Raw genomic sequence first — 57,671 nt, 5'->3', positions numbered from 1 at the left:
CGCGGCGGAACGCATAACAGCCCGACAAGGATTCATGTGAAGCCAACGCATATGATCGGCGGGTATGCGCAGCTGAGCTACGGATTCAACTACTACGGACCAACTGGGAATCAGCGAGACCTGTACGTCGTGATCCGCAAACTTGAGGAGGTGAATTGGCTTGAAGATTAAAGCGCAAATCGGGATGGTCATGAACTTGGATAAATGCATTGGATGCCATACTTGCTCTGTTACATGTAAGAACACATGGACGAACCGTAAAGGCGCGGAATATATGTGGTTCAATAATGTCGAGACCAAGCCAGGCATCGGGTATCCCAAGCAGTGGGAGGATCAAGACAAATATAAAGGCGGTTGGGTGCTCAAGAACGGCAAGCTGGAGCTTCGCTCCGGCAGCCGTGTCAACCGATTGAAGAATATATTTCATAATCCTGATCAACCAACGATCGATGATTACTACGAGCCGTGGGATTATGATTACGAGAAGCTTCAACAAAGTCCGGAGCGCAAGCATCAGCCTGTGGCTCGTCCGAAATCCCAGATTACAGGCAAGTATATGAATTTGGAGTGGGGACCGAACTGGGAAGACGATCTTGCGGGTGTACATAAATCCGGTTATCGCGATCCGAATATGGCGGGTATCGAAGAAGCGGTTCGGATGGAATTCGAGCAAGTGTTCATGATGTATTTGCCACGAATATGTGAGCATTGCATCAATCCGTCCTGTGTATCCAGCTGTCCATCAGGCGCGATGTATAAGCGTGAAGAGGACGGGATTGTGCTCGTCGATCAGAACGCATGCCGATCCTGGCGGTTCTGCGTATCGAGCTGTCCGTACAAGAAAGTCTACTTCAACTGGCAGACGAACAAAGCGGAGAAATGTACTCTATGTTTCCCGAGAATCGAGCAAGGATTGCCAACGATTTGTTCGGAAACATGCGTAGGTCGAATCCGATACCTTGGCGTTATGTTCTATGATGCAGATCGTGTGGAAGCAGCGGCTTCCGTCACAGACGAGCAAAAGCTCTACGAGTCGCAACTAGACATTTTCCTCGATCCGAATGATCCCGAAGTGATTGCCGCAGCACGTGCAGCGAATATTCCTGAAGATTGGATCGAGCATGCACAGCGTTCGCCGATCTATAAAATGGCGGTCGATTGGAAAATCGCGCTCCCTCTTCATCCGGAGTATCGGACATTGCCTATGGTCTGGTATGTTCCGCCGCTGAGCCCGATCACGAACATGGTAGAAGGCAAAGGGGCGACTGCGTCACCAGATGATATTTTCCCAGCGATTGACGATATGCGAATTCCCGTACAATACCTCGCGAATCTACTCTCAGCTGGAGATACCGAAGTCATCACCCATGTGCTGAAGAAGATGGCTGTCATGCGTTCGCATATGCGTTCGCTTAACCTGAAGAAGGCACCTGACCTTGCTATGCTGGAACAGTTCGGGATGACGGCCAAAGACACGGAAGAAATGTACCGCCTATTGGCCATAGCGAAGTATGAAGACCGCTTTGTCATCCCGGCAGCGCATCGCGAGGAATTCGCGGATCTCTATTCGGAGCAAGGCGCTTGCGGATTTACGAATATGATGGGTGGCCCAGGACCCTGCGGCGGTTAAGCCTGCTATTCATCACATAAGGAGGGATTGGACTTGAAAGAGTTAACGCGACGTTCTAGTTGGATGCTCTTCTCACAGCTATTACAATATCCGGATACAGCGTGGCACGACACCGCGGACGAGATGTACGTGAATTGGTGCCATTTGATTCAAGACGAAGAAGCTGAGTCAGCAAAGTCGCTGCAAGAGCTTGCGGGTCAATGTCTTGCTGAATTTGCGGGGATGGATGCGGAAGCAATTACAGCGGCTTATGTGAAGACCTTTGATTTTAGCAAAAAAGCAAATTTGTATTTGACTTACGGACAGCTCGGGGATGATCGTGAACGCGGTCCGGCATTATTGAAGTTAAAACAAGTGTATGAGGAAGAAGAGATCGTCCTCGATACGGATGAATTACCGGATTATTTGCCGCTGGTATTGGAATATGTCGCGGTAGCGAGCGAGGATCGCGGGATTGGCTTGCTGGTCTCGTTCCGGAAAGCGTTAGAGAGTATCCGAGATGCGCTCCACCATATGCGTAGTCCCTATCGACATGTGCTCGATGCAATGCTATTCCTCATGGATCAATCGGACATGACAGAAGGATCCTTTGATATGACAGCATTTGTCGGATGCGGAAGCACTTCACCTTCACTTGGATGCGGACCAATGTGGGCGACTGCAGGGTACGGTGACGTAGGGAGGAATGCGTAATGTCGTGGGGAAGTCAGTTTCTCTGGGTGATCTATCCCTATATCATTCTCATCATCTTTCTGGTTGGACTCTATTATCGATACCATACGGATCAGTTCGGTTGGACGGCGAAATCGAGCGAAATGCTCGAGAAGAAGAAGCTTCGATGGGGAAGCAATCTATTTCATATCGGGATCATGCTCGTCTTCTTCGGTCATGTCGGCGGGATTCTGATTCCGAAGACGTGGCTTGAAGCGCTCGGTGTCTCGGATCATCTGTATCATACGTTGGCACTCTGGATCGGATCTGCAGCGGGACTGATGACACTCATCGGTTGTATCATTCTCGTGATTCGCCGATTCTCGGATGCTCGAATTCGTAGAACGAGCAGCTTCGGCGATATGCTGTCGATTATTTTGCTCACGTTGATCGTGGTGGTAGGCATGGCAGCGACACTGTTCAATATGACAGGAAGCTCTGAATTCGATTATCGGGAGACGATTGGACCGTGGATGCGCGGTGTGCTGCTATTTATGCCAGATTATACGTTAATGAATACCGTGCCTATCATCTTCAAAGTTCATATTATTCTGGGTCTAGCGCTATTTGCTGTATTTCCTTTTACAAGACTCGTACACATGCTAAGCTTGCCGATCAAATACCTATCACGCAGTTATGTGGTGTATCGTAAACGTAGATAATCATTCAGAGAGGGCGGTGCTCGGATGTTAACAGGTATTATACTGGCTGGAGGCCGCAATTCTCGGATGAATGGTCGGAATAAAGCGTTCTTGAACTACGAAGGAGAGCGTTTTATTGAACGGCAAATCAAGGTGATGCGTTCGATCTGTACTAGATTGATCATCGTAACGAACGATGTTTCATCTTATTCAAAATGGGTAACGAACGATATTATTTTTATTCCGGATGTTTATGCAGGGCATGGTCCACTTAGCGGGTTTCATGCCGGTTTTTTACACGTCGAGTCGGAATTTGCTTGGGTCGTTGGGTGTGATTATCCGAAACTATCTGCTTCGGCTGCCTTGTGGATGTTATCTCGGCTAAGGGCAAGCGATTATGACGCGGTTCTCCCCGTTGTCGATGGCAAGCATCAAATGCTGCATGGGGTGTATCGACCTCATCGGATGCTGCCATCTATCATTCAGAGACTCGAATCACACCAGTACCGGTTATCCGGATTACTGGATTCGATGCATTGGCTCGGTCTAGGGGAGAGCGATTGGACAGAAGCGGGAATTGACTATCATTTTACAGCAGATGTAGATACACCAGAGCAATATGCGGCATTACTGCAAGAGCGGAAAGGAGATAGCGACTCTCATGTCTCATGATCGGTATAGCAGACAACAGAAATTCGGTCCAATCGGCACTGCAGGTCAACAAGCATTAATGGCTAAGCATGTTCTGATCGTTGGAGCGGGTGCGCTGGGCTCCGGGAATGCGGAACTATTGGCACGATCAGGCGTCGGAACGATCACGATCATCGACCGTGATTACGTGGAATGGAGTAATCTCCAGCGGCAGTCGCTCTACTGCGAGCAGGATGCGATCGATCAATTGCCCAAAGCTGTAGCGGCGGCGAATCGGTTAAGGCAGATCAATTCCGATATCACCGTACATGCGCATGTTATCGATTGTACAGCCTCTGATCTTATCGCGCTGCTAGATCATTCGAAGGTAGACTTGATGCTCGATGCAACAGACAATTTTTTCATTCGATATATCCTGAATGATGTCGCCTATCGATACCAAATCCCGTGGATCTACGGTGCTTGCTCTAGCAGTTATGGTGCGGTGTGCAGCTTCATTCCGGGGCAGTCGCCATGTCTGCACTGCGTGTTGGAACGGATGCCGATCGGCTCTGCGTCATGTGAACGAGAGGGGATTATTGCTCCGGCGGTGCAGATGGTCGTGGCCATGCAATCGGCTGAAGCGCTCAAATGGCTGTCTGGGAATCGAGCGCAGATGTCGGAACGATTTACTGTCTTTGATCTTTGGTCGAACATGCACCAATCCATTCAAATGAATATGGCGGGGAAGCGTGCGTCTTGCCCGACATGCGGGGCACAACCAAGCTATCCTTATCTGAAGTCGGAGTCGGCGATGAGAACAGAGGTGTTATGCGGTCGTTCTTCGGTCTGGATACGTTATCCGCGACAAGAGCCGCTAGATTTGAATCTGGCAGCTTCACATGCCGTGCAGTTGCAGGCCGAAGTGAAGTCGAATTTGTATCTCCTTCAAATTCAAGAGGGCGAATATCGCATGGTTATTTTCCAAGATGGTAGAGCACTGATACATGGCACCTCCGATCCGCTCGAAGCCAAGAAGCTGTATCATCGATACTTAACCTAGCAAATTATTTTGTAGTAGAAAAGTCAGGAAGGTGAGCTTATGAAAATATTATGTTTTGCCCATTTGAGTGATCAGTTAGGCGCATCCAGCATGGAGGTAGAACTTGGTCCGATCTCGGTAGCAGATTTCATTGATGAGCTAAAGAACCGCTATCCGGCTCTGCTGCTCGATCATGTCATGATTGCAGTCAATGAACAGTTTGTTGATTCGTTCTATGTCATAGCGCCGAATGATACGGTGGCATTGCTGCCTCCAGTCAGTGGGGGTTAAGAAAGGGGTCATACAGTTGATTGGGGAAGAATTAACGCATTTCAATGACCAAGGCCGAGCTCATATGGTCGACGTAACGGACAAAGCCGAGACGAAGCGTCTCGCGATCGTAAAGAGTCAGATTCACATGCGTAAAGAGACGTTACGACGCATTCAAGAAGGGTCAATCGGCAAAGGGGATGTGCTGGCAGTAGCGCAAGTGGCGGGCATTATGGCAGCGAAGAAGACTGCAGATCTTATTCCCATGTGCCATCCGCTTCCGCTCACAGGCATTGATATTACGTTCGAGGTTGAGAATGAGCAGACGTTATCTATTCGAGTACAGGTGAAGACGACGGGGGTTACGGGGGTCGAAATGGAAGCCTTAACGGCAGCCCAAGTCGTAAGTCTCACCATCTATGATATGTGCAAAGCGATTGATAAGGACATGGTGCTAGGCACGACCTATGTGGAACAAAAACAAGGCGGTAAAAGCGGCGATTATGTGCGTGAGAACAAGTAAGCGCGTTGAGTTAGGAGTGAACGAATGAATAGATCGATGTTTGTGATAACGGATCAACCGATCGTTCCGGAAGAAGTCTCAAATAAAGTGAAACGCAGGGAAGCCGGAGCAATTTCGTTATTTCTAGGCACAGTGCGTGAATTGACCTATGGCAAACGGACCTTATATCTCGAATATGAAGCCTATCCGACCATGGCGGTCGCGCAATTGGAGCGGATTGGGCAAGAGGTACGTGAATGCTGGGCAGATACCGTTGTTGCGGTGACACATCGCGTAGGCCGGTTAGAGATATCGGATATCGCTGTCGTGATCGCCGTATCCTCACCGCATCGTAAAGCGGCTTATGAAGCGAATGAATACGTCATTGAACGGATCAAACAGATTGTGCCCATTTGGAAAAAAGAACATGGTGAAGACGGCTCTGAGTGGATTGGTGATCAATTGAATCAACAGGTCTACCAAAACGGACGCCCATTGTTATCAGATATACCGAAGGAAGATCAGAAGTAACTTCGGAAAGGAGTGCAGAAGGATGAACATTCCCCGTTTAATCGATAAATATGGTCGAGAGCATCATTATTTGCGGATATCGGTGACCGATCGTTGCAATCTGCGCTGCATCTACTGTATGCCTGAAGAAGGGATGGAATTCGAGCCATCGGAGAAGATCCTGACGTTCGAAGAAATTGCCGAAGTCGTGCGTGTCGTTGCGGACATGGGGATTCATAAAATCCGGTTAACGGGCGGTGAACCGTTAGTGCGGAAGAACCTGGAACAGCTCGTGGCGATGATTGCGAGCATCCCCGGGATTGAAGATATCGCACTGACGACGAATGGAATGTTCCTTGCGCCAAAGGCGAAAGCGTTGAAGGATGCCGGGCTTACGCGCGTCAATATTAGCTTGGATTCCCTTCAGCCAGACCGGTTCAAGATGATTACGCGCGGCGGAGATGTTAGAAAGGTGTTTAATAGCATAGATGCTTGCGTGAAGGCGGGCTTAAGTCCAATCAAATTAAACGTGGTGCTCATGAGAGGGTTGAACGATGATGAGATCGCAGATTTTATCCGTTTAACATTGGATCGTGAAATTCATGTCCGATTCATTGAATACATGCCGATTGGACATAGCGATGCGACGTGGAAAAATTTGTACTTGCCGCTCTCGAGGGTGATGGAAGTCTGTGCAGAGCAGCAATGGGATTATGGTCCGGTAGCGACGATTCAAGGAAATGGCCCTTCGGAGAATTACCGCCTGGACGGAGCACCTGGAAGTTTTGGATTGATTCACCCGGTTAGCGAGCACTTCTGTCAGACTTGTAATCGACTGAGGCTAACTGCTGACGGCTATATCAAGCCATGCTTAGCTTGGACAGAGCAATTCCATGTTCGGCGTGCATTCGGGGATGATGAGGCGATGCGTCAGATGTTCTTGGATGCTATCGGTACGAAGCCTGAGAATCATGAAATGTCCCATTTTCTGAACGATGATGTAACGATTTCACACACGCCTACTGCGCGCAGAATGTCGCAAATTGGTGGATAGGAGAGAACGTATGAGACATTTATTAGCTAAAAGAAGATTGATCCTCGCTATGTTATTGATCTCGGTTCTTGCTATTTCGGCATGCGGCAACCAACAAGCTAGCAAGGAAACAGGCTCTAAAGAAGATGCTGTTGAGCTAACAGTCTCCGCGGCAGCCAGCCTAACGGATGCCTTGCAAGAGATTCAGAAGAATTATGAATCGAAGACGAACGGCGTGAAGCTTCATTTCAACTTCGGGGCATCCGGCGCCTTGCAGCAGCAGATTGAGCAAGGGGCACCCTTGGATCTCTTCCTCTCAGCCGCTTCGAAGAATATGAAAGCACTCGTCGACAAGCAACTGGTCGCGCCGGATCAACAGATGGACTTGCTAGCGAACGAGCTAACTGTCATTACGGCGGCTGAATCGTCTATTTCCGTACAAGAAGCGAAAGACCTGCTGAAAGCGGATATCCAGCAGATCGCGATCGGCATTCCCGAGACGGTCCCTGCTGGCAAATACGCTCAGGAAGCACTGATGAAAACTGGAGTATGGGATGATGTACAGCCCAAATTGGTCCAAGCGAAAGATGTGCGCCAAGTACTACAATATGTTCAGACTGGAAATGCAGATGCTGGATTCGTATACAAAACGGATGCGTTATCAACGGATCAAGTGAAGATTGTGTATACCGTAGATCCTGCATGGTATACACCGATTACTTATCCAATCGGTATCGTCCAAGGGACAACCCATTTCGAAGAAACTGAAAAATTCTACGTCTATCTTCAGTCGAAGGAAGCCATGGACGTCTTCCTGAAATACGGATTCTCCGTCCCGAAATCGAAATGAGTATGATGCAGATCGATTGGGCTCAGCTATGGACCCCAGTTCGATTATCTCTTCAGGTTGCACTGATCTCTAGTATCCTCAGCACGCTGTTTGGTGTTGCCATAGCGTGGCTGATGTCGAGAAGCTCTTTGAGGGGGAAGATGCTGCTTGAGACCATGTTCATGCTGCCTCTCGTCCTGCCGCCGACGGTTGTTGGGTTCCTGCTCCTCGTCGCGTTAGGACGGCGAAGCTGGGTCGGCCAGTTGGCAGAATGGCTATTCTCCGCGCCTATCATCTTCTCGTGGGGAGCTGCCGTCATTGCATCCGTCGTCGTATCATTTCCGCTAGTCTATCAGACGATGAAGACAGGCTTTCGTGCCATTGATCATCAACTCTTCGATGTCGCACGCTCGATCGGCGCGAGTGAATGGCAGGTATTTCGCTATATTACGCTGCCGCTTGCTTTTCCATCGATCATCACCGCCTATATCCTGAGCTTCGCTCGTAGTTTAGGAGAATTCGGGGCAACGCTGATGATCGCGGGCAATATTCCAGGGAAGACGCAGACCGTTCCTACGGCAATATTCGTTGCGGTCGATTCAGGGAATATGACTATGGCATGGTTGTGGACGATTTCTATGGTGGTTATTTCATTTCTATTGCTGCTCCTAACCGGACGGCAGCGAACATCATCATGAGGAAGTAGGTGAAGCAATTGAAGTCTACAAATAAGGGGATCGTAATTCCCCATGAACATGGTGGATGGGCGATGATCATCATCCCGTTCTTATTCGGAATGATGGCAGGGACTCCTCTGTGGAGTCATTTGTTATTGTTTATGGCTTGGTTGTTCTTATATTTGGCATCGTATCCCTTCCTACAATCCCTGAAGCGGCGAAAACAGCGTGATCATCTGCTGAAGTGGTCAGTTATCTATGGGATCATCGCACTGGCATCGCTCGCGTATCCGCTCTTCCTGAAGCCGGCGTTATGTTATTTTGGCATCCCATTCGTGCTGCTGTTGAGCGTGAACATCTGGCATGTGAAGCGTAAATCGGAGCGAGCTATCGTGAACGATCTATGTGCGATCCTAATCTTTTCTTTGGGAGGAGCTGCTGCTTATTTGTACGGCGGTGGCAATTGGAATACGACGATGCTGGCTGTTACGTTGTTTAACTTTTTGTATTTTATTGGGACGGCTTTCTTCGTGAAGACAATATTCCGCGAGCGTGGAAATAAAAAATGGGAAGCTACGGCTCGCATCTACCATGTACTGATTCTATTCGTGCCATGGTCATGCGGATATCCTTGGATGACACTTCCGTTCGTTGTCCCACTCATTCGCACGTTTCTCTTGGCAGGGAAGCAAGTGCGTCCGATGAAGGCAGGAATTATTGAGATTATTGGTGCCGTGCAGTTTATCATCATATCATGGATTATGTATTAATGAAGCCTACAGCTTCGGCTAACGCTTTATCCGACAGCTTGGAGAAACAGAGTGTCTTGATCTTTCTTAACGTTTGCCCTATTCAGTAAGGTAGTAGCGCTGGTTCGCTGAACTAACGAACAGGATAATTCTATTATAATTGTTTTCACCATCCAGTTTATCAGTATAGGCTGTTAAACTGATTATTGAAGTATCTAGTTTTGACTTCCATTGGGAAGGTTGGTTAATTTGATTGAACTTCGAGAAGATGAATTTCGCAACATTTTAGGTATTTTAGGACAACCGGAAGGCATCCATAATGTGTTCGTCTATTCTGTCATTGATCGAAAGCAACAGGGGAAGGTGTTTGTAAATAATAGGAATTACCCAACAGCAGGTTTAGTTATCAACAAGGGTGGTTGTTATTACGTTTTCGGCAATGTTTCTGACAATGCCTTTAATAACGACTTAATTGCATATTTGAGCAATCCATCAAACCACGCGAATTTCTTCGACTTGTATTTGTCATCGGATGAATGGTTAACCATTCTCAAGCGCGCGCTAAAGGGAAACGTTGTCCAGCTAAAAAGAAACCATTATATGCTAGAGGAGATTTCCTTAAAAGTTCGAGATATTCAGATCCCTAAGGAATTTCAGCTTAAGTCAGTAGATGAAAATCTGTTTAATAAGTATCGCGATCAAATAGATAAATCGTATTCGCACTTGTGGGGTTCATCGGATAGCTACCTGAATCATGCTTTTGGTTATTGCCTTCTTAAGAATGATGACTTTGTGAGTGTGTGCAACACGTTTTATATTGGTGGCAACTTCATCGCTCCAGATATCCTTACAATGAGTGAATTCCGAAATAGGGGACTAGCCACTGTAGTATGTTCGTATTTTCTATCACGGAGTGTCGAATTAGGATTAACACCATATTGGGATTGTGACGCTGGAAATGACGCATCAAATCGACTAGCACAAGCATTAGGTTTTCGACATGTAGGCAATGTTCCGATTTTATGGTGGCATGAAAATAAACAAGTTATCGAGAATTATCTCAAGAAGTATCACTACGTGTAGATGCGCTGCAAAGATACCTATATCGTTGCAATAGGGGATATATAATAAAAGGAGAGATGCTATGACTTATAACGAGGTTGTTAAAATCGGTGATGCATATTTACTGCCGTTAGTATCAGAGTTGTATGGATTAGAAGGCCATGCAATTCAGCAAATTCCGCCACATGAAGGAGGACGGAATGTCGTCTATACCTGTGAGAAAGAAGGTGCGGGCGCAAAAATACTTCGAATTGCGTTCTTGCCTGACAGGAGTCGTGAAGATTTTCTTGGTGAAACGGAATATGTCAGGTATCTATTTGAGCACGGTGGCAGCGTCTCAAATGTCATAAGCTCCCGGAAGGGGAATCTGCTGGAAGAGATAACTCATCAGAATCACACCTTTTATGTCTGTCTGTTTGAAAAGGCCAAGGGAAAAATGCTAGTAGAAAATAATTATCGGTACCGGGAAGGAGCTCCGATTACCGAATATTACTATAACTGCGGTAAAGTCCTGGGAAAATTGCACCAAATATCGAAAGAATATAATCCTGTTCATCGTCGGTATAGTTTTTTTGATAAATACAATGCCGAATATATCGATAAGCTGATACCCGACTCCTTATCTCTGCTTAAAGAGAAGCTGGTAGATCTGCTAAAAACCTTAAAAGGATTAGACAGGAACCAAGAGTCTTTCGGCATGATCCATTTTGATTATAACGATGGGAATTATTCGATAGATTTTGATACCGGACAAATCACCGTCTATGATTTCGACAATTCATGTTACTGTTGGTATATGTTTGACCTGGCAGGTCTCTGGATAAGCGGAGTGGGCTGGATACAATTCGAACCAGACGTCAGTAAGCGTAAAAAGTTTATGGATGATTATTTTGAAATCGTCCTCGCGGGATACAGTTCCGAGACCAAGATCGAAGATTCGATGTTGGATAAGTTGCCCTTATTTATTCAGGTAAGCATCATGGAAAATATAGTTGATTCATTCGAGGTGATGCGGAACAATGGTGAAGAGCCAGAGTGTGACGAGGAACTGTCGTATCTTATAAAATGCATGGAAGACGATATCCCGTATAAGGGATTCTTCCATGAAATTTACTCGTGTGAAGAACCCTTTGAGTATGAGGAACGAGATATTTAGTCTATATGTAGCAGCCGTTGATAATTTGATAAGAGATCTTATAAATGTAAAATACACCCTTAACATACACAAGGCTGCCGGTGCAACAATCAATCGGCAGCCTTGAGCCAATTACCATACCTTTTTCCATAGTTCACGGTAGCAGATGGTTTCAAAGCCGATAGCGGTATAAAATTCAGGAACACCTCCGAAGCAATAGGTTGCACCTAACGCTTTTGATTTTTTCATTCCTTCTGTAAGTGCAATAGTGGCAAGTCCCATCTTGCGATATTTAGGAACGGTGGCTAAAGGTTCAAGATATGCATACTTATTTTCCTCATCGAGCCACATTCCTGCAAAGCAGGCATAATCGCCATTTGGAGCCTTTATTACGGTTGTAAGGTCTTTTCTGAAATTCGGACCGCTTTGCATCAGCATTCGGCAGTCAATATCGTTATCAGGAATACCTCCATGGTCAAAGCCTTTCCAGAGACAATCATGAATTTTCTTATAGTCGTTTTCATCCTCTAAGGAAATTATAGAAAAACCTTCTGGTAACTTGACGTTTAGGAACGAATTGTTATTGGAAAATATCCGTACTGGTTCGGTATGTACCTTCGTATAACCGTTCCTTGACAATAGTTCAATTTTCTCTGTTTCCTTATTAGTCACCCAAACAGAAAGGGTGTGCTTGTCGTTATCAACAACAGACAACTCCTTTTCTGCATATGCAAGCATTTCAGACAAAAGAAATGTATACTCACGGTCAGTTACCAGAAAGCATTCACCGATATTCATTTCAAAGCAAGCAATACCGACAAGTGTACTGCCATTTTCCCAAAGTCCGAAACGGTGTGTTAACTGGTGATGAAAGCAGGGATGCGTATGTGCGTATTCAAAAAACTGTGGCAAAAGGTAACTGTTCAATGTATCAAATGAATAATTATCCGTAAGAAAACGGTGAACTGAAGAGAAATCCTTAAGAAGTTTATATCTTCTACTATAGATACATTGTTCCATAATAAATATCTCCTTTTTCAATAACTATCCCTATTAAGTATTGTTCTTGCTTAAAACTATAACAAGAGAAATGTTTATTATAGTTGTTCTTTATTTAGCGATATCGGTAACAGTTTGCTATGATCAGGTGAGTGTCTCTATAAAATCTGCAATCGATCGTGCAATGAAAAGCGAGGAACGAAACCCTATGTCCCAGGAAGAAGTGCTAAAAGGCGGAAATGTAAATCATATCGTCCGTATAGGAAACACTGTTCGCCGCCCAACGGGGGATTGGAGTCCAAGTGTTCATGAACTGCTCAAACATTTAGAAAAACAAGGCTTTGAAGGAGCGCCAAGATTTCTCGGAATCGATGATTCTGGCCGTGAAATATTGACATTTATTACTGGAGATGTTGCTCAACCAGAACTTGAACCGTACATCTGGTCGGACGATACGCTTGCGGGTTTGGCGCGCCTTTTGCGTCAGTTCCATGATGCGACTCAATCGTTTACTTTCAATAGCGAGGACAAATGGCAGCTTAAATACGCGAATGAAGCCGAGTACGAAGTAATCTGTCATAATGACGCAGCGTTTTACAATCTTGTCAATCGAAATGGAGAGCCAGCGGCGCTGATTGATTTTGACATGGCAGGTCCAGGTCCGCGTCTGTGGGACATTGCGTATACTCTATACACATCGGTTCCGCTTGGCGGTTTCACACCTGACCGTTCTTCTGGAACAGTGAATGTAGTAGCATACCAACGTGATAAACATGCTGCAGAGCGCCATCGGCGAATTCATTTGTTTTTTGAATCTTATGGAATTCCCGTCCCCAATAATTTGCAAGAGTGGATTATTCAACGGTTGATTGTACTGTGTGATACGTTGAAAAATTTTGCCGCTAACGGAAACCAAGCCTTTCAAAAAATGATTGATGAGGGTCACTTGGATCACTATGAGAATGAAGTTCGTTTTTTAAAAGATCATTTCAATGATTGGAAATAGAAATCGAATATACGGAGTACAAAACCTTCTATTGGGAGCAAACGAGAATTAGTTGCTCTACTAGGAGGTTTTTTGATTTTTAACTTATATTTGTTTATCCAGTCTTTTCTCAACTAACGGGCAGCATTCCTATATCTATAAAAAATTCGAACGTGGCTTTAAAAGGTATTATCTGAATATATGCTGAATACAGTTTTATGAACTACAGCCTAACCTAAAACCAATAGGAGAGAGTATGCCGACACCCATGTGTACTTCGCCACGCAGAGGACAATGATTAGAATTTGCAAAGGGAGTGATGAATTTATGGGAAAGCGTCTAATGCTAGTTGTCTTGATGACCTGCGTTGCACTAACGGTGATTTCGCCTGCCATGGCACAGACAAGAGCTTCCGGCGAGACATTGTTGAAGGGTGATCTGAACAAACAAGTCGGACAACTGAATATGGACATAGATACGATTGATTCATTGAAGATGAAACAATATCTTGTAAGTGTGCGTGATCAAGCTAATGAATTATTGTCTTCTACTACTACCCAAGAAGATAGCTCTAATACCCGGAAGAAGCTGAATTATGCGTTGAAGTTAGCAAACGATTTCAAAACGGTTGGCAGCAAGCTTTGGACGAATTCTCCCTTTGTTGTCTATAATGTTCCGGCGGTAAGCCCGGTCAAACGACTTCCGGACCTGCTTCCTGAAGACGGGAAAATCAGCGACCAACTTTCCATCATTTCGGCGCAAGGCGAATTTGAAGCGGCTTCTTTTGTGCTTGCCCCGCTGGGCGATGTGAATGCAGTTACCTTTACTGTGAGCGATCTGACGGGCGAGAAAAGTACGATTCCGGCAAATGCGGTAGATCTGCATGTTGTAAAAACCTGGTACCAAGGCGGGACGGCATGGCAAAGCTATTTTGCCGACTCTGCTAAAAGTGTGCTGGTGCCTGAACTGTTGCTGCACGACGAAAATTTGATCAAAGTCGATCATGCCCGATTGGGAAATTCGTTGCGTATCGATTATCCTGATGGGGCGAAATACGTGGACATTTCTAATATTCCGGCAACCAAGTTTAACACATATAACGAGCCGGTTGCAGACAGCCCTACGCTTCTTCCGATCGCGCTTAGGCAAGGAGAGTCCAAACAGATGTGGTTGACCTCACATGTCCCCAGTGAAACACCGGCGGGTACATATACTGGCACGATCGATATTTTTGCAGACGGAATTTCTACCGGACAAATTTCGTTGAGGATTCGCGTGCTGCCGTTCGAGCTTCCCCAACCAAAGACGTATTATGATTTGAACAAAGACTTTTACGTCATGCTCTACCATGGAAGCCGAGTCAAAGAAAATTTGAAAGCGGCGAATGGGAATATGAAACTTGTAGAATCCAAGCTGCTGAACGATTACCGCAACTTGGCTGACCATAACGTGCTCAACATTCCGGGCCCGTTATATTCAATCGAGGACAAAGCTGCCTTCACAAAGCAGATCGATCTGATGCAGCAAGCCGGACTCAGCCTGAATCCGCTCTTTGGCGTCAGGCAGACATTTGCTCCTTATGAGATTTTCACAAAATATAACGGTTATCTATCGGCTAAAGCCGCTTATGAAGCGAACCCGACCGAAGAGAATAAGCTTAAGATGGATAAACTTTACACCGAATGGCGCAAAGGGATTGATACCCATAAAGCGTCGTTGGATGATGCGATTAATTTTGTTTCCAATTATGTCGGCCATACCAATCTCTATTTCGACGGATGGGATGAGCCGGGCTGGTCGATGCTTCAGTACGAGCAGGAGCTGTGGCAATATATACAGGATAAAGGGTTCAAAGTATTTTCTACAGGCAATGAGAGCCACTACCGGCTAGATGTAAAAGAGAATTTCTTGAATATAGTTGGCGAACCGACGCGCGAGAAAGCGGAGACCTGGCATAGTTTCGGCGACGACAAGATCATTACTAACTATGCTTACCCGCACACAGGTCCCGAGAACCCTGACTTGATGCGCCAACGTCATGGAATGTGGGTATACAAAGCGAATTATGATGCTACTTACAATTATATTTTTTATGAGGGACCTCCGAACATCTGGAACGACAACTCCATTCAGGATGAATTCCGCAACTTCAATCTGGTTTATCCGACCCAGACGGATTTGATCGACACCATCGCCTGGGAAGGCTATCGCGAAGGCATTGACGACATTCGCTATGCGACGAAGCTCAAGCAGCTTGCTGCGGATGCCATTGCCTCGGGTCAGCAGGAACGGGCAAACGCCGCAAACAACGCCTTAACCTGGTTGGAGGAAGTCGATGAGCGTTCGACGAATCAAGATTTGCTGCGGTTAGAGATGATCCGTCATATTTTGCATATGATTGACTTGGAAAAGAAAGCGCAATAGGCAGAGGCATAGCGCTATTATTGTCCTGTTCACCAGCCGGGCGCAGCCTTCTTAAGAACATTGGAAACGACGTTCAAATATAAGCTGATACTGGATTCCGCCGAGAAGCAGCTCAAGGAACTCGGCATCATAAACTAGGAAGGACGGGCAACGGGGAGTGAATTTACTTTCCGTTGCCTGCTCCATGTCAGGAGTATGAATCCGATGGAGAATATTCGAATTACCGACAACTACGCAGGAGGAAATATTCGCGTTATTGCGCAAGAAGGCGATCTGGTGAAGTTAGAGCAGGACATCCGGGATACGTCAGGCTGGTGGTTTTATTGGAATTTCTGCGCGGAAGCGGATCAGGCGCAGACAGTCGTATTTGATTTTCTCAACGGTGAAGTCATAGGTCCATGGGGTCCTGCTTTCAGCACGGACGGCATTATTTGGCAATGGCTTGGTACCGATTCGCTAATTTCCCGGCAATCGTTCCGATACTCGTTCACAGAGGGGGAGCGCGCCTACTTCAGCTTCTCGTTACCTTATCAAATGCATCATTTTGAACGATTCTATTCCCGCATCTCCGATAATCCGGCTGTCCGGCGGCAAGTTCTTGTGCTTTCGGAACAATTGCGGCCCGTTCCGCTGCTTGTCATCGGCAATGCTGCCGCCCGCAAACATATTATGTTCACTTGCAGACATCACGCATGTGAGTCTCCGCCCTCTTATATGCTGGAAGGGCTGTTGTACTATTATTTGTCGCAAGCTGAATCGCCGGTATTGCAGCAATTTGCCATCCATTGTGTCCCATTCGTTGATCTGGATGGCGTAGAGAACGGCGACCAGGGCAAAGCGCGCCAGCCTCACGACCATAATCGGGATTACGTCGCTGCCGCTCGCTATGAAGCAACTGCAGCCATTGCCGAATACGCGAAATCGCTTGAGCTAGTGGCAGGGATTGATTTGCATAGCCCATACAAATGGGGAGAACGAAACGATTTCCCTTTTATCGTTAAAAGGGGATCGCCCGTGAAAGGTGAAATTGAACGGTTCAACGCATGTCTTGCTGCCGAAACTCGCAGTCGCGCTGCATCTGGGCAGATTTCTTATAGTTCCATACATGATATCGAGATGGGCGAAGATTGGAATCAGCCGAATGAAGCGACTTGCAGCGCATTTTTTGAAAGAACGGGTGCGCAGCTCGCCTTCTCATTCGAGTTTCCCTATTTCGGTAGTCACAATATGGTAATCACTCAGGACAATTGCCGCCAATTCGGTGCCGATTTTGCGCGGGCGCTGGAAGCGTATTTGCTGCATATTTGATGAATATGGGAGTGACCTGGAATGAAGTTTGAAATAGTACAAACCGATATTACCGTAGTTGGCGGCGGTTTGGCGGGTGTAAGCGCAGCCGTGGCAGCGGCCAGGCTCGGCCGCTCGGTGGCGCTTGTGCAGAACCGTCCCGTGCTTGGCGGCAACTCAAGCAGCGAGGTGCGGGTTTGGGTTAGCGGTGCGACATCGACAGGTACGCATCGATACGCCCGGGAAACGGGGATTATCGGCGAAATGCTCGTTGAGAACCAGTACCGCAATCCGGATGGCAACCCTTACTATTGGGATCTCGTCGTCCTTGAGACCGTACTTGCCGAGACGAACATCCGCTTGTTTCTTAATACCGATGTGCACGAAGTGGAAGCGGAAGGTACAGAAGCGTCCAGGACAATCCGCTCGGTAACCGGATGGATGATGGGAGCGGAACGGAAAATTCGTTTTGAAAGCAGCATGTACCTGGACTGTACAGGGGACGGACTGGTCGGTTTCCTGGCCGGTGCACAGTACCGTCTGGGCCGGGAAGCAAGAAGCGAATTCGGCGAACCATGGGCGCCGGAGTCGGCCGACGATATTACGCTCGGCAGCACATTGCTGTTCTATACGAAGGATGTTGGCCACCCGGTCAAATATGTACCGCCTGCGTTCGCCAAAGATATTGCCAAAACGTCGATTCCGATGCGGCGAGTTATCCAGAGCGGCGACTCCGGCTGTTTCTATTGGTGGATTGAGTGGGGAGGCGAATTGGACACCGTTCATGAAAATGAGCGAATTCGCGACGAATTGTGGTCGGTCATTTACGGCATATGGGATTATATTAAAAACTCGGGCAACTATGATGCGGAGCAGCTGACGTTGGAATGGGTCGGGGCTATCCCGGGCAAGCGCGAATACCGCCGGTTTGTCGGCGATTATATTCTCCAGCAGCACGATATTATCAAGCAGACCCGATTTTTCGACAGGGTTGCGTTCGGAGGTTGGTCGATCGACCTGCATCCGCCGCAAGGTATGTATGCGACAGAGGAAGGTTCGAAGCATCTGTTTTCCGACGGTATTTACCATATTCCGTTCCGTTCGCTCTACTCGGTCAATGTCGACAATATGCTGATGGCCGGTCGGAATATTAGCGCGACACACGTAGCTTTCGGTACGACGCGAGTCATGGCGACGTGCGCGGTAATGGGCGAGGCAGCCGGGACCGGTGCGGCGCTCTCTGTTCAGAAAGGCATTACGCCAAGGGAATTATGTCGCGATCATCTGGAAGAACTGCAGCAGACCTTGCTGCGCCAGGATGCAGCCATCATCGGAGTAGCAAATCGCGATACGCACGATTTGGCGCTCGGCGCTGCAGTAACTGCTTCCGGTTCGTTAAGGCGCATCGCCATCGAGCAGCCGCACGAGCTTCACCAGTTGCACGAGGATGCGGGTTTGCTGTTTCCGGTCGCTCCCCAGCTTGAAGGTCTCGAACTATTGGCGGATGTCGCTGCTGAAACCTTGCTGGAAATTGAGCTGTGGGATACCGGCCGGGCGGAAAATTATGTACCGCATTCGCTCATTGCAGCTTGCAGCATACAAGTGCGCCCCGGCAAGCAGCAATGGATCGCCGCTGACTTGTCTTGGAGGCCGCAGGAGGATCAGAACGCCTTCGTCGTTGTCAAGGCGAATCCGCATGTCGCCTTGTGGTTATCCCAAAAGCCGTTGTTCGGCGTGCTCGGTTTTGTCAGACAGTCGGAGCCTGTTGTCGCCAAATTGAGCGAGGGACAGTACGTAGCCCAGCCTGTAAGGGACTGGCTCATGCGCCCTGTTGCCCGCAAACCGTTCTGTTTCCGCGTCACAGGAGAAACAACGGCATATAGCGCCGACAAAGCGAACGACGGCTACAACCGTCCATATAGGGGACCGCATGTATGGTTGTCCGATCCTTTGACGGCTTCTGACGAAGGCGCAGATCGTTGTATGGCTGCGGAAGGTGAAGCTGGCACGAATGGTTCGGAAAGCGCGGAGGCAGGAAATGATGCTGCTGGACGTGAAGCCTGGCTGCAATTGTCCTGGAATCGCCCGATCCGCTTGTCGGAAGTGCACCTCACCTGGAACGACGATGTGAATGAATATTTGATCAATCTTCACTTCATGCGCACGCCGTTCGATATTTTTCCCGAGCTGGCTGCGGACTATCGTCTTGAGGCATATGTGGACGGACATTGGATAACGTTACACAGGGAGACAGCGAACCGAAAACGAAAACGGATCCATCGTTTCTCCCCAGCAGAGGCCGATCGGTTGCGCGTCGTCATTGAACGAACGAACGGCAGTCCGCATGCGGAGCTGGCGGAAATCCGCGTGTATGAGTAAGATCGGGTCCCACGAACAAGTATTTCAAAATTGGGTGCCATCGCAGATACTAAGGTTCCAAGCTAAGTCTCTCGTTTTCATCTAAATCGAGCGAGAGAGGGAGCCGGATAAGAATGGTTGAATCTCCGAATAATAAATCAGGACAAAAAATGCAATGACAATCCAACGAAGGAGTAACGATAAATTTTTTGACCCGAGCAGAATAACTGCAGTAATAAATAAAACGCCGATGTGATGATATTTGTCCGTCGGCGTTATTTGCGAAATTTATATAGTGACTTCGTCTAGGAGGAATAACGTATTGGAAGTACTGATGACCGTGATTTTGTTACTCGTGTGTTTAGTTATTTCAAATATCATTAGCCACTACTTGCCATTCATTCCTACCGCATTGACGCAGATTGCTTTCGGTATCATCATCGCAATCGTTTTTCAGGAAATTCAATTGGAAATCGAAACAGAGTGGTTTTTGCTTCTTTTCGTGGCTCCGCTTCTTTACAATGACGGCAGGCATTTTCCAAGAGATGAGCTATGGAACATGCGGGCCTCGATTTTCGGAAATGCGATTATTCTAGTTCTATTAACGACTATTGGTGGCGGATACTTTATCCATTGGCTTATCCCTAGCATTCCGCTTGCCGCAGCCTTCGCTTTAGCTGCCATCCTGTCGCCAACAGACGCGGTTGCGGTAAACGGCATCGCCAAGCGTATCCATCTTCCGGAGAAAGTAATGAATCTCACGCGAGGGGAATCGCTAATCAACGATGCTTCAGGGCTTGTGGCTTTTAACTACGCTGTGGCCGCAGTCGTCACGGGCTACTTCTCGCTGCGCGAAGCGATACTAGACTTTACATACATGTTTATCGCTGGTGCTGTCCTTGGACTTTTGCTTAGTTTACTGATGACATGGACCCGCTTTACACTGCGAAAAAAAGGTATTAGTGACGTAACATTGCATTCCTTGCTTCAATTATTAACGCCTTTCCTTATTTATATCGTTACCGAGGAGATGCTTCACGCTTCCGGTGTCATTGCGGTCGTCGTGGGAGGGATCGTCCACTCCTTGCTCCGAGAGAGAGCAGAACCTTTGTATGCGGAGGAACAGGTTCTTACAGAGAACATATGGTCCACGGTGTTGTTTATTCTGAATGGGGTTGTATTTTTGTTGCTCGGTTTGAACATTCCTCCGTCCATTCGCTTAACAGTTGAGGACCCATTCATTAACAATGGTCTCGCGATCGGATATGTTCTGGCGATCGGGACAGCGATACTCGCGATCCGGTTCGTATGGTCGTACATCTTTTCATATTACGAGCATCTTATTAAAGGAAATGAAGATACCAGCAGACCGACAATCAAAATGGCTTTGCTGGTGAGCTTCACAGGTGTTCGAGGGGCCATAACTATGGCCGGAGTATTGTCCATACCGATGCTGGTCGAGAGCGGTGCGCCGTTTCCCGAACGTTCACTCATTCTTTTCTTAGCGGCGGGCGTCATCTTGTTCACCCTGATCATTGCTACCATTTTTCTACCTTTATTAAACAAAGGAGAGACGTCAGAAGGGGAGATGTCTGGTTATTTAGATATAGAAAAAGCCAAAAACAGGCTCTTAGTAACTGCTATGAATCAGATCCGCTCTGAATTAAATGAGGACAACAAAATCGCGGTATATCGCTTGATGGATGGGTATAAGAAGGCATTCAATCGGACGCATTCTGTAGATGACAAAGAGTTCGAGAAAAAAATGATCGAAGTTCGATTGATGGCACTGAAAGCTGAGAGAAGATACATAGAGAATGCAATGGGTCAGCAAGAATTGGATGAAGAGTTATTCGAGATCTTTTTGAAGGTTCTTGAATTGCGTGAAGAAGCATTATCTCGAAATGGGGGTTCCCGTCTCAAATTTCTTGTAGGAAACGCCTTTCGAAACTGGAAGTTTTCAACCGGCAAGTTTCGTCGCAATCGTGAGGAAGATCAAATAGCCAAACGTCGAATAGGAAGGGACATCCAGCTGAAAGCCTCACAAGCAGCTCTTGAGTATTTGGAAGCCCATATAAAAGAGCATGAGGAAAGCATCGTATATTCAGTTATTCTCGACTACAAGCTATTGATCGAGCGACTTAAAGGATCATCCGAATACAATGAGACTGTCGAAGCGCAAAAAGAGGAGTTACGGATACGGGTGATGGACGCAGAACGCGCTGAGATTCACCGCATGTACGAAAACGGAGAAATCAGTAACGAACAAGCGAGAGATTTGAGGAGAATGATCATATCCATCGAGAGCGTGACACTTTTCGAACATACGGAATAATTGGAAAACAGTTGATGTTCGAGAGTCCGCTTATTTGCTTATGCAATAGTTTCGGGGGATGAATTTTCCGCGATTGCCTTTGACAAAACCGGAACCTCAACAGATGGTAAGCCACGACATATTGAATGACATCGCAAGTATAGTCCCAAGAAAACCGCGCTCTGCGCGGTTTTTTGTTATGGATGCATTTAAAAATTTTGACTGAGTATTATAATTAAAATACTACCTTGATAGTCACAGTAGTATATCGTATCATGCAATTGTGGAGGTGATTGTATGAGCGATAACAAAATTACATCAGACCTGCTACGCGGCCATACCGACACGATGATTTTACGGCTCTTGTTCGAAGCTGACCGCTACGGCTATGAGATTGTCAAACTGATTGCCGAGCGCTCGGGCGGCGAGTATGAATTAAAGGAAGCCACTATGTACTCCAGCGTCCGTCGGCTTGAGGCAGACGGCGATATCGAGTGGTATTGGGGCGATGAATCACAGGGCGGACGACGCAAGTATTTTCGGATTACCGAAAAAGGTAAGGATACATACTCTCGCAACAAAAGCAATTGGGAGTATGCAAAGCGTGTGTTAGAAAACTTATTATAAGGGGTTTGATGTGATGAATCAGAAATTGACGGATTATCTGGACAGTGTTTTTACGCCATACGATGGGGTGAAAAGCGTCACCGAATTAAAGGCCGACCTGCTCTCCGATTTGCAGGAGCGATACCATGAACTCAGAACTGAGGGCAAGGACGATGAAACAGCGTTTAAGATGACGATTGAGGGTATCGGCGACATCGAGCAAACGATCCTGGAGGTCGCCAACCTCTCCCGCTCGCTGGAACGGCAGGTGCGGATAAACCTCAGTGCGATCGATCTGCAAGAGAGTGACTTCGCGGGCGTTACTTTACACAAAGGAGAATTCAAAGTAACCGCGTTGCGCGGAGCCGACTTTGCTGGCGCCGACTTGACCGGCAGTTCGTTTAAGAGCAGCGACGTACGCGAAGCCAATTTTGACGGCGCGAATCTGACGGACTGCAGCCTGTCCACGCTTGATCTGACAAATGCAAGCTTCAATAAGACGATCCTCGTACGAACCAATTTCAGCACGTCGGGGCTTGACGGAGCCAAATTCACAGGCGTAAAACTGACCGACGTCACGCTAACCAAGACCGACCTTAGAAAAACAATCTTTGATCGTTGTATCTTTACTGGAGTGGATTTTAAATATTCCGACCTGCGAGGAATGCGTTTTGACGGGCAGACCTTCATCGGTGTCAACTTTGACAAGTCTGCACTGAACGACGTTTCGTTTAGGGGAGCGACACTCAAGAACGTGTCATTCCGTCTACCTTTTTCCGTGACGAACAAATCTTACCTTGCCTTCAAAACCGTCTGCTTTGACGGTGCAACGATGGATAAGCTGACCTATGCTGCGCTTAAAGGCCTATGGGTCGTCGATTTGTCAAAAGTCACGGTCATATAAGGAGGGGAACCTATGCAAACCGTGCAAACCAAGTCCATTCAAGTAAAAGGCCTGCATAAATCCTACAAGCAGCATCAGGTGCTGAAGGGCGTAGATTTCGAGGTGGAAAAGGGGAGTGTTTTCGCTCTCCTTGGCTCTAACGGGGCAGGCAAGACAACGGTTGTCAAAATCCTCACTACGCTGCTCAAACAAGACAGTGGAACCGCCACCGTAAACGGATTCGATGTTGCATCCAAGCCCGACAATGTGCGGCAGGCGATCAGTCTGACAGGGCAATTTGCCGCCGTAGACGAGATTTTGACCGGACGGGAAAATCTGATCATGATTGCCAAGCTGAGATACCTCAAAAACCCGCGCCAGGTTGCGGACGACTTGCTTAAACGCTTCGACCTGACAGAGGCCGCCGACCGCAGGGTGTCTACTTACTCGGGGGGGATGCGCCGCAGGCTCGACATCGCTTTGAGCCTTGTGGGAAAACCGCAAATCATTTTTCTAGATGAGCCGACCACCGGGCTTGACCCTGAGGCACGGAACGAGGTTTGGAAGATTGTCAAGGAGCTCGCCGACGGCGGGACGACGGTACTTCTCACCACACAGTATTTGGAGGAGGCCGAGCAGCTTGCTGACCGGATTGCCATTTTGCACGAAGGCAGGATTATCGCCAACGGCACGCTCGCGGAGCTGAAAAACCTGTTCCCATCCACAAAAGTGGAGTATGTGGAAAAACAGCCGACATTAGAGGAGATCTTCCTTGCAATCGTTGGCAAAAAGGAGGGGAAGTAAATGGAGGCGGTAAAGAAACATTATTTTAGCGATCTAGGCGTTATACTTGGACGTTCCATGCGCCATATTTCCCGCAGTATGGACACTATCGTCACGGTCACCATCATGCCGATCGCGATGATGTTGCTGTTTGTCTACGTGTTCGGAGGTGCAATTCAATCCGGAACGGATAACTATGTAAATTACCTGTTGCCCGGCATACTACTGATTGCAATTGCTAGCGGTGTATCCTACACGTCTTTCCGCCTGTTTACCGATGTGCAACGGGGCATATTCGAGCGGTTTCACTCCATGCCGATTTCACGTTCCACCTTACTGTGGGGGCATGTGCTAACCTCGCTGGTATCCAACGCCATATCGGTTGTCGTCATCATTCTCGTAGCGTTGATTATGGGCTTTCGTTCGTCGGCGGGGATACTGCCATGGCTTGCCGTTGCCGGCATACTCGCGCTGTTTACTCTGGCCTTAACTTGGGTCGCAGCAATTGCCGGACTATCCGCAAAAACGGTCGATGGCGCTAGCGCCTTTTCCTACCCAATTATCTTCCTGCCATTTATCAGTTCGGCATTTGTGCCAACCGAGTCGATGCCGACCGTCGTTCGCGTCTTTGCCGAAAACCAACCGGTGACCTCAATTGTAGAAGCCATCCGCGCATTGCTGTCAGGTCAGCCGGTGGGTAATGATATATGGGTCGCTCTTGCATGGTGCGTCGGAATCATGCTCGTGGCATATATCTTTGCGATGAGGGCGTATAAGAAGCGAGTGTGAAATAGTTAACCAATGACTTTCTAACCCTCGGTGCTGTCCGCATTAACGGTCGATGGCGCAAGCGCCTTTTCCTACCCAAATATCTTCCTACCATTTATCAAACTCGGCATTTGTGCCAACCTATCTCATACCGACCGTCGTTAACGTCTTTGCCAAAAACCAGCCGCTGTACAACGTCACTCCGACAACGTGCTTATGCTCCCTCGATATGATTTGATTTCCTCGCACAAGCTCGTGTATTCGCAGGATTTCATCCCAATTAGATGATACTCCGTGCTTTCCTTGTAATCCTGCGAATATGCCAACTTGCGTGAGCAGTGTTATTTTTTAGCTGCTTTCCATTGCTCGTTTTGTCATAGTTTGAAGACAGACCCCAGATTATGGTGTATTCTTTTATATGAACCTATCATTCGAAGATGGTACATTTTAAAGGCGCTGCGAGCGGAGGATTGACATGCCGAAGATCTTGATCGTTGAAGACGAAATAATACTTCTTGAGATTTTAAAGGATTACTTTCTAAATGATGGCTATGAGGTTGTGGAAGCCTCTGATGGTAAAGCCGCATTGGATTTGTTTCAAGAACATGAGGTCAGCTTGATCATTCTCGACATTATGCTGCCGGAAATGGACGGGTGGTCGGTTTGTCGCCGCATTCGTAAAAAGTCGGATGTACCCATTATTATGCTTACGGCCCGAGTTGATGAAGACGATACGCTGTTGGGTTTTGAGCTCGGTGCTGACGATTATGTAACAAAACCATATAGCCCTGCAGTGCTATTAGCAAGGGCAAAGCGTCTACTCGATAGCCGGGCTCGCACGAATAAAACGACAGATACGAACAATACACTTATTATTAATGGCATTAATATTCATTTTCCATCGAGATCGATAACGGTGGATGGCGAGCATGTAAGCCTCACACATACGGAATTCGAAATTTTAGCATACCTGATGCACAATCAAGGGATCGTGATTCCAAGGGAGCAGCTCATCATGAAAATATGGGGGTACGCTTATGCCGGAGATGATCGCACTTTGAATACACACATACGAAACCTGCGAACGAAATTAGGCAACAAAGCTCGACACATTACTACGGTAGTGCGGACCGGATATAAGTTCGTGGATAGCTTATGAAGATCGGAATCGTTGCGAAGCTATTTCTTCTCACGACTGCTCTTTGCACGCTTATATTGGGTGTTATCTACATAGGACAAACGATTTTTTTTAAGGAATTTTATACGAACAGGAAAACGAATGAGATACAGGCGAACATCGAGATATTCAAACAGGATTATATAGCTAATAAGTCCATGAACATGGACATTCTGTACATTCAGAAACTTGAGCAAGTGTTCTTTCAAGACCATAACACGTGGATCACGACGCTCGACCGTTACGGTAATCTTAAGAATACGAGCGAATTCTTTCTTCAAGTTCAATTAGATAGTGATAAATCCCATGAATCGTATAAGGTGCCGTTGTATCACTTGATTAACATAGATGATATATCTTCAAATGGGTTCGTTTTCAGTCCAGATCAACGTCTGATTATTTCCGGGATTAAAAAAGATGCTACGATCCTGCCGATTCGAATACAGGACAAGTTCGTTACATATGGTACGAATGACCAACTTCTAATCATGCCTGGCTTCGAAGACAAAGCGACCGTAACCGACGTTCAAATTCCAACTCCTGAAGCGTCCTCGAATCCTATTTTCTCGAACAGCCTCTTTATGGAACGGATCAAGGTTTTCCAGGCTGGCTTATTACGATCGAATAATCCTCAACCCATCAATACTGTTCAAACGTTTGATTACGAGCAAAACAACTTGAAATACAAGCTTTTTGTTCAGAGCATCGAGGACGTAGACGGTGAACCCGCTTATTTATTTGCGATGACTTCCTTGCAGCCCGTAGACGAGGCAGCGCGAATGATCAAAGATTACTCTGTCTATATCATCGTTTTCGTGCTTGTGCTTATTTTACTCGTCTCATTTTATTATTCGAGGAAGATCGCAAAGCCGCTTCTAAGACTCAATTCAGCAACACAAAAAATTGCGAATTTGGACTTTTCAGAGTCGATAAAGGTCTCCTCGGAGGATGAGATCGGCGAATTGTCCCGCAATGTCAACCATTTGTCCAATACTCTTCATTCATACATTGGACAGCTGCAGCATGAGATCGAAATGGAGAAACAGCTCGAGAGCACGCGCAAAGAATTTATTTCCGGCGTATCGCACGAACTGAAAACGCCGCTAAGTGTCATGAAAAGTTGCATCTCCATACTCAAAGACGGTGTAGCCAGCGATAAGAAGGAGCACTATTTCGAAGCAATGGAAAACGAAGTCGATAAAATGGACCACTTAATCGTGGATATGCTTGAACTGGCGAAATTCGAGTCCGGGACTTACAAAATGAAGTTGGAAGTATTCCCAATCGATAAAACCATCGAGTCGGTATATGAACAACTTGCTTTGGACATCGCTGCCAAACAGCTCGACGTTCGATTGCAACTTATTTCAACGGAAGTGGTAGCTAATCAGCATCGCATCGAACAGGTCATCACGAATTTTATTACTAACGCCATTCGCTATACGCCCTCAAATGAACGCATTATCGTATCAGCAATGGAGTACCAGGGAGAAATTATGGTCTGTGTAGAGAACAAGGGTGTTCATATCCCTCGAGAACAACTAGATAAAGTATGGGACCGCTTTTACCGTGGGGACACTTCTCGACAACGATCTCATGGGGGAACCGGTTTAGGATTAGCGATTTCCAAAAAAATATTAGAACTTCACGCCTCCACATACGGAGTAGAAAATACCGAGAACGGGGTCGCCTTTTACTTTTCGCTAAAGAAAGCATAATTTCATCATTCTAAATCGAACGATAGATTTGTATAAAAAGGCAGGCTAATGGATCAATTCCTTAGTCTGTCTTTTTATATTTGTCAGTTCACCTCTCAAAATCTTTATCTAATCTTTATTCCGGCTCCATTCGATCTTGATTCAGGGAAATTATTATAGATTCATGAAAACAAAATGCTTCGAGGTGAAAGGATGCGCTTTCGAAAATGGTCAAAAAATCATAGTTATATTGCGGCCTGCTTTCTCGCACCTAGCGCGATAGGCTTTTCCGTTTTCTATTTCATTCCATTCGTAATGGGGGTCTACTATTCCTTCACGAGTGGAACAACCGGAGGTTCGTTCGTAGGCTTCGCCAACTATCAAGATTTGCTGGCCAGCGATTCCTTTCGAAAAGCTGCAATAAATACGGCTATATTTACTTCAGTTAGCGTTCCAATTACAGTCGTAATCTCACTTTTCATAGCCCTGTTGCTCAATCAAAATATCTATTTGCGAAATTGGCTTAGGACAGTATACGTCTTACCGCTCGTAGTGCCGACTGCATCCGTCGTCCTCATTTGGCAAATCCTTTTCGATTGGAACGGGGCATTAAACAGCTGGCTAAGCAACCTTGACCTTGAACGCATCGATTGGATGAAGTCTGAGTGGGCGAGAGTCGTGCTCTCTGTCGTCTATGCATGGAAAAACGTCGGGTATAACGTCATTTTATTTCTAGCTGGTTTGCAAGGAATTCCGAAGGACTATTACGAGACAGCCGAGCTTGAGGGTGCTGGTGTTTATCACCAATTTACGCGAATCACGTTGGTATATCTAACGCCCACGATGTTTTTTGTCGCCTTAATGGCGCTGGTCAGTTCGTTCCGGATATTTCGGGAAACGTATTTAATTGCCGGTGATTACCCACACGACAGCATCTACATGCTGCAGCATTACATGAACAATATGTTTCTGTCACTCGACATTCAGAAGCTAACGTCAGCAGCGACCTTGATGGTTGCGTGTATGGTTCTCATCGTTTCGGTTATGTTCACCTTGGAACGTCGCTTTTCATCATTCACGGAGTAAACAGGAGGGAATATGAATCGAAGGAGCACGATATTTAAAATCATAATCACGATCTTACTTTCGCTTTTGAGTATCTTCATGTTGGCACCGCTCGTTATAACCTTCACGAATTCACTAATGTCTGAGCAGGAGATCGGATCCAATTATGATCTGGTGGACCAAATGTCCGTTGATGCCGCAAATGGAAAAGACACGTTCGTTAATTTGAAGATCATACCTGATTGGGTTTCCTTTGAGCAATACGTGAAAGTGCTGATCACGACTCCGACTTATCTGAAACTATTTTGGAATTCGGTATATCTTGTTACGTTCATTATTGGAGGTCAGGTTATCGTCGCAGCACTAGCGGCTTATGCTTTCGGAAAGCTCCGGTTTCGTGGCAGAGACAAACTATTTTTCATTTATTTGATGACAATGCTCATGCCGTTTCAAGTGACGCTGGTCCCGAATTACATTATCGCCGACAAATTGAATTTATTGAACAGTGCAGGAGCGATCATCCTTCCCGGAATTTTCGGAGCATTCGGCGTATTTATGCTTAGACAATTCATCAAAACGCTCCCGAATGATTACATTGAAGCCGCGATGATGGACGGCGCGGGCCATTTGAGCATTTTCCTGCGGATCATCGTACCACTCGTAAAACCTGGCATAGCTGCGCTTATCGTTCTATTGTTCGTCGATTATTGGAACATGGTAGAGCAACCGCTTATTTTTCTGGATGATGACTACAAGCAGCCGTTATCCGTCTATCTATCAGTCATCCAAAAGGAAGCAAGGGGAGTCGGATTTTCCTCATCCGTATTGTATATGTTTCCTATGGTGTTGTTGTTTTTATATGCAGAAACTCATTTTATCCAGGGCGTCCAAATGTCCGGCATTAAGGGATAGGGGGGATTCCATATCAATAGCCTTGAACCTGAACGCGAAAATGTGAAAAGAAAGAGAACCATCAAACGGTTATCATTGCTATTTATTGGTGGATTACTCATGCTGACGCTTTATAGCAATACGTTGCAATCGATGAGCCTCCCGAAAGTCTGGGTCACGTTCTGTAGACAAGAACCGCTCGTTCATGTCTTTAATGGCGAGGGCGTACTGAAACCGCACATCGAAGCTTCGTTATCGAACAAATCCGGCTGGGAGATCAAAGAAGTAATGGTTGCGGAAGGGGACATCGTAAAAAACGGACAAACACTCGTCGTATATGCAAACCGCGAAGCAGAGAATCAATATTTGGATGCTCTGGCACTATTGAAGCAACAGCAGCTTGTGATTGAAGGGCTGCAGGATCAATACATGGAAGCTTCTCGAAACAGCGATGATAATCAAATTCGAACCGTAAAACGGAATCTTGAAAGCGCCAAAATTACTTTAGAAGTTCAACAAAGAAACCTCGACAGCTTAAATGAGGCGCTTGTTTCCGAACGTGAATTAAAGGCACCGTTCGATGGAACCGTCCAAAAAGTGAACGCCATAAAGGGAATGGCATCCGCAAGTCTTGGCCCCGACATTCAACTGGCTTCATCGAAACAGGGGTACGAAATGCAGCTCCAAATCCCCGTCTCCGTTAGCAAGCATATCAGGATTGGTCAGGCAACCGATATCAACGTCCAACTTGCGGATACAACGGAAACGATGAGTGCTGTGATTCAACTTGCGGATACAACAGAAACGACGAGCCGTGTTATTAAGGGAGGTGAGACCGATTCCCAAGATGAGGAGGAGGGGACAACAAACAAACGTATTTTGATTAACGTAAATAATGAAAAACTTCGAGGCGGGGAACAAGCAAGTATTCATCTAAGTATCTCTTCTCCGGACGAAAGTGGAATTCTCGTCCCCAATAAAGCTATATACCGTGAAGGCAGCGAAAGCTACATCTTTGTTGTCGAAGAGAAAAAGGGAGCTCTCGGTAACACAACCGTTGCTCGAAAAGTCAATGTTCAAACAGGCGATGCCAACCAGCACGAAACCGTCATCAAAGGAGGCATTTTTCCCGATTCACCGATAATCTTGGAGAGAAGCGAACCGATCCAAGACGGAGAGCGCGTAAGAGTCAAAACGAATTCATAACATACAATTAAGAAAGTGGGAATGATTTTGAAAAAGCATATTGCTATTATCATACTTTTCATCATGGCAGTTGGTTTGTCCGCATGCTCCGAACCCAAACAAGAGCAATCTCAGACTACTGCGCCATCTAAATCAACCTCTAACAAAAACTCAGTCAAATCAGGGCTCGAACCGCTGGATAATAAACCGAAGACAATCGTTATTTCCGTTCTTGCCGTGGACGATTTTTATCGTCTTGCCAAAGAAAAATACGAAAACCTCCATCCGAATACGACGATTCAATTCAAAGAGTTTGAAAGCGGAAGCGGTGGTGTCATGAGTGAAGCCGAGGTAGAAAAATACGTCAAACAAACGACAACAGAAGTATTAGCAGGAAAGGGAGCGGATCTGTTTGCGTTTACGACAGTCGAATTGCCTATTGACAAATACATTAACAAAAAAGCCTTCGTTAACCTGGACGAGTGGATTCAAATAGATTCCTCGTTCGATCCTAAGCAGTATCAAATGAATATCCTCGAAGGCTCCAAAATGAATGGTGGTTCTTACATTCTGCCAATTAAATTTGACCTGCAAGCACTTTATGGAGATGCGGATGCCTTCGAAAATGTTGGTATCGCAATCGATGATAAGTCTTGGACATGGAGCGACTTTGCCGATATCAGCAAGCAAGTGAAAGGAAAGGGCAGTCAACGCTACGCGATGGGGAACATCGCTCCTGAGACGATGATCAACAATCTTGTGTCGGATAATTATTCCCGACTGATTGATGGTTCCAACGGAAAAGCATCTTTTGACTCCCAGATATTCATGGATATGCTCAACCAAGTCAAAGCCTTGTATGATGATAATGTACTGAACTCGGATTATGTAGACAACAAAAACAGTAGTTTTACGTATTCGTTAATTATATCGCCAAGCGATTACCTTGTGAGACTTGGATTGTATTATCCCAACGGTAAAGTTTATCAAAAGCCGCATTCCTCCGATCAGAGATCCGGTGTTTCGTTCATCCCAACCAATCAAATCTCAATGAACGCGAATTCTAAGGTGCAAAGAGATGCCTGGGAGTTTATGAAGTTTTTATTGTCCGAGGACATGCAATCCTACCCTGATCAACAGGGCTTCTCGATGACTAAAGCGATTAATGATAAAGCCATCGAAGACATAAAATCGAAAGAAGTCTTGCAGGATCCAAAGTTCGGGAACATTAAAATTAATGCTGAAGATCTCGAATCAATCCGAGAGTTGCTATCAGCACCCGCCGTCAGGAATATGGGATATGAATCAACGGTCCAAAAGATTATTACCGAAGAAACGAAAGCATTCTTCAGTGGCCAGAAAACTACTGAAGCTGTCGCTAAGCTTATTCAGAACCGTGTAGTTACTTATTTAAATGAATAATCATCTGATCCCAAGATTGAAGAGAGACAATAGAAAATGAAAATAATCGGCAAACATACTATCAATAGAGCTGTAAGACTCGAAGTAGATGAACTAATTAAGGATCTTAAGCTGTATGCCATACAGACACTTTAATCTTCAGATTTAAATTAACCGCGTTCTACGGAAGGCGGTTATTTATTTTTTTAGAGTTTTACAACTATAAAATTGAAATGTCTATACCCTAAAAATTCATGCGGTCAAGGTACTAGTCTTCTCCGGTCGTACGATTACCCAACAAGTTTGTACGATAGTGTAAGTATAGAAACGGGCAGGGTGCTATAATCGAAGGGAGAAAATGTAATCGCTTCCGCGAGACCTAGGAATCACCGGATCAACTGGCAAATGCGGAAGGATAAGCAAAAAGGAGGCATTGCAGAAATGAGTTAAAAAGAAAGAAGAAAATTGGAGAAGAAGTACAATACAAAGTTTCATTCTACGTTTCGATGTATTTGACAGTTACGAAGGTGCTGTCGATGCAGTTAGCGTCTTTCCCCGGTTTGCTGGCTGCCAGTTCGCCCGAATTTATACCGACCTCCATTCGGCTGAATGCGGGCTTCGTGCTGGTGATCATTCCGCTCGTAATCTTCTACTTATGCCTGCAAATATATTTCGTTGAAAGAGTCGAATGCTCCGGCATCGTCGGCTGATTTAATGTCAATATAGTTTAGTAGGGAGGTTGTGTAATGTTTTCTGTCAAAAAAACAGGATTCACCCTCATGTTAGCCGCTGTTATGTTATTTTCGCTTGCTTCAAACGCATTTGCAAAGCAAGAAACGCAAGATCCGAGAAACTTGGCTACGGGTTTAAGCTACTCGCTCTCTGCCGCCGCTTATGAGGGTTACCCTGACTCCGGAAATGAATTGACCGATGGCGTGTATGCATCGATGGACTTCATGGATAGCGCCTGGCAGGGGCACCTTCGGGGAATTACGCGCGAAGTTGTATTTGACTTACAGGATATTAAATCGATTAACGCCGTGAAAGCGCATTTTATACAGGACACGGGCAACGGTATTTTTTATCCGAATACGGTTTCCATGTACGTGTCGGATGACGGCATGAATTGGGCGCCGCTATCGCACAAAGACACCGCGATCCCGCTCTGGTCGCCAGGGCCACCGACAGATCAGACGTTTGTCTGGGATATTGCGGCTGACGGCTTGCCGAAAGAGAAAAAAAATGCAGAGTTCGTGTATACGCGATATGTAAAAGTTACGTTCATGACCCAAGTATGGACCTTTCTCGATGAAATCGAAATTTGGGGCATCGACGGCAAAGCTCAGCACGCCGTCAAGCTGAAGCCGGAGCAGCCGGCTTACTTGCAGTCGGGCAAAGCGACGGGAGGCATCCGCAATCTTGCGCTGCTGTACAATGGACATTACGATAGCGGCGCTGGTGATTGGACGAAAGACAATATCATCCCGTACATCAGCTACGTGAACGCGCAAGGCGAGCCGGTCGACTGGTTGTACGACGGCGTACTTTATCTCGGTATTAGGACGCAGGACGGTCAGCGGGATTTTGGCATGAATGCCAATCTTAAAGATTGGAATTGGTATCTGGACAAAACGTTCGTCCCGCAAGGCGATATGTGGCAGCTCAATGAAGGGACCAAAGAGGTTAGCGCAAAATTGGGCGAACCGAAGCACAAGACGAAGGTCGTGCTGATGGTTCCGAATCCGGGCGATGCGGTAGGCGAGTTCGGCGATGTTGACGGCGACGGTGTGATGGAGAACTTTAATCCGGATCAGGTCGGCACGGAAGCGGCTTTCGCCGACAAGCAAAAAGCCATTGATTGGTATATGTATCAGGTGAAACAGCGTTGGGCCGAGCAAAATTATTCCAACCTCGAGTTGGCCGGGATGTATTGGATGGCTGAAAGCGCCAACCTCTATGATGAGAACGATACGAAGATCATCCAACATACGAGTCAGCTTGTCCACCAGGAAAAACAGAAGTTTTTCTGGATCCCTAATTTCTTCGGCAAAGGCATATTCGCTTGGGAGAAGCTTGGCTTCGACGCGGTAGCGCAACAGCCGAACTACTTCTTCGATGAGCCGGGCGATCCGTCCCGAATTAAAGATACGACCGATCTTGTCAAGCAATACGGCATCGGCGTGGAGATGGAATTCGATGAACGGATGAATTCGTTTCCAAAATTCAGGGACCGCTACATCGAATATTTGAACGGCGGCGTCGACTACGGTTATATGAACGATGCCTACAAAGCCTATTATCAAGGCAATGTCGCGCTGCTCGACAGTGCAAGAAGCAATGACCCGAATAATCGCATTCTATATGATATGATGTATCAATTCGTAACCAAAAATTATCAAAAGAATGATACGAATGTATCTCTGGAGACGATGGCGGAGCTAGTAAATCGTTATATCGCTCTGAAAGAGATCAATCCGGCTTTTGGCAAGGACTTATCTTATCGTTTGCAGATCATCAAACAGCTCCTGGACGAAAACAATCCAAATGAGGCCGTAACGTATATGCAGGATTTTCTAGCCCATATTCACGACCCAGCCGTCCAAGCGCAAGGATTGATATCCGCCCGAATAGCATCGGTGCTTGATTCCTACGCACAAGTTCTCATTCACGCTTGGTCTGATGGTTGGGGCCTTAGCAACCTGGTTCTTGGTCAAAGTTATACGATTTCCAAGCCGACCAACAGTGGCTATCCCGATTCCGGAAATGAGCTCACCAACGGCCAATTCGGCGGTGCGGATTTCCGTAACGAACAGTGGCAGGGATACGCAGGCAGCGACTACCCTGAGGAACGAAGCCGCACGATCACATTTGATTTGGGTCAAGACAAATCGATTGGCCAAATTAAAGCCCATTTCCTTCAGGATGCGGGACCCGGCATCTATTTCCCTAAGAACATTGTCATTTCCGTTTCATCAGATGGTCAATCCTGGGGTAAGCTGGCAACCATTTCCCCGACACCATCGCAAAATGGCGTCTCGGCCGACTTCATGAAATGGAACGGCGCAAAAGACGGCGTGCCTGGGAATCCGGGAGCTGATAAAGTGTATGCCCGTTACGTCAAAGTCGAATTCCCGATCAACGTCTGGGTATTCATCGATGAAATCGAAGTTCTCGGCATTGACGGCATGGCGAATGGAGCCGTAGTTTTGCCGACGACGCCGTAAATACCGGGCATTAAAAACATGTGTAAAGGTTGGTAAGTGATTGGCTAAGGAACTTATATGAAGCATTAAACGGACTTTTGGGCCCGGCTAGGTGATAAGCGCCGTAAGCCGGGTCCAGTTGATTGAACTAACAGTGAAACCATTGTCACCCGTTAAGCGTCTAAGAATCGAGGTGATCTGATGAAAGTTGTTTACACTTTCCTTATGATTATTATTATCGTAGGATGCTCTCATTCAAACTCTAAGTCACTTGACGACACGGTAGGTGAGGCGGGGCTGAAAGGTTCAGTTAAAATAGATAATATAGGATCCGACACGATAGTGAATTATACATTCACAAACCAGAGTGAGAAAATGATCACTGTTATTGGTGGAGCAAAATATTCACTACTAAAAGATAACAAGGTTGTTGAAGAAGATTCTGTCCCCATAAAAGACTACATTGATTTGGAAGTTGGGGAAGAATACAAGGATAAGAAGATATTTAAGAACTTACAACCTGGGTCATATACGATACAGGTGAACTGGAACGAGACAACTGCTTTTGCGGAGTTTACTGTGAAATAGGCTTTTTTAACGAGACACAATAGCTGAATAAGAACACGAAGGCAGCCGGTTAGAATGATCGGCTGCTTGTTTTATTGAAGTAACAGGCAGATTAATTGATTTCCTGCCTTTTCAGTATTTAACAAAAATGTTATCATTAACGAGAACAAACATTCCCGTTTTGAGGTGAATAGAATGGATCTCTTTAATGATTTGGATCAATATACCAATCAAATCAAAGATCGTATTGCTGCTTCTGCAGCTGCAATATGCGTGATGAAAGACAACAAGATTATACATGAATGGTATTCTGGTTTTCATCATTTCCATAAAGGTGCTAGGAAGGTCGATGAATATTCTCAATTTAATGTTTATTCAACTAGAGTTACTTATGTTGGGCTTGCCGCTGCTATTGCCATAAACGATGGTGCAATAAAAAGCCTAGATGAGCCAATAATTAATTATCTAAAGAACTACGATCATAACATTCTCGGTAACACCACAATAAGACACCTAGTTACAAGAACAACTGGGTTACAATTTCAGGGGAATAGCGTAGTAGTACGTAAGTTTGCAGAAGGTACGTCATTTGAGGGGAAAAAAACCGAGGTTTTGGCTGAGATTATTAAGACAGCTACAGGAAAAACTGTCGCTGAAATCATTAATGAACGAGTGTTTAAACCTTTAGGATTTACTCAAACGGAGTGGAGAACAGAAGGAAAGGAAACGCTGGTTTGTGATATAAATGATCCTAATACTTATCCTACATTGAGACTCGAGTCAAATGAAGGTAGTGATCGTAATCTTTACATAACAGCAAGAGAACTTGCTTTGTGGGGGAACCTGCATCTGAATAAGGGAACTATACAAGGGCAACAGATTCTTCCTACGGCTATATTCGAAGATGTTACTTCTGTTAAGACTCCTAACTCACTGCCTGTTCAACTGCCTAGAATAGGATATTTCTGGTGGATACAAAACAAGAAGGTTGCAAACTCTGAAATTGGACCAGAACTTCCTGAAGGAACATACCAAATCCTAGGGGCGTCGGGTTGTTCATGTACTGTAATCCCTGAACACAATGCGGTGGTTGTACGAATGACGAATAGTCTATGGACTTTTGGCGGAAAGAATGGGTTCGATTACGTTTCTGATATTCAAAGGTTTGGTAATCTTATTGCACAGGCTTTAAACCAACATTCGTAACTGATGACGTTATATTTAGAAAATAACTATTTGGAGGTATTTTCATTTATGATCAATGTTTATGAGGATTGTCCGTCTTATAAAAAAATGCTAATTTCTATAAGGCAAACAAATGAAGGAGATGCAGAAGAATTACTTGAGTGCTATTCTGATGAAAAAGCAGTTCCATTATTTAATTCTGACAATTGCAATGGGGATGATTGCCACTATAAAACGGTCGAGAGGATGAAAAAGGTAATAGATTTTTGGGATTTCTCCTATAAACACAAGTATTTTGTTAGATGGACCATTATTTTAAATAAGACTCATGAAAAAATAGGAACTATCGAAATGTTTCATAGAAACGCCGAAGATGAATTTAACCATTATGTGTTTTGAGAATAGATCTAAAGAGTAAGCACGAAGTTCCATCTATAATTAATGAGGTATTGGATATCGCTGATGAGAATTTTCATGAAGTATTTGATGTTAATGCAATTCTCACAAAGGCGATACCGATTGCTTCAGAAAGAATTAGATCTTTGCTCCAAAAAGGGTATCAACCACTGAATAAAAAACTTATGCTTTATGGCGATTATTTCGTGAAGTATAAATCGTGACAACTAAGCAATAGGAAATCATTTGAACCGCCAGATCCAATCCAGGATTAAGTCGGTTCGTTGTATCTATAGGGAAATCGGTAACATATAATTACGAACTAATTTGTGTAGTTCGAAGGACAATGTTATATGAGTATGTAATAAACCGTTACTGTACAGCAAGAAATGTGACACAACGTATAAAAGAGTATAAGGTAAAAGGTTGATTCTGACTTTATATACATATGTACAAAATACCATATAATATTTAGTTTAAATTTTAGATTTATTTTCGTTGACAATGTCTTGATATGACTATATTCTTCTATAATGTATAACATGATGAATGGCAGCTCCTATTTTGTGACTGGAGAAGCCTTTTTTAATGTCATTATTTTTTTGACAAATTGATTCTCCTAGAATTGGGTTTGTTCGTCATGTGTACGCTTGTCTCCTTATCAGGTTAGTAAATAGCTCTTTTGAGTCATTGTAACGCCAACCTATATCGCTATAATTAAAAAGGCTGAACAAACAAGAAGGGAACTGGAAGATGAAGAAAAATAATTATAGTCGCTTTTGGCGATGGCACTTTTATGCAGCACTATTTATTACGCCGCTATTGATTACATTGACATTAAGCGGTATAGGATATTTGTTCTATACGAACGTCGAAAATACGTTGTACAAGAATGAATTTTTCAATCAGAGCAGCCAGACTGCTCCACTGACGATCGATCAAGGGATTGAAAAGGCAACGGTAGACTATCCCGGCTATTCCGTTTCAAAAGTTATCGTATTAGAGGAGCCTTATAACACCCGCCTAACGATGACGAATAAAGATGGCGATCAAAAATATGTGTTCTTAGATTCGAACTATCAAATTGTCGGCAGTCAAAATCCGAAGTATACGTTCTCCAATATGATGAGAGGGATTCATAGCTCGCTCTTTGTCGGGGGGACCGTCGTCAATTATTTAGTGGAGCTTGCAGCATGTTGGGCAATCTTCCTGTTACTCTCCGGTATTTATATGACATTCAAGGGAAGAGCACTGAAGAAGGAACCGAATCCGACAAAACGGCAAAAAAACTTGAAATGGCATGCTCTCGTAGGGACGATCATTACCATTCCGATGATCATCATCATTTTTACCGGTTTGCCTTGGTCCGCATTGATGGGAGACATGATCTACTCCGCAGCTCAAAATAATCCGTCGATTGGAATTCCCGCCTTGAAAGAACAGCCGCCGACTTCTGATATGAGCGAAATTCCTTGGGCTACCCGCAAAAACGAACTGCCGACATCCAACGGAGGATCTCATGCGGAACATCATGGCATGGCTCATATGGAAAATATGACTCATGAAGGAATGATTTCGCTCGAACTGCTCATGTCCGAAGTGAAGAAAGAGAGCATTTCAAAGCCATACACCATTATCTACCCTAATGATGAGCAAGGGGTTTATACCGTCTCGAAAAGCAGCAATACCGGTGTGACAGGCTTAGATGTTAGTCCGTATGACGAGGTCACGGCTTATTTTGATCAATATAGTGGTAAGTTGATTTCCAAGGTCGGATTTGAAGATTACGGCATTCTAGGGAAATGGTTTACATGGGGAATCCCTCTGCATGAAGGTCATTTATTTGGCTGGCCAAATAAATTACTGAATTTGATTGTTTGTATTGCGTTTTTACTTGTTATTTTCTGGGGCTTTAAAACATGGCTAACGCGTAAAAAGAAAAATTCTTTGTCAGCTCCGCCCAACCTGTCGAGTAAGATATCGATCGGATTCATTATTTTCATGGTGATATTAGGGTGTATCATGCCGCTATTTGGCATGTCCTTAATACTGGTCGTGATTATCGAAGCCATACTTTCTATTAGAAGAAAATATCTAGATGCAACTATGGCGAAGTAGGTCAACAGAGCGGGAGGAATCCCGCTCCTTTTTTGTTAAACCACACTTCATGTGCATTTTTCTCCTTATCATTTTAATAGGCTGTGAAATCGTACGTCGACTGCGTCTCCTAAAAGCATCGCAGGATATGTTCGATGCAACTCGCGACAAGATCCTTTACGAAAAACTAACTAACTTGGCGAAGTCCATGTCGAAGGACAAAAACTTATATCGATTGAAATCCGCAAACTGTGCGGTTTTTTATTTTTATCCATACAAGTTCTTGTCTTTTCCTTGAGACAAGAACTTGTATGGTTTGCCGAAAATGGACAAGAACTTGAATGGTTAACCGATTTGCTGAGTAAATGATATGTAAGACTACCAGTACTTCGTTAAGCTAACGGGTAGTTTAGTTTAATAGAAGCAAGTTATACTGAATGAGATAGGTCGTTGGGGGGAAGACAAAATAAAAAGCCCACATCATACAGTATATACTGGGGTTTGTCAGTTTTGAGCTGACGTTCGCCGTATTCTTCGTGCTAATAGCCCTATGTTTAAGATGAGAAGAAAGGATGGTTTGCATGAACATTACAATAGAAGAGGTTTTAGCGGAGATCCGGTCCAGAGAGCTGGTTCCGGTTCCGTTTGACTACACTCCGTTAACAGGAGGAACCGTGAGCACGCTTATGTCCGTCGGATATGCTGACTCGAAGTTGCCGCGCTTCGTGGTGAAAATGAACAAGCCTGCCGTCATCCAGGCGGAGGCGGCTTTTTTAAAGACCTATGAAACCGTTGCGCTGTTTCCCACGTTGCATTATGTCGATTCGGGTGACCGGTTTATGATTTATCGCTATATTCCAGGTGTGACAGATGAGCGGAGCGTGAAAAAAAAGGACTGGATGTGTACGCTGGTGGAGGATGTGTTGAATCACTATGTGCAAGTGCCTGGGGATTCCGCTCCAGAGCCCTCTGCGAGACTATCCTGTTCAATCAGTGGTTTTGAATGGGCACGCGATGTCATTGGAGAGCATCTCGGAGAGGGGGACTACCAGTTTGTGGTCGAACTGAGCAGGCAGGCGGTGGAGATTAAAAAGGGTCGGACCGCATATCTGCTGCACGGGGATTTCGGCTTGCACAACTTTCTGTTTGATGAGGGGCGTCTGACCGGCGTCATTGATCCGATTCCGGCGAAAGATGAGTTGATCTATGATCTGGTTTATGCGTTCTGTTCTACCCCTGACGATTTGGACCTGGATACAATCCAGTCGGCTGCAGCAATGCTGAAGGACTGGCATCCAGTCGATACCGCAGGTTTGCACAGGGAGGTGCTGCTGGCTCTGTACAGACGAATGGCATGCTGTATTTTCTATCATCCGCATGATTTAGGGGGATACCTTCAGGCATGGTCCTACTGGAGAGGTTTGTGGGCAACTTTGGAGAAAGCGGTAGAACAGGTGAATCATTTTAGGTAAAAAAGAGGCAGGTCCTGAGCTTTATTTGAGCTATAGGAGAACGTTAGTAAAAAGGCGATCACCAGCTGCAACGCCGAGACACGTTAGTTTAATGGAACAGCGACAGTCTAGGACTTTATTTTCAACATACAATCGTCGTGAAGTGGACAAATAACAAAGGATGTTCTTCAATAATCTGAAGAACATCCTTTGTTGCATTGAGGGGATAATGGGGAGCTCATCGGCAAACCATAAAAGTTCTTGTCTTTTAACCATATATGTTCTTGTCATCCGACAAAGAGGCAGCAATGTAGTAACCACGAGGGATTAAAATGACTAATAGACATATGTACAAAATACTATATAATATTTAATTACTAAAACAGTTGACGAAACCTTACTATTACCATAAATTTGATATAATGTGTCACATTGTATACTAGACAAACTTTTTGTTATAAAGAGAATGTCTTTTTTTATTGGAGTTTTTTTGGGGGGATGTTTACGTTTTTTCATGTTTATTGTCCTGATGATGTCGAAAGCAAATATCGGTTATTGGTGTTTGATGATGAGAACGTTGCATTCATTCCATTGACTGATTTCTATCATGATCATGTAAACAGAATTAATGAAAGCTCTGTAATAGCCTATTTGCATACATTAGAACGTTTCTTCTATTGGATGAAGCATAAAAGTCATTCTAAGGGAAGAATCGTGGCATGGGATGACAATCCGACCGATGTTCAAGAAGCAATTCGACAATATCTCATTCAAGAAATGCATTGTAAAATACGAGGACGTGAAAATCACGAAGGCATCTATTTGACGAATAAGAGTTCGAAGTCAGTTCAGCTATTATTATCTGCACTTAAGAACTTTTACAAGACAATGATTCGAAAGGGGATATATTCGGGGGAAAATCCATTAACAGACCTAGATTTTGATAATAATTTCTCAGAAAAGCAAGGGGTGCGACCGAATAGACCAAGAGTGTTTCAAGCAGCAGGAACAGAGGAACCTATGGCGTACCGAAAGCAAACGGACTCTTATTTTAAGATCATAAACGAAGAATGGATACCAGAAATCATAGGTGACTGGGACTTACCTTATCGAATTTACCAAGCTGGTCAAGAACATAATTGGCGTCTACTCGATGAGGTCATCACACGATTCATGTTTGAAACAGGAGCGAGAATATCAGAGATATTAGAAATAACTATGGGCGACTATCGAACTCGATCGGATCAACATGAGTTTGCTGCAACGAATAAAGGAAGTTACAAGAGAAGGATAAAGTTCATTCGGATATCTCCAGAGACTTTGAAATTATTGATTCGGTATGTTAATACAGAACGTAGATTATCCGCTAAAAGTTTAGACAAATTTAATGACTTGTCTGATGACGAACTATTGTTTTTGTCAAAACGAGGCACTCCTTATTCGTACACAGCCTTCTATTCAAACTGGTCTCGAATTGTGAAGGCAGCTGGAATAAAACTAAACCCACATAAAGCTAGGCATTGGTTTGTAACCTCGATGTTAAGAGGTATTTATGAGAACTCAGAAACCCCTGCTCAAATCGAAGAAAAGAAGAAGCAGCTAATCGAATATATGAAATGGCGAGACCCTGAGACGTTAAATGTATACGAGCACTATTATGACGAACAGAAATTCAAAGATCTTCATGAGAAGCTTCAAAAAAACTATAACGATCGGGAAAAAGAATACTTGAAGTCAAATAGAAAGCGAGAAAAACAGAGAACTAAATCGCCACAGGATACAGTCAATAACGTTAACATTGAAACCCCAGATTGGCTCAGTGAGTTTTATGAAGGGATGGATTAGGGATGTCAGTTGATATAGAACAACTGAAAAGTGTCAAACGAAAGCAATGGTATAAGTTATTACACGACAAATTACCTGAAGAGTTGTTGTTCCTACAAGGTTCACAAGGACAATTTTATCTGGATCAGGTTGAAGAGAAAAACATTAGATATTTGAGCAAGCATGTTGTTTGTCATGTTTGGGGTAATCATCTCGCATTTGGAGTGATGTGCGTAACTGATCGTAATCTTACACCACAGTCCATTATGAACATATTCAGTTCACTAAACGCTAGGATCCGAGACTTATTTGATTGTTTCAAATTATCAAGTATCGAAGAATTACGTCCATATCATGTAGAACAATATGTGACGGGACAAGTTTTAAAAGATCATTCAGATCGTCAAAGACAGGGTTTTATAACACATTACAATACTTTTTTGTTCAACTTACAGAAGTGGTTTAAAACACAATTTTCAGAGGAGCAACAACGATCCTTAGCGAAGTATATGCTCCCACACATACCTTACGATAATCGTGATTTTAACGTTCGCACCAAAGCAATAAACAGTGCGAAAAGTAAACGTAAAGAAGACACGTCAGCTGTAACCCCTCTATTGCCTGAGATACGAGCAGAAGGACATCTTAGATGGAATCAGATCAGTAGAATAAGAGAAGCGTATAGAGAGACTCTCGGACGTGTTAAAAGCGAAGGGTTATCTCTGCCTGTCGAATTTTCTTATGAAGAGTCGGAGTATGCCAATGAACGATGGTTTTTTAAACTTTGGAATATCTCTAGCTTTGATTACGATGCATTTGAAACAACTGAGTCGTTTGATATTTATAATGTAGACGAATATTTCGTTGAATATATAGGTGCAGAAAATCTTGATGACGGTTCGCAGGGTGAAGGGCCATGGTTTCTAGATATTCTAAAAATGCGGATTGTGGGAAATTGGGAAGCCAATCATACTAAAGTAAAGGATCGTGCAAAAATATTAGAGTATTTAAAACAATGGGGTTACGAAGAAGAGGATACATCTACTCCAAATACTCCATTTTTTTCTAGAAACTCAGGATTGTTGACTCAAGGGTTCTCGATCACCAGTCGTCAACGAAGAACAAATAGATTGTTAATCAACATCGAACCAATTTTTATTGCATGTATGTTTGCGAGATTTGCACTTGATATTATTACTTCATCGGGAGCTCGAATCAACGAAGTACTTCAAATCAGTTATGACAAAGATTGCTGTGTGGTTGTGGTGGACAAGAATGTGAGTCCACCACAAGCCAATTATGTGCTTCGCTTAATTCCTAAGGGAAGAGAAGAACCTGAGAATTTTTACATTCCTGAAGAAGTATTTAAATTCATGACAACGATCGTGAAGGTGTTAAAAGAATCGTACAATTCAGATCAAATACCAGATGTGGATTTCAAAGTGGACAGCAGAAAACATTTAATGGAGCCTAGAAAATACATTTTCCAATATCGGTCACGGCATATCCATGTGCATACACTAAATTCGATCCTACGTTTCTTATTACACGGCATAATTATTCAGTCAGCGGAGGGCTCACAAGTCATTATAGGAGCACATTTATTAAGGCATGCTTTTGCGACGCATGCTGTTCAGACTGAAAAGTTGCCTGTTGATATTGTGAAGACTCTGTTACATCAAAAAGATATCGAAGTAACAAATTACTATTCACAGCCTACGACTACACAGATTTCTGATTCAGTTAAGGGGATACATGAGAACTGGGCATCCTACATTGATATTCAGAAGGGGATACTTCGTAGTCCAACCGAACTGAAAGAGATTTATGAAGACTATCGTGAGAAGGTGGGAACTCTATCAAAGGTGGTTGGGGGAATATGTACGATTGATTCAGTGTGTCCAACTAAAATGGCATGCGTCGGTTGTGCAGCCAAGGTTCCAAGACCTGAATTTAAAGATGAGATTACCGCTTATTATAAATGGGCAGATGAAAGCGAAAAGCAATTTGAAAAGCTCGGTTTAACTTTAGAAGCAAGAAAAATGAAAATATCAAAGAACCGAGCCAGACACGAGCTAAAGGAGATCGAACTCGTTGAAAAATGTCAAACAGACGAAATCTTCCAACCACAAATCCGAATCAATAAATACAAGTAATCCAGAGTGGTTATCGGATTATTATAATAAACGGAAGCTTAGATCAATCGAGTTGGGTTTCCGAGCAATCGACTCTCTTCTTAGTGATGGAAAGAGTGTTTCTTATCGGTCTGTATCGTTAAGATCAAAAGAAATTGATCCTGATGGCAAAGGTATACATGCGAACACGATCAAATCCAATGAACAACTTAATCAATATTACCATAAGCATTGCAAATCTAAAGGAAGTGTTGTTAAGTCGAAAAATATGAACTTAATAGCCAGTGGTACTTCTCACTTCAGAAATATAAAATTAGATCGAAATATCGAGAGTGTAATGAAACGTTACGCTAGATTAAGTAAGGGTGAATTAATCTTGTTGCTTGTAAATGCGGAGCAGTACATCGCAGAGCAGAATAAGCGATGGTTTAAGAATGAGTTTGAACAGTATAAATGACAACTAGTATAAACATAGCTGTCTGATGAAAATAAAGTTTTAGACTGACGGAAGTCATTAAGCTAACGGGCAGTTATCTTGAGCAAGTTCTTGACTAAGGTGACGGGAAAGAGTAATATTTAACCAACATCCGTAAATCAATGATGGAACAAAAGTAAATCATTAAACTCTTCACAGGAAAGGGTTTCATGACTGAGAAAACCCTAGAGTACTGATTGAAAATGCCAGTTCCAGAGTATGGCTAATACCCATCGGTTTGACCCGTTATAGTCAATTAAGGTGGCTGTGTGAAAATACAGCAACCTGGGTGGTACCGCGATTAATATCGTCCCAGAGCATTTGGCTTTGGGGCGTTTTTTATTTTGGGAGGAGTCTATATGATATTAGAAAAAGTTATAAAAAGAATTGTAATACAAAGTGAATATAAGGATTTTGTTGATAAGTATATAGATAATATACTTACCGAATTTAAAGGTAAGATTCATAGCATTTATATGTGTGGCTCGATTCCAAAAGGAACTGCTAAACCTTTTAAGTCAGATGCAGACTTTACTATTGTATGTGTAAATCCCAAAGATATTGATTACGAAAGATTGTCAAATATTAAAGACAGGCTTTTGGGAGAATATCCAGTATTAACTAAGATTGATACGACAATTTGCTCGATTGACGATGTATTAAGTAAACCAAATGATTGGGGTTTTTGGGTAAAGATAATTTGTGTTTGCATATATGGTCATGACGTTGGTGAAAAAGTACCACCGATAATTATTTCTCCAGAGTTCATTTTAGACTTAAATACAGAGACCAAGAAGGAAGTAGATCGTAGACATAGTTTACTTTCTAATGCTAGTGATAACACAATGAAGAATAGATATATTAAAGGTTACTCTAAGAGATTAATTCGTGCATTATACTCTTTGGTTTTAGAAGATACAGGTGTATGGCAAGATGACATTATTATGATGAAGAATGCCATATTAAACTATTGTGAGATTGACTCCGCTTTAGTTGATTATCTGTATGCTTGTTACTTGGATAGTAATAATGTACTTGTTGAAGAGTTTCTGGGAATTGCAGATGAAGTATATAGCTTTTTTGAGAACGCGTTAAATGCAATGGCTGCTTCCAGAACTTCCTTCGACTAACACCATATTGACGCTTCGGGTCACTCTGAGAAGCGAGTGACCACATCCAGCCCCCTAAGCCCGTCGGGACGTCACTGCATTAGGTGTTCGGCAAGCCTCACAACTATAAGCAGCGACTCTAATTAAAACATAAGACTATTGAGCTAACGGGACACGATAGCGCGGCGATGGAACTCGCCCAACAAATTGGACAGAAACATGGGGAACTTCATCGTTATGGCTCCCTTTATAAAGTATACTTATGCTGGCAATAGACAACGCTTAGGATAAATATTATCTTACGCGGGAGGTCATCGCTTCTTGAAATTTGAACTTGGACGTTGCTTACTGAATGAACGATTGATGGAATCCGGAAAGTCAGCGGAATCGCTGGCAAGAGAGTTGCTTTTTAAACCGGAACGAGTTTACGACTTTATTGAAAACAAAAGAGTGATGCCACTTAAAATTGCCATATCGATCGCCGATTCCATCGGTTGTGATGTTCGTGCCTTATATGAATTAATTCCGAGCGAATAGTCCTTTTTAATTACTGTAGTAAAGGGAGAAAAACGGAATAAGAGGTAGGTGTCTAATGTGCTACTTCTCGGCATTTTTGATCAATGGGTTATGGATACCATGAAATTTTGGATAATTGATCATCCTCAATATCAAAGTATAGTGCAGGAAGAATATATAAATGGTTATGGTGATCATCCTTATGGGTTACCTGGTATCGATTGTAAAGGATGCGGTCAGATTTGGAGTAAATACCCGATAAATAACCTCGTTGAACTAACGGAGACGATAGTTGAAAAATCACCAGAAGAGGCTGCCGGCATAAGACCAGCAACTTTTCTTACGAACACCAGTCGCATTAATAAAGAAGAAATACGGGATCATGGGAGAGCAGCTTTATTACCATGCGCACGGTATTGACCTTACATCTCCATGTTATAAGCCTGAGTTATCCCGGAATGCCATAGCACAAAAGGGATTCGGGAGGAAGAATTAAATGGGCTGGCTTTTATATTCCAGAGCATAAGAAAGTACTGGCCCGAATTTTCGAAGAGCAACATAACATTATTAAACCGGATCTCGATGAACAGAAATTAGATGAGCTGCAGAGGGTGATTTCGGAAGCTATTCAAGACAACCGAACAGTAAGATTGACATACTATGAGAAGAAGCGAATGAATTCAATTGTTGGGATCATTACGAAGGTAACTATTGAAAGAATGCTGCATGTTGATGCTTCAGACCGCCCCATGAACATTCGATTAGATGCTGTTACGGACATATCCATGCTAGAGGTTGATTTTTCTTAGAACAGTGTTTACAGTATCTTCTATTTCTAATAAACTTCAAGCAATCACATATGTACGGAAAAAGGGAAGCACCCTAATGGGCCGAAAGGTCTGTTAGGGTGCTTTTGTTTTTCACGAAAGGAGACGATGCAAATGTTGCAGCAATTAAATGAAGCTATGGAGAAACTGGTTCATATCACGAAAGAGGATGGAGGCTATGCAATTGGGGTGATCTTTGGGGTAGATGATAGGTTCGTCACGCTGATAACGTACGAATCCAAGTATGAAATCACGTGGGAGGTATATCCGATCGATCGCATTAAACAGTTGCTCATTTTACAATAATAAGATTGGTTTAATACATGAAATGAAAGTAGGGTGCAACTGTACTTATTGAGCTGCAGCAACAGGAAATATTTCAGCCTATCGCTTAACTAAGTCTCTGTATAATACATTACTTATCAAGGCGGGAGAGTAGGCGCAGAAAGCGGCAGATTATATTCTAGGTGAACAAATAAAATAAAGATTTAGCTGCAGCTGCCTCGCTGGGGTTGATCGTAGGTCTGGGGCCCGACATCGTACGGAATGTAGCTACTCAAGCCACCCGCGGCTGGCTCAGAACCAATGAGGCCGTCGTAGGCCTCAAAGTAAGAATTGCAATTAAATTGTACAAAAATTATTAGTTATGAATGAATTGCAGTTCAGAATCCCACATGCTTAATGGTTAAGTGTCTCACCCGAATATTAATGTTAAAATACCTAATAGTCCAATTAGAGTACATATTGTTCCACCAATACGGGCATTTAGGATAAAAAGATCTGATGGTTCTTCATCACCATTGGAAGCAAAACCATGAGAAATCAACCACCAGATACTTGGGAAAAACAATAATAATAAGCCTGCGAAGAATACGAAAAAGTAAACCATTCAGATCACCTTCTACTTATAAATAATTGTAATAAATACTGTTTACGAAATATAAACAGAAGAGTTCCATGCATAATCCATATTGCATTCGTTCTTCAAGGGAAAACAGCTAAGATCTATCGAAGTATCTAGCTCTTTTCTAGATCGTTACCGGAAATTGTGGGCTTCCAGATCTCTCAGGAAGCCTCAAGCATATAGGTAGGATCCGAGAGCACGAATGCGAATGGTAGTTCCCGGCTGCGCCAGGTGAATTAAGAGGAGAGAAAGAACAGATTGGATCGCTGAATGTGATTATAGATCAGGCACAGTTAATATCATCCCTTTTCCGAAAAAGCAGGATCAGCTACTTAAAGTTACTGAAGGTAAGACCCCAGAGCAGATTTTAGAGTTACTCTGACTTCAGGAGTTATTTGATTCTAAGACCATTTTCAAAGCGCTATATGATGGGCTTACGATTGATGAGCTATTCAAAGCAGTTGCTGATAAGGTATTCGCTAGTGAGGAGGGTTAATTGAGTGACAATTGGATAATTGGAGCAGCTGACTGAACGCATTGAACTAGTTCGTAACAAACTTTATATGGTACAGACGCTTGATGATGGTGTAAGCTCAAACCTCTTAGCTATTTCTGATAAGCTGGACAAGCTCATCTTAGAACATCAGCAATTGATGTTGAAAATGATAAAGCCGACTGCGTGAACAGCCGGCCTGAGGCGTGTTTTTCGGGTTGACTTTTTTACTATATCATTACTAACAGGACAAAGACGTAATATTCATTCGTTTAGGCTTGTCAATTAATTTTACTTTAGTGATCTTTGCGCTCTCGTTCTTTTTCATCTCTGATTTTTTGGTCTCGCTCTAAGGCTTCCTTAATATGATCTCGTGGGGGGATTTTAGAATTAATATGAAGTAATAATGCTGTATTAATAATTAGAAAGATAACAACTATGATATTCATAATTGCACCTCCTCTTGGTAATTTGTAGATTGAATAACATGAAATTTTATAAAGTAAAAGTGCGCAGAGTTTTTAAGCTCTGTGCACTTTATGAGTTTTAGTGATTGAAAAACATTTGTTTTATTATTTGGCTTAGTTAAACTTAATTGATGATTTATGCTCGAAAAGAGGGGGCTACGCTCCCGAAGTTACTTTCTTCTTTAATTTTGTCTCAACTATAAGAACCACAGGGTATGCAACAATCAAAATGAGGGTGAGATAAATAGATTTATCAAAAATATCTCGAAACTTATCCTGAGACCAGCCGTCCTCACCAATAATCGAGTACGCAACTTGATTTGAAATTCCAATTCTATCGTCTGCTTCCGGGATTAGGCTTTGAGTATAGTTTTGAGCAAGACAAACAACAGCTACAATGGATAAAACAATTGCGAGGGCGAAACCTTTAGAATATGGGTTAGAAATCCCCACTCTTTTAATCGTAAATATTGAGATAATAATAAAAATGAGACAGACAAGCGTAAATAACATCTTCACACCTCCGTTTTCACAATTTGTAATGACTTATTTGTTACATGAACTAAATGTAGGCATGAATCAACTAACATATTTTTCTTATTCGATGTTATGTTCTCATATTCCTTGTTATCTAAGTAACGGAACCAAGCCAGATAATGTTGCAAATACTTGGATGCAACCCCAAAGCGGTCAATCCAAAGTTTTAAACGACTCGGCAGCGCTTTTGCGCTTTGCGGAGCCTCTAGTTGAACTAAGCGCGAAGTATCGCAGGATGCTGATCGACGTGGATCACTTGTGCCAAGCGGCAAGCACACCGGCCGCCAACTAACATCTGAAAGGGGTACTGTTACATAAAGAAATGGATTGCAATGTTCTCGATTGCGATTTTTATGTCTACTGCTCAAGTTGGATACGCTGCTGAATCAAATGTTTCGTTCAAAGACGTGGAGAAGCACTGGGCGAAACAAGCAATCTCGCAAGCATCTGAGGAACAGTTGCTTTCAGGCTATGAGGATGGGACCTTTAGACCTAATGCAACTATCACTAGGGCAGAGTTTACGACGATTCTTTCTCGTTTGCTTGAATTACCTGCATCTGGTGAGTCTACAGCATTTAAGGACATTTCAGGAAATTGGGCTGAAGGAGCTATTTCATCTGCGGTACAAGCTGATATCATTGTTTCGAGTGAGTTCGGTAGTAAGTTCGAACCGACTAAAGCGATTACTCGTCTTGAAATGGCCAAGATGATCGGTAGAAGCCTGGCATTACAAGCAGACTATGAATTATATATAGAAAGCTTCAAAGGATTGTATAACGGAGATATTCCAGTTACGGATTGGAAGAAGATCAAGGCTGCGGATGTGCCGCTAGTGGGACTAGCTTTCGGCAGCGGTATTGTCGGAGGATACCCGGATGATTCTTTTGGATTGGATAAGAATGCGACAAGAGCGGAAGCTACGGTGATGCTGCTTAGATTGAAAGATGCGAAAGAGAAAAATCCTGAAGAGTTTATGGCATTGAAGGAATTGAAAGCTGTAGCCGAAACGGGATCTAACATTTCAGTTGTAGAGCCAGAGTACAGGCTTAGTAGAAATTTAGTTAATGATCCATTAGAGATAGATCACACAAGGTACAATGCTAACGTCAAGCGGCTGTACGTAATTAACCACCAGAAAGGACATTATAAGAGCATTTATTTTAATAAGTTCATTGGTGATAAAAATAAAAGGGTTAATCAGTCAGTTTTTGAATCTGAGGGCTTAGCAGTTGCTGTAACTGACCTGACACCTACTTATTCTGAATCAACATACTTTACTTTCAGTAGTATAAAGTTGGGATCACAAGGGCATCCGGAAGTTAAAGGTTTGTCTCAGAAGTTTGGATATCGAAACCCTAGGGATAATGAGGACAACCCCTATACTACTAAAAATCTTACAGAAGAGTGGGTTTTTTATGGAAAGTATGACAGAAAAGAAAACTCAGTTCTACGTATGTTTGGGGCTAATGCAACAAAAGGTTCAAACACAATAATGATGACCTTTAATGGGTCGGTGAACCAATGAAACATAAAGTGAGTATTACTTTGTTGTTTGTTTTAGTCATTCAATTATTTGCACCAATATTAGGAGTACAAGATTTATAACCCTAGCCGGACCGAATCAAAAATCTTCACTACTGGTACGGTTTCAAATATTGATATCGATGTTTCCAAGTATCCAAGCTTCATTACAGATAAGGAACAATCCTATCCTATCGATATGTTCGTAACCGATTCTAAAGGGCGCGTATCACCGACCGTAACCAAAAACGTTCAGATCACCAAAAAGGGCGTTCCTATAGGCGGGGGATCACGGGTGATTTTGATATCGTGCCATCGAAGATCAAATACAGAGATTCCTTTTATTTTGTGCTTAAAGACATAAAACCGATTGATCCATGTTACAGCAGATGCAGAGTGAGGGAGTGGAGGGCCGAGCAGCGACCACACAACAAACGATTTCTCTACAGCTCTACATCGTTTGAAGTAGGTGTAGTTTCTAACCTTTCATTTTCTCGTTTCTCTTAAGTATGAGGACCTCAAAAGTAAGTCGAGGTATGATATTCTTTCTAAGCTGTTCCATTGTGAGTTTGCTTTGAAGGTATCTTCCTTAATGGAAGCGGTTCTGCGTAAATGCAAATTTTTGCAAACGGGTCCCTTATTCAGCATCGAGGAGAAAATGGCGGGCTCAATCAGAGTCCGCCATGATTGTTATCTCATAAGCTTCATATAAGTGATTGTTTGCTAACCTGGACCACACTTCGACTTTTTGGCCTACTCTGAGATCATCTATGGTTGCTTCTTTACGAGTGCTAATGAATGTTTCTTTTTCATGTTCAATGTGTATGATCTCATAAATTGTGGTATCTTTCGTAATAGATCCTCCAACACCCTCGATATCTAAACGAACACTATACAATATCCGTTTACCGTCAACAACTTTATCCACTTTAAATACATCAGTAATCGTACCTCGAAAGAAATTTTGAGTGGTACTTGGTTCGCTTATGAAGATTGAAGGTGGCCAAAACAAACGCCATATGATTCCAATGAAACAAACAACTAAAACAATAACTAAACTAAGAATAACATTACGTCTATGTTTTGTTTTCATAGATTCCACTCCTTCTGAGGGATAAAACTACTATATTATATCAACCTTCCAGAGAAAAAGTTGCACTATATGTTAAAATCAGGAGGTTCCATTGATCGGTTTGTCCTCATTTAAGTTCCGATTTGCTACCTAACACAAAAGGGGAGTTACATCTATGGTTTCGAGAATAACTGCAAAACGATGCTGTTGTTCCATTTCAAATAATTTTGTAGCTTAATCAAGCTCTCGTGCCGAATATATGACATAGGGAGTACACCTCATCTTAATTAGTTTGGTTTTATCTTAACGGTAAACGGAGCGAGCTGGACGTAATAAGCCTTTAAGGGAAATCCAACCTGGATTTCCCTTTTTTTGGCCTCCGATCAAGGTTTAACTTAAAACTTTTCTACACTTTCTTGCGTCTATATATCATAATCTTATAAAGGTGGGATGACATGTTAAAAACTGTTGCAATAATAGTCATATTGACATCTTTGATCTTTCTGACAGCCTGTGGAGGGGAAGCAAAACCAAAAAAAGAGTCTAACTCTGGGGGAAATACTCCAACCCAAAGTTCAGTGAACAATACGAAGCAGCTGCAGAACAATGACTCCATACAATCGGATGAAGCTAGCTTTAAAGCAGAACTGTCTATCGATTTGAAATCATATCAGGATCAATTGCCTGAGAGTGATATCCCCGCACTTGAAGTGCTCAAAAAAAACCTTACAGCTTTGGTAGAGCATAACCACACACTTTTCCAATCTGGATTTGTGAACGAAAAACTAGCACTTGCTATGGAATATTATTATGGCGAACAATTACAGTACAGGTTTACGGACATCGAGAGCATCGTTCAGAATGTAATGATCGAAAACCAGGTGCACATTACGGTTGTCGGACGACGTTTGGATACGACAACAGATCAAGTTCAAGACGTAAAAATGTTGTACGCTATTCGATCAAACGATCAAGGGGAATGGTTCATTAATACCATTGATTAATTGGATTATTAGAAATCCGTCGATGATTGATCACCATTACATCGCTCCCTAATTAAGATAGGTACAAAGCCTATTATTAGAGACTTTATTAACAGTTTTATAGTAAAATAACATACTTTTGTTCAACTAACGAGGAACGATAGTTGAACGAAACAAGAAGCAGTTTGCAGCGGCAGCTGCTCCTTGTTTTTATTAAGCTTAAGGGCAGCATAGCGTAAGTTAATGTATGATCGAATAGATGGAATTGTTGATTAGCATATTGTTATAAAAGTTTCTTAATGGTTAGGAGTAAATCATATGCGAAAAGATTGCAAGTTGATCTTGGTTGAAGGATTGTGTGGAACGGGCAAATCGACGTTAGCGGAACGATTGCATCACTATCTCGTACAACAAGGCATTTCATCCAGTTTTTATGATGAAGGTGCCGAGGGGCATCCGGCGAGCTTGAATTGGCACGCGTTCTTCCGGGAAGAGGAATATAAGGAACTTCTGGAGCGTTATCCGAACTCAGCTAACGAAATTCGCTCACGTGCTATAAAGGATAGTAGCAGTTACTTGCTTCCTTATCGTGAGGTCAAGGAATTCACCGAGTTGAATGCGCTCTATACTGAGCTAAAGTCTCACGAACTATGCTGGACGGATTCGCCCATAGCCACGCTGTCGGAGTTTACTTATTCGATCCAGCGGCAATGGGCACGTTTCGCTGAGCTTGCTAGCACTTCAGAGAAGATATGTGTACTCGAAGCAGTGTTCTTTCAGCATCAGATTCATGATTTGCTACGTCATTATCAAGCTGTTGATTGCCAAATTGAGCAACACATTCATGGAATCGCCGATCAGATTGCGGCCATGCATCCAGTATTGATTTATTTAACTCAGCCAAGTGTGCGAGATCAGCAGGTTTGGATATCTTCTATCCGTTCAAAACCCCATTTTGCCACGGAACAAAATATTAGATTTATGGAAAACCGCAAGCGGATCGAATTGAGATTGCTTGATACGCTTCCGTTCCCAACCTATACTATTGAAAATGTAAATCTAGATTGGGAAGATGTCTTTAATAAAATGGTAGGGGCGATTGGTCAAAATATCGGACAAAATACTCAATGAAACAGTGACAGTCTAGGACTTTATTTTCTCGTCCATGGCTGTCGCTGTTTCAATTTCTAGGGTCTGTCTAATACATATTTTACGGAGTCTGATGGTTTTGTGATTCGAAAAGCTGCGTGGAATAAACACATTCAGTCTAAGGCTTTATTTTCACCTTACAATAGCAAAAGAAGCCCTCTTAGTTTTAGGGCTCCTTTTACTATGCTTCAAGAGTTATTGCGTTAGGGTAATCTTTTGATTGTGATTATTTCTAAACTTATTTCGGAAACGAATAGATAAGTACACCGCTCTCATGAACAAGTCAATTAGGATAGACAACTATACTCCAGCAATCCCCATATCAAAGTACAGACAGAATACATATACCCCGACAATTCGTATCAACCACATCCCAATAGTAGTACTGTACATTGGGCTTTTTGTGTCTCCAAGCCCTTGCAACGCTCCCGAAATAACCAAACTGATCGCTAAAAAAGGCTGTGCAAAGGTATCAATCCGCAGAGCAGTGATGATCATTTCAATGACACTGCTTTCATCGGTAAACCATGCAGCTGCGATAGGAGAGAAGAAGAACAATAAGATCCCTACAAGCGACATAAAGCCCACTGCGACAACAGCAGTGAGGAATCCATAGCGATAGGCATCCTGAGGCTTTCCAGCCCCCATATGCTGTTCTACAAGTGTTGTAGAGGCAACTGCCAGACCATAACCAGGCATGTAGGAGAAGATCTCGATGTTACCAGCAATCGTGTGGGCTGCATATACATCTGTTCCGATACGAACGATTAATCCGAAGTAGAGTACTTGACCAAAACGCATGATCAGTCGCTCAATGGCAGCAGGGACGGATAACTCTAGAAGAGGTCTGGTAAACTCTCTGGAATGTCCTTTCCAAAGATGAATCGAAAGTTTGGATTTACGTACCGCCCGATACAATGCAATCGTACCGATAATACGAATAATCACTGTTGCCCAAGCTGCACCAGCGATCCCCATGGCAGGGATAAATAGAAAACCAAATATCAGTACATAAACAATACCAATATGTATGAAGTTGATCCATAAACCAACTTTCATCGGTGTCTTTGTGTCCCCAGATGCTCGTAGGATGCTTCCGAATAACGTCATTAGTGAAATGAATACGGAAGGTACAGCAACAATTCGGAAGTAGAGGGCAGGGCTCCATCAGCAATAACCGATGGTTCAGCTCCCATGAGTTGAAGCAGTGGCTCCGCAAAGAAGAAAGGTGACGACACCGAATATTAAACCAATCAGAATTGAGATCCAAGTCGATAATCGATTTAATCAAAAAATTCATCAGAGACACAGTAAAATATCAGGGAAAGTCGAATTTCATAGCTATGGATTCTTTTTAAACTTCTTTGAGTGAGGATATATTTAGATCTAATTCAGTTAAAAAACTTGGAGGGAGATAAGGTTCAAAATATTTGATCATATAATGTGACACATCATATATTTGCACAAACTTATAATTTTTCAAATAATTAACGTATCTATAATGTGACACATCATACGAGAGACTAGGATGTATATGTCTTAATAACGTTTTACAGACATATGTATAAAATACGGGTTTTGTGAAAGAGTATTAACGGAATAAGTCTGAACCATAACGATCTGTCCTTAATTTGTCCAATTACATATTTTCTGAACTTATATTACATTCACCTCAAACTAGCCATATTAATTCGTATTTATGTGTGCAAGTTTATGAATTTAGTTCAGAGTTAATCTTTCACCATCTGTATAAGCAAGTTCATGATATTTACTTTATTCTTTGATCCTTTTTAAATTGATTTCAATATGGCTAAGATCTTCATCAATCCCATATCCATATTGGCTAATATGAATCTTAAAGCATTTCTTGAATTATTCATTTTTACGCAAATATCATAATTCTAACTATTGCCTAATTTCAAACTAAATAAATCAAAACACCCTGGGATGATTTCTCCTCAGGGTGTTTCTATCCCCTTTCTCACTTACTAATATATAGCAGTACCTTATCTTCTATATCTCACTTATTCTTTCCGTAGTCTTTATCGAAAGAAATATGCTTAATGCCCCTAATATACTCAGTATGATGACGACAACATCAGGTTTGACATTGATAAAGGTTGAAAAATTGGGCAATTGCATGGCAAAGAGAGAACATATGATGGTTGGCACAACTGCCCTTTTCCATATTCCAAAGTAAAAGAGCGGAATGAAACTAGTTAGAGTCGTCATAATCGAGTAAATCACCATAGTGTTCAAAAACTTCAACATATCTTGAATTGTCGGATCTCCATTAATAATGGGATAAACCTGATCCACCATATACGTTACCAATCCAGATAAGATAAATGAAATGACGGTGGCAAAAAAGACAAAGATAGCGATGAACAGTATTTTTGCAGTAAACAGCTTTTGTCGGCTGATCGGATATCCGAAAGAAAGCGAGATGGTCTTGTTCTTATAATCTTCAATAAAGACATGATTGATTAACGATCCACCAAACAACACATAGCCC

General features: G+C 43.6%; 55 protein-coding genes, 1 pseudogene and 1 other annotated feature (2 of these 57 only partly in view). Of the genes and pseudogenes, 48 read left to right on the top strand and 8 right to left on the bottom strand.

Annotated features, from left to right (window positions below; genetic code table 11):
- From AC3WTP_RS11210 to AC3WTP_RS11140, 15 genes are all read left to right on the top strand, one after another.
- Positions 1–171 carry the final stretch of a nitrate reductase subunit alpha gene (locus tag AC3WTP_RS11210; RefSeq protein WP_492394688.1) on the top strand. The gene continues 3,510 nt to the left of window position 1, outside the view, so the window shows 171 of its 3,681 coding nt (coding positions 3,511–3,681); the start codon falls outside the window, past its left edge; its stop codon occupies positions 169–171.
- The gene (narH, locus tag AC3WTP_RS11205) at positions 161–1,630 is read left to right on the top strand and encodes a nitrate reductase subunit beta (protein WP_492394687.1); all 1,470 of its coding nucleotides are present in this window, start codon (positions 161–163) and stop codon (positions 1,628–1,630) included. The genes AC3WTP_RS11210 and narH overlap by 11 nt, the downstream gene beginning before the upstream one ends.
- Positions 1,631–1,663: 33 nt before the next feature.
- Positions 1,664–2,323 carry a nitrate reductase molybdenum cofactor assembly chaperone gene (gene narJ, locus AC3WTP_RS11200; protein WP_492394686.1) on the top strand — a complete coding sequence of 220 codons (660 nt, stop codon included), beginning with the start codon at positions 1,664–1,666 and terminating at the stop codon, positions 2,321–2,323.
- The gene (gene narI / locus AC3WTP_RS11195; protein ID WP_492394685.1) at positions 2,323–3,003 is read left to right on the top strand and encodes a respiratory nitrate reductase subunit gamma; all 681 of its coding nucleotides are present in this window, start codon (positions 2,323–2,325) and stop codon (positions 3,001–3,003) included. The genes narJ and narI overlap by 1 nt, the downstream gene beginning before the upstream one ends.
- A 24-nt stretch (positions 3,004–3,027) precedes the next feature.
- A complete protein-coding gene (gene mobA / locus AC3WTP_RS11190) occupies positions 3,028–3,654 on the top strand; it encodes a molybdenum cofactor guanylyltransferase (RefSeq protein ID WP_492394684.1) in 627 nt (208 codons plus the stop codon).
- Complete coding sequence (locus AC3WTP_RS11185; protein WP_492394683.1) at positions 3,644–4,675, top strand: ThiF family adenylyltransferase; 1,032 nt, start codon at positions 3,644–3,646, stop codon at positions 4,673–4,675. Before mobA ends, AC3WTP_RS11185 begins: the two co-directional genes overlap by 11 nt.
- A gap of 39 nt (positions 4,676–4,714) precedes the next feature.
- Complete coding sequence (locus AC3WTP_RS11180) at positions 4,715–4,945, top strand: MoaD/ThiS family protein (protein WP_492394682.1); 231 nt, start codon at positions 4,715–4,717, stop codon at positions 4,943–4,945.
- Between the two features lie 19 nt (positions 4,946–4,964).
- Positions 4,965–5,447 carry a cyclic pyranopterin monophosphate synthase MoaC gene (gene moaC, locus AC3WTP_RS11175; RefSeq protein ID WP_492394720.1) on the top strand — a complete coding sequence of 161 codons (483 nt, stop codon included), beginning with the start codon at positions 4,965–4,967 and terminating at the stop codon, positions 5,445–5,447.
- A gap of 24 nt (positions 5,448–5,471) precedes the next feature.
- Positions 5,472–5,957, top strand: coding sequence for a molybdenum cofactor biosynthesis protein MoaE (locus tag AC3WTP_RS11170; RefSeq protein ID WP_492394681.1), 486 nt, complete (start codon positions 5,472–5,474; stop codon positions 5,955–5,957).
- Positions 5,958–5,979: 22 nt separating this feature from the next.
- The gene (gene moaA, locus AC3WTP_RS11165; RefSeq protein ID WP_492394680.1) at positions 5,980–6,990 is read left to right on the top strand and encodes a GTP 3',8-cyclase MoaA; all 1,011 of its coding nucleotides are present in this window, start codon (positions 5,980–5,982) and stop codon (positions 6,988–6,990) included.
- Positions 6,991–7,000: 10 nt separating this feature from the next.
- Positions 7,001–7,819, top strand: coding sequence for a molybdate ABC transporter substrate-binding protein (gene modA / locus AC3WTP_RS11160; protein WP_492394679.1), 819 nt, complete (start codon positions 7,001–7,003; stop codon positions 7,817–7,819).
- Entirely contained in the window at positions 7,816–8,496 is a 681-nt protein-coding gene (gene modB / locus AC3WTP_RS11155) for a molybdate ABC transporter permease subunit (RefSeq protein ID WP_492394678.1), read from the top strand. Before modA ends, modB begins: the two co-directional genes overlap by 4 nt.
- Positions 8,497–8,513: 17 nt before the next feature.
- Positions 8,514–9,245: a YwiC-like family protein gene (locus tag AC3WTP_RS11150; protein ID WP_492394719.1), complete on the top strand. Its 732-nt coding sequence runs from the start codon at positions 8,514–8,516 to the stop codon at positions 9,243–9,245.
- A 228-nt stretch (positions 9,246–9,473) separates the two neighbouring features.
- Positions 9,474–10,307, top strand: coding sequence for a GNAT family N-acetyltransferase (locus AC3WTP_RS11145; RefSeq protein WP_492394677.1), 834 nt, complete (start codon positions 9,474–9,476; stop codon positions 10,305–10,307).
- Positions 10,308–10,368: 61 nt separating this feature from the next.
- Positions 10,369–11,442, top strand: coding sequence for a phosphotransferase enzyme family protein (locus tag AC3WTP_RS11140; protein ID WP_492394676.1), 1,074 nt, complete (start codon positions 10,369–10,371; stop codon positions 11,440–11,442).
- Positions 11,443–11,553: 111 nt separating this feature from the next.
- Here AC3WTP_RS11140 and AC3WTP_RS11135 read toward each other — a convergent pair whose 3' ends face one another.
- Positions 11,554–12,441, bottom strand: a complete 888-nt coding sequence (locus AC3WTP_RS11135; RefSeq protein ID WP_492394675.1) for a GNAT family N-acetyltransferase — start codon at positions 12,439–12,441, stop codon at positions 11,554–11,556.
- A gap of 187 nt (positions 12,442–12,628) precedes the next feature.
- Here AC3WTP_RS11135 and AC3WTP_RS11130 point away from each other — a divergent pair, with 187 nt between their 5' ends.
- The 30 genes from AC3WTP_RS11130 (at position 12,629) to AC3WTP_RS10985 (ending at position 48,335) form a co-directional block, all read left to right on the top strand.
- On the top strand, positions 12,629–13,426 hold the full coding sequence (locus AC3WTP_RS11130) for a phosphotransferase (protein WP_492394674.1): 798 nt from the start codon (positions 12,629–12,631) through the stop codon (positions 13,424–13,426).
- 306 nt (positions 13,427–13,732) lie between these two features.
- On the top strand, positions 13,733–15,829 hold the full coding sequence (locus AC3WTP_RS11125) for a hypothetical protein (RefSeq protein WP_492394673.1): 2,097 nt from the start codon (positions 13,733–13,735) through the stop codon (positions 15,827–15,829).
- 204 nt (positions 15,830–16,033) lie between these two features.
- Positions 16,034–17,137 (top strand): M14 family zinc carboxypeptidase, encoded by a 1,104-nt coding sequence (locus tag AC3WTP_RS11120; protein ID WP_492394672.1) that lies wholly within the window; start codon positions 16,034–16,036, stop codon positions 17,135–17,137.
- 21 nt (positions 17,138–17,158) lie between these two features.
- Positions 17,159–19,495 (top strand): FAD-dependent oxidoreductase, encoded by a 2,337-nt coding sequence (locus AC3WTP_RS11115; RefSeq protein ID WP_492394671.1) that lies wholly within the window; start codon positions 17,159–17,161, stop codon positions 19,493–19,495.
- A 301-nt stretch (positions 19,496–19,796) separates the two neighbouring features.
- Positions 19,797–21,809 carry a Na+/H+ antiporter gene (locus AC3WTP_RS11110; RefSeq protein WP_492394670.1) on the top strand — a complete coding sequence of 671 codons (2,013 nt, stop codon included), beginning with the start codon at positions 19,797–19,799 and terminating at the stop codon, positions 21,807–21,809.
- Between the two features lie 276 nt (positions 21,810–22,085).
- Positions 22,086–22,415, top strand: coding sequence for a PadR family transcriptional regulator (locus tag AC3WTP_RS11105; RefSeq protein WP_492394669.1), 330 nt, complete (start codon positions 22,086–22,088; stop codon positions 22,413–22,415).
- A gap of 13 nt (positions 22,416–22,428) precedes the next feature.
- Complete coding sequence (locus AC3WTP_RS11100; RefSeq protein ID WP_492394668.1) at positions 22,429–23,298, top strand: pentapeptide repeat-containing protein; 870 nt, start codon at positions 22,429–22,431, stop codon at positions 23,296–23,298.
- Between the two features lie 12 nt (positions 23,299–23,310).
- On the top strand, positions 23,311–24,081 hold the full coding sequence (locus tag AC3WTP_RS11095) for an ABC transporter ATP-binding protein (RefSeq protein ID WP_492394667.1): 771 nt from the start codon (positions 23,311–23,313) through the stop codon (positions 24,079–24,081).
- Positions 24,082–24,849, top strand: a complete 768-nt coding sequence (locus tag AC3WTP_RS11090; RefSeq protein ID WP_492394666.1) for an ABC transporter permease — start codon at positions 24,082–24,084, stop codon at positions 24,847–24,849.
- 454 nt (positions 24,850–25,303) lie between these two features.
- Positions 25,304–25,987: a response regulator transcription factor gene (locus AC3WTP_RS11085; RefSeq protein ID WP_492394665.1), complete on the top strand. Its 684-nt coding sequence runs from the start codon at positions 25,304–25,306 to the stop codon at positions 25,985–25,987.
- A complete protein-coding gene (locus AC3WTP_RS11080; protein ID WP_492394664.1) occupies positions 25,984–27,723 on the top strand; it encodes a HAMP domain-containing sensor histidine kinase in 1,740 nt (579 codons plus the stop codon). The genes AC3WTP_RS11085 and AC3WTP_RS11080 overlap by 4 nt, the downstream gene beginning before the upstream one ends.
- Positions 27,724–27,915: 192 nt before the next feature.
- Positions 27,916–28,788, top strand: coding sequence for a carbohydrate ABC transporter permease (locus AC3WTP_RS11075; protein ID WP_492394663.1), 873 nt, complete (start codon positions 27,916–27,918; stop codon positions 28,786–28,788).
- 12 nt (positions 28,789–28,800) lie between these two features.
- On the top strand, positions 28,801–29,679 hold the full coding sequence (locus AC3WTP_RS11070) for a carbohydrate ABC transporter permease (RefSeq protein ID WP_492394662.1): 879 nt from the start codon (positions 28,801–28,803) through the stop codon (positions 29,677–29,679).
- Positions 29,680–29,721: 42 nt separating this feature from the next.
- Positions 29,722–30,864 carry an efflux RND transporter periplasmic adaptor subunit gene (locus AC3WTP_RS11065; protein WP_492394661.1) on the top strand — a complete coding sequence of 381 codons (1,143 nt, stop codon included), beginning with the start codon at positions 29,722–29,724 and terminating at the stop codon, positions 30,862–30,864.
- Between the two features lie 27 nt (positions 30,865–30,891).
- On the top strand, positions 30,892–32,265 hold the full coding sequence (locus AC3WTP_RS11060) for an ABC transporter substrate-binding protein (protein ID WP_492394660.1): 1,374 nt from the start codon (positions 30,892–30,894) through the stop codon (positions 32,263–32,265).
- Between the two features lie 515 nt (positions 32,266–32,780).
- Positions 32,781–32,954: a hypothetical protein gene (locus AC3WTP_RS11055; RefSeq protein ID WP_492394659.1), complete on the top strand. Its 174-nt coding sequence runs from the start codon at positions 32,781–32,783 to the stop codon at positions 32,952–32,954.
- 36 nt (positions 32,955–32,990) lie between these two features.
- A complete protein-coding gene (locus AC3WTP_RS11050; protein WP_492394658.1) occupies positions 32,991–35,468 on the top strand; it encodes a DUF4855 domain-containing protein in 2,478 nt (825 codons plus the stop codon).
- A 180-nt stretch (positions 35,469–35,648) separates the two neighbouring features.
- A complete protein-coding gene (locus AC3WTP_RS11045) occupies positions 35,649–36,035 on the top strand; it encodes a hypothetical protein (RefSeq protein ID WP_492394657.1) in 387 nt (128 codons plus the stop codon).
- A 174-nt stretch (positions 36,036–36,209) separates the two neighbouring features.
- Positions 36,210–37,220, top strand: a complete 1,011-nt coding sequence (locus AC3WTP_RS11040) for a serine hydrolase domain-containing protein (protein WP_492394656.1) — start codon at positions 36,210–36,212, stop codon at positions 37,218–37,220.
- Between the two features lie 48 nt (positions 37,221–37,268).
- Complete coding sequence (locus tag AC3WTP_RS11035) at positions 37,269–37,598, top strand: GNAT family N-acetyltransferase (RefSeq protein WP_492394655.1); 330 nt, start codon at positions 37,269–37,271, stop codon at positions 37,596–37,598.
- A 750-nt stretch (positions 37,599–38,348) separates the two neighbouring features.
- A complete protein-coding gene (locus AC3WTP_RS11030) occupies positions 38,349–39,713 on the top strand; it encodes a PepSY-associated TM helix domain-containing protein (RefSeq protein ID WP_492394654.1) in 1,365 nt (454 codons plus the stop codon).
- Between the two features lie 560 nt (positions 39,714–40,273).
- On the top strand, positions 40,274–41,164 hold the full coding sequence (locus AC3WTP_RS11025; RefSeq protein WP_492394653.1) for a phosphotransferase: 891 nt from the start codon (positions 40,274–40,276) through the stop codon (positions 41,162–41,164).
- Positions 41,165–41,641: 477 nt separating this feature from the next.
- The gene (locus AC3WTP_RS11020; RefSeq protein WP_492394652.1) at positions 41,642–42,988 is read left to right on the top strand and encodes a tyrosine-type recombinase/integrase; all 1,347 of its coding nucleotides are present in this window, start codon (positions 41,642–41,644) and stop codon (positions 42,986–42,988) included.
- 2 nt (positions 42,989–42,990) lie between these two features.
- The gene (locus AC3WTP_RS11015) at positions 42,991–45,123 is read left to right on the top strand and encodes a site-specific integrase (RefSeq protein WP_492394651.1); all 2,133 of its coding nucleotides are present in this window, start codon (positions 42,991–42,993) and stop codon (positions 45,121–45,123) included.
- On the top strand, positions 45,062–45,559 hold the full coding sequence (locus AC3WTP_RS11010) for a hypothetical protein (RefSeq protein WP_492394650.1): 498 nt from the start codon (positions 45,062–45,064) through the stop codon (positions 45,557–45,559). The genes AC3WTP_RS11015 and AC3WTP_RS11010 overlap by 62 nt, the downstream gene beginning before the upstream one ends.
- A 131-nt stretch (positions 45,560–45,690) precedes the next feature.
- Positions 45,691–45,895 (top strand) — a binding site (T-box leader).
- Between the two features lie 41 nt (positions 45,896–45,936).
- Positions 45,937–46,707, top strand: a complete 771-nt coding sequence (locus AC3WTP_RS11005; RefSeq protein WP_492394649.1) for a nucleotidyltransferase domain-containing protein — start codon at positions 45,937–45,939, stop codon at positions 46,705–46,707.
- 300 nt (positions 46,708–47,007) lie between these two features.
- Entirely contained in the window at positions 47,008–47,223 is a 216-nt protein-coding gene (locus AC3WTP_RS11000) for an XRE family transcriptional regulator (RefSeq protein ID WP_492394648.1), read from the top strand.
- 48 nt (positions 47,224–47,271) lie between these two features.
- Positions 47,272–47,622: a hypothetical protein gene (locus AC3WTP_RS10995; protein WP_492394647.1), complete on the top strand. Its 351-nt coding sequence runs from the start codon at positions 47,272–47,274 to the stop codon at positions 47,620–47,622.
- Between the two features lie 71 nt (positions 47,623–47,693).
- Positions 47,694–48,011 carry a YolD-like family protein gene (locus AC3WTP_RS10990; RefSeq protein WP_492394718.1) on the top strand — a complete coding sequence of 106 codons (318 nt, stop codon included), beginning with the start codon at positions 47,694–47,696 and terminating at the stop codon, positions 48,009–48,011.
- Between the two features lie 132 nt (positions 48,012–48,143).
- On the top strand, positions 48,144–48,335 hold the full coding sequence (locus AC3WTP_RS10985) for a hypothetical protein (RefSeq protein ID WP_492394646.1): 192 nt from the start codon (positions 48,144–48,146) through the stop codon (positions 48,333–48,335).
- A gap of 388 nt (positions 48,336–48,723) precedes the next feature.
- Here the strand turns inward: AC3WTP_RS10985 and AC3WTP_RS10980 are convergent, their stop codons facing one another.
- From AC3WTP_RS10980 to AC3WTP_RS10965, 4 genes and pseudogenes are all read right to left on the bottom strand, one after another.
- A complete protein-coding gene (locus AC3WTP_RS10980; protein WP_492394645.1) occupies positions 48,724–48,918 on the bottom strand; it encodes a DUF6199 family natural product biosynthesis protein in 195 nt (64 codons plus the stop codon).
- An 804-nt stretch (positions 48,919–49,722) separates the two neighbouring features.
- Positions 49,723–49,875: a hypothetical protein gene (locus AC3WTP_RS10975; protein WP_492394644.1), complete on the bottom strand. Its 153-nt coding sequence runs from the start codon at positions 49,873–49,875 to the stop codon at positions 49,723–49,725.
- Between the two features lie 174 nt (positions 49,876–50,049).
- Complete coding sequence (locus tag AC3WTP_RS10970) at positions 50,050–50,406, bottom strand: hypothetical protein (RefSeq protein WP_492394643.1); 357 nt, start codon at positions 50,404–50,406, stop codon at positions 50,050–50,052.
- A 2-nt stretch (positions 50,407–50,408) separates the two neighbouring features.
- A pseudogene (locus AC3WTP_RS10965) lies at positions 50,409–50,609 on the bottom strand (hypothetical protein); the annotation flags it as partial.
- 153 nt (positions 50,610–50,762) lie between these two features.
- Between AC3WTP_RS10965 and AC3WTP_RS10960 the strand changes: the two are divergent.
- Positions 50,763–51,956: an S-layer homology domain-containing protein gene (locus AC3WTP_RS10960; protein WP_492394642.1), complete on the top strand. Its 1,194-nt coding sequence runs from the start codon at positions 50,763–50,765 to the stop codon at positions 51,954–51,956.
- Positions 51,957–52,619: 663 nt separating this feature from the next.
- Here the strand turns inward: AC3WTP_RS10960 and AC3WTP_RS10955 are convergent.
- Positions 52,620–53,045 (bottom strand): hypothetical protein, encoded by a 426-nt coding sequence (locus tag AC3WTP_RS10955; RefSeq protein ID WP_492394641.1) that lies wholly within the window; start codon positions 53,043–53,045, stop codon positions 52,620–52,622.
- 434 nt (positions 53,046–53,479) lie between these two features.
- Between AC3WTP_RS10955 and AC3WTP_RS10950 the strand changes: the two genes are divergently transcribed.
- Together AC3WTP_RS10950 and AC3WTP_RS10945 are read left to right on the top strand one after the other, a co-directional pair.
- On the top strand, positions 53,480–54,028 hold the full coding sequence (locus AC3WTP_RS10950; protein WP_492394640.1) for a hypothetical protein: 549 nt from the start codon (positions 53,480–53,482) through the stop codon (positions 54,026–54,028).
- A gap of 297 nt (positions 54,029–54,325) precedes the next feature.
- Positions 54,326–55,138 (top strand): adenylyl-sulfate kinase, encoded by an 813-nt coding sequence (locus AC3WTP_RS10945; RefSeq protein ID WP_492394639.1) that lies wholly within the window; start codon positions 54,326–54,328, stop codon positions 55,136–55,138.
- 318 nt (positions 55,139–55,456) lie between these two features.
- Here AC3WTP_RS10945 and AC3WTP_RS10940 read toward each other — a convergent pair whose 3' ends face one another.
- Entirely contained in the window at positions 55,457–56,299 is an 843-nt protein-coding gene (locus AC3WTP_RS10940) for an MATE family efflux transporter (RefSeq protein ID WP_492394717.1), read from the bottom strand.
- Positions 56,300–57,169: 870 nt separating this feature from the next.
- Positions 57,170–57,671, bottom strand: partial view of an ABC transporter permease gene (locus AC3WTP_RS10935; protein WP_492394638.1) — the 3' portion only. The gene runs 176 nt beyond the window's last position; only the last 502 of its 678 coding nucleotides appear in the window; the start codon falls outside the window, past its right edge; it ends in the stop codon at positions 57,170–57,172.

This window comes from Paenibacillus sp. EB106-04-04-XG159 (genome assembly GCF_058791835.1).
This window is presented reverse-complemented; position numbering and strand designations above follow the sequence as displayed.

Coding starts and splice junctions, on each gene's coding strand:
- narI (WP_492394685.1), top strand. CDS start 2,323: ATGTCGTGGGGAAGTCAGTTTCTCTGGGTGATCTATCCCTATATCATT.
- mobA (WP_492394684.1), top strand. CDS start 3,028: ATGTTAACAGGTATTATACTGGCTGGAGGCCGCAATTCTCGGATGAAT.
- AC3WTP_RS11185 (WP_492394683.1), top strand. CDS start 3,644: ATGTCTCATGATCGGTATAGCAGACAACAGAAATTCGGTCCAATCGGC.
- AC3WTP_RS11180 (WP_492394682.1), top strand. CDS start 4,715: ATGAAAATATTATGTTTTGCCCATTTGAGTGATCAGTTAGGCGCATCC.
- AC3WTP_RS11170 (WP_492394681.1), top strand. CDS start 5,472: ATGAATAGATCGATGTTTGTGATAACGGATCAACCGATCGTTCCGGAA.
- moaA (WP_492394680.1), top strand. CDS start 5,980: ATGAACATTCCCCGTTTAATCGATAAATATGGTCGAGAGCATCATTAT.
- modA (WP_492394679.1), top strand. CDS start 7,001: ATGAGACATTTATTAGCTAAAAGAAGATTGATCCTCGCTATGTTATTG.
- modB (WP_492394678.1), top strand. CDS start 7,816: ATGAGTATGATGCAGATCGATTGGGCTCAGCTATGGACCCCAGTTCGA.
- AC3WTP_RS11140 (WP_492394676.1), top strand. CDS start 10,369: ATGACTTATAACGAGGTTGTTAAAATCGGTGATGCATATTTACTGCCG.
- AC3WTP_RS11135 (WP_492394675.1), bottom strand. CDS start 12,441: ATGGAACAATGTATCTATAGTAGAAGATATAAACTTCTTAAGGATTTC.
- AC3WTP_RS11130 (WP_492394674.1), top strand. CDS start 12,629: ATGTCCCAGGAAGAAGTGCTAAAAGGCGGAAATGTAAATCATATCGTC.
- AC3WTP_RS11125 (WP_492394673.1), top strand. CDS start 13,733: ATGGGAAAGCGTCTAATGCTAGTTGTCTTGATGACCTGCGTTGCACTA.
- AC3WTP_RS11120 (WP_492394672.1), top strand. CDS start 16,034: ATGGAGAATATTCGAATTACCGACAACTACGCAGGAGGAAATATTCGC.
- AC3WTP_RS11115 (WP_492394671.1), top strand. CDS start 17,159: ATGAAGTTTGAAATAGTACAAACCGATATTACCGTAGTTGGCGGCGGT.
- AC3WTP_RS11105 (WP_492394669.1), top strand. CDS start 22,086: ATGAGCGATAACAAAATTACATCAGACCTGCTACGCGGCCATACCGAC.
- AC3WTP_RS11100 (WP_492394668.1), top strand. CDS start 22,429: ATGAATCAGAAATTGACGGATTATCTGGACAGTGTTTTTACGCCATAC.
- AC3WTP_RS11095 (WP_492394667.1), top strand. CDS start 23,311: ATGCAAACCGTGCAAACCAAGTCCATTCAAGTAAAAGGCCTGCATAAA.
- AC3WTP_RS11090 (WP_492394666.1), top strand. CDS start 24,082: ATGGAGGCGGTAAAGAAACATTATTTTAGCGATCTAGGCGTTATACTT.
- AC3WTP_RS11085 (WP_492394665.1), top strand. CDS start 25,304: ATGCCGAAGATCTTGATCGTTGAAGACGAAATAATACTTCTTGAGATT.
- AC3WTP_RS11080 (WP_492394664.1), top strand. CDS start 25,984: ATGAAGATCGGAATCGTTGCGAAGCTATTTCTTCTCACGACTGCTCTT.
- AC3WTP_RS11075 (WP_492394663.1), top strand. CDS start 27,916: ATGCGCTTTCGAAAATGGTCAAAAAATCATAGTTATATTGCGGCCTGC.
- AC3WTP_RS11070 (WP_492394662.1), top strand. CDS start 28,801: ATGAATCGAAGGAGCACGATATTTAAAATCATAATCACGATCTTACTT.
- AC3WTP_RS11055 (WP_492394659.1), top strand. CDS start 32,781: ATGCAGTTAGCGTCTTTCCCCGGTTTGCTGGCTGCCAGTTCGCCCGAA.
- AC3WTP_RS11050 (WP_492394658.1), top strand. CDS start 32,991: ATGTTTTCTGTCAAAAAAACAGGATTCACCCTCATGTTAGCCGCTGTT.
- AC3WTP_RS11045 (WP_492394657.1), top strand. CDS start 35,649: ATGAAAGTTGTTTACACTTTCCTTATGATTATTATTATCGTAGGATGC.
- AC3WTP_RS11040 (WP_492394656.1), top strand. CDS start 36,210: ATGGATCTCTTTAATGATTTGGATCAATATACCAATCAAATCAAAGAT.
- AC3WTP_RS11035 (WP_492394655.1), top strand. CDS start 37,269: ATGATCAATGTTTATGAGGATTGTCCGTCTTATAAAAAAATGCTAATT.
- AC3WTP_RS11030 (WP_492394654.1), top strand. CDS start 38,349: ATGAAGAAAAATAATTATAGTCGCTTTTGGCGATGGCACTTTTATGCA.
- AC3WTP_RS11025 (WP_492394653.1), top strand. CDS start 40,274: ATGAACATTACAATAGAAGAGGTTTTAGCGGAGATCCGGTCCAGAGAG.
- AC3WTP_RS11020 (WP_492394652.1), top strand. CDS start 41,642: ATGTTTACGTTTTTTCATGTTTATTGTCCTGATGATGTCGAAAGCAAA.
- AC3WTP_RS11015 (WP_492394651.1), top strand. CDS start 42,991: ATGTCAGTTGATATAGAACAACTGAAAAGTGTCAAACGAAAGCAATGG.
- AC3WTP_RS11005 (WP_492394649.1), top strand. CDS start 45,937: ATGATATTAGAAAAAGTTATAAAAAGAATTGTAATACAAAGTGAATAT.
- AC3WTP_RS10985 (WP_492394646.1), top strand. CDS start 48,144: ATGTTGCAGCAATTAAATGAAGCTATGGAGAAACTGGTTCATATCACG.
- AC3WTP_RS10980 (WP_492394645.1), bottom strand. CDS start 48,918: ATGGTTTACTTTTTCGTATTCTTCGCAGGCTTATTATTATTGTTTTTC.
- AC3WTP_RS10975 (WP_492394644.1), bottom strand. CDS start 49,875: ATGAATATCATAGTTGTTATCTTTCTAATTATTAATACAGCATTATTA.
- AC3WTP_RS10970 (WP_492394643.1), bottom strand. CDS start 50,406: ATGTTATTTACGCTTGTCTGTCTCATTTTTATTATTATCTCAATATTT.
- AC3WTP_RS10960 (WP_492394642.1), top strand. CDS start 50,763: ATGTTCTCGATTGCGATTTTTATGTCTACTGCTCAAGTTGGATACGCT.
- AC3WTP_RS10955 (WP_492394641.1), bottom strand. CDS start 53,045: ATGAAAACAAAACATAGACGTAATGTTATTCTTAGTTTAGTTATTGTT.
- AC3WTP_RS10950 (WP_492394640.1), top strand. CDS start 53,480: ATGTTAAAAACTGTTGCAATAATAGTCATATTGACATCTTTGATCTTT.
- AC3WTP_RS10945 (WP_492394639.1), top strand. CDS start 54,326: ATGCGAAAAGATTGCAAGTTGATCTTGGTTGAAGGATTGTGTGGAACG.